Here is a 55952-nt window from a genome sequence, read left to right on the forward strand (position 1 = left end):
GGATGAAAATGGCCCAGTGAACGTTCCGGGAACGGGCAGAGGCTGGCCTCACGGCGCCGCATCTTGGCTGCCGTGGACCGGAGGAACCCGATGAAGGTGGGAAGAAAGGCCGTGTTGTCGTATGTGGTCAACTACTTGCCGGCGGCCCGTAGATCGACGGTGCGCAGCTCTCCGGTGGCCGGACCAGGTGGCGGTGGCGGTGGCGGTGGCCAGACCTTCCTCACCTCCACAGCGAATTTGGCTCGGTCACCGAATCGGCGCGGCATAGGAGCGCCAAGATAACAGCTCGCGAGGACGGGGTCTTGCCTCGCCGGGTGAGCCGATGACACCACCGCTCGCCTGCGAGAGCCGAAGGTTGAATGTCGAGTTCAGGCGGCGGAACCGGTGCACAGGAACTCGCGGGCCCCGCGCAGCCTGGTGGTCAGGCGCGACTGTGTCGCTTTCGCATTCAGCCGTACGGCGATCGCCCCCGGCAGCCCGCTGTCCGCGCGCAACGCTGTGGGCAGGGCGTTCTCGTCCAGGCCGTCGCGACGGGCGATCAGGACGCCCAGTTCGTGGCGGCTCATCGCGTCCGGCCCCGCGACGTGGTGCACCCCGGGCACCCCGGCGAGCTCGAGAACGGCCGCTGCCAGGTCGGTGACGTGAACCGGGCAGCGGAGGTCGTCGGTGAACAGGGCACCTGTCCGCTTGCCGGTGGCGAGGTCGCTGACGAGGCTCTCGGTGGGCGATTCGCCGGAAGCGACGATCAACGACGTACGGACAATGGCAGCGGCCGGGACCAGCCCGCGAACCGCGACCTCGGCAGCGGCCTTGGCCGCGCCGTAGGGTGTGATCGGATCCGGCCTCGCCGACTCGTCGTATTCCGGTGCGCTCCCGGAGAAGATCGCGTCACTGGAGACGTGCACCAGCAGCGCGTTCGTCTCCGCGGCTGCCGCGGCCACGTGCATGCCGCCGTCCGCGGTCGTCGCCCAGTCCGCCTGCTGGTAGGCCGCGTTGATGATCACTTCCGGGCGCACGGCCGCGACCAGCGTGGCGACTTCGTCCCGGCGGCGGATGTCGACGCGCCGCCCACCCGGGCCGATCGGGTGGCTGTGGAAGGTCGCCGTTACCTCGTGACCGGTCCGCCGCGCCCGGCGGACGACCTCGCGGCCGAGCAGCCCGCTGCCGCCGACGACCAGAAGTCTCACCGCAGCACCGGCCGGATCAGTCGCAGCAGTTGGTCGCGCACCTGATCGGCGGGGCCGGGCGCGGCGCCGGTCATGCCCCAGGTGATCAGCGCGCCGTTGTAGGCGGCGTGGACGGCACGCGGCAGGTCCGGGTCGACACGGTCGGCGTGGATCTCCCCGGCCGCGGCGGCGGACCGGAGGACGACGGCGATCGCGGCCTCGACGGCGGTCGCATAGTCCCGCGCGACCTGCCGGAACTCCGGGATCGAGAGGTCCATCAGCAGGAACGCCAGGTGGTTGGCGAACTCCGCCGAGTCGCGCACGCTCGCGGCCATCGCGGTGAACTCGTCGATCAGCGCCGCGACGCTCGGCGCGGCGGCCAGGCGGGCGGGGACGACCTCCGCCGAGTGCCGGGCCAGGGCCAGCAGCAGCTGATCCTTCGAGCCGAACCGCTTCAGCAGCGCCGCGGCGGTCAGCCCGACCGCGGCGCCGATCTGTGCGAGGGTCACCCCGGCCGGGCCGGACGCGGCGACGGCGTTCGCGGTGGCGGCGAGGATCGCGCTGTCGGAGACGGTCCGGGGGCGTGCCATGGCAGCACGATACCGGGTCGACCGAGTTAGTGAATCGTGGTTAACTAACTCCGTGGAGAAGACACTGACAGGGAAGATCGCGCTGGTGGCCGGGGCGACCCGCGGTGCCGGGCGGGGGATCGCCGTCGAGCTGGGCGCGGCCGGCGCGGAGGTCTGGGTGACCGGGCGCAGCACCCGGGCGGCGCGCTCCGACATGGACCGGCCGGAGACGATCGAGGAGACCGCCGAGCTGGTGACCGCGGCGGGCGGGAAGGGCGTCGCGGTGGCCTGTGACCACAGCGACCCGGCACAGGTGGCAGCGCTGATCGACCGCCTCGACCGCCTCGACGTCCTGGTCAACGACATCTGGGGCGGTGACCCGCTCAGCGAGTGGGGCACGCCGTTCTGGCAGCTCGACGTCGGCAAGTTCCGGGCGATGTGGGAGCGGGCCGTGCTCACCCACCTGATCACCAGCCAGCATGCGGTGCACCTGATGATCCGAGAACGGGCCGGCCTGATCGTCGAGGTGACCGACGGGGTGGGCCGGGACTATCGGGGGAATCTCGCCTACGACCTGACCAAGACCGCGGTCAACCGGCTCGCGCTGGCGCAGGCCGAGGAGCTGCGGGAGCACGGCATCACGGCGGTCGCGGTCACGCCGGGCTTCCTGCGCTCGGAGGCGATGCTGGACCTCTTCGGCGTCACCGAGGCCGACTGGCGCGACGGCGCCGCGAAGGACCCGCACTTCCTTGCCTCGGAGACGCCGCACTTCGTCGGCCGCGCGATCGCCGCGCTGGCCGCCGACCCGTCCGTCGCCGAGCGGACCGGTCAGGTGCTTACCTCCTGGGACCTGGCCGAGGAGTACGGCATCGACGACGTCGACGGCCGCCGGCCGCACTGGGGCCGGCACTTCGCGTCAGTGCAGGTATAGGGCCGCGACGCGGCCAAGGTCCCAGCTGGCTCCCACGATGGTTTCCGGCCGTGATCACCACCGTGAGCGCCAGCCGGGGCGGTGCGCCGCGCGGTGCTGCTTGAGCCGGTGCACGCTCGCGCTGGTTGCCGATGGCCCGCCGGGTGGCGGGCCATCGGGCGGCGTCGGTCAGGCGGCCGGGATCTCGCCGGTGGCGACGATGGTGGCGCGGGCGAGGGTCTGGTTGTGGATGGTGAAGCCCAGCACCGCGGGCGTCGCGTCCGGCCCGACGCCGGCCTTGTCGGTGCTCAGGGCGTGCACGGTGATGAAGTAGCGGTGCCGGCCGTGCCCGGCGGGCGGGGCGGCGCCGATGAAGCGGGCCTGGCCGGCGTCGTTGCGCAGCTGGTAGGCGCCGTCCGGCAGGGCGGAGCCGGTGTCGTCGCCGGCGCCCTCGGGCAGGGAGGTGACGTCGGCCGGGATGTCCGCGACGGCCCAGTGCCAGAAGCCGGACTGGGTCGGCGCGTCCGGGTCGTAGACGGTGACGACGTAGCTCTTGGTGCCCTCCGGCGCGCCGGACCAGGAGAGCTGCGGCGAGACGTCCTCACCGCCGGGGACGCCGAACGCCCCCGAATACTGCGCCTTTGCCCACGCGGCGCCGTCGGCGACGGTGCTGCTGGTGACCGTGAAGGTGCCCGTCTCGGGATGACGGGCGAACGGGTCGTTCATGCGCTTGTCCTTCCAGGAACAATCTGACGTGATCGACCATAGCACCAATAATCGATTATCCAACAAATGGTCTACGATGCGTGCATGAAGCAGATGCTCTCGGAACGGGTCTACACCACGATCCGGGACGAGATCCTGTCCGGTGGCTTTGCCCCCGGGGCCGCGCTCAAACCCCAGGAGCTCGCCGGGGCGTACGGGGTGAGTCTCGCCGTCGTCCGCGAAGCCCTCGTGCGGCTGGTCGGCGACGGGCTCGCCGATCGGCTCACCAACCGTGGATTCGCCGTCCCCACCCCGTCCGACCAGCGGTGGCAGGATCTCGCGGAGGCGCGCGCCACGTTCGAGCCGGCGGTGCTGCGCCTCTCCGTCCAGCGCGGCGACCTGGAGTGGGAGTCACGGGTGCGGGCGGCGCACCACCGGCTCGCGCGGACCCCGGCGTACGAGAAAGGCGCCTGGAGCATCGCCCACCGGGAGTTCCACCGGGCTCTGCTGGACGGCTGCGGCAACGCCGTCATGCTCGAGACGTTCGACCGGTTGTGGGTCGCGAGCGAGCTGGTCCGGGTCTGGGCGACTGACCTCGCGCCCCCGCGCGACCACGCCGGTGAGCACCGCGCGCTGGAGGAGGCGGCGCTGGCCGGGGAGGTCGACCGGGCGGCGGAGCTGCTGGCGGCGCACGTGTCCTTGACCGCCGCCGGCCTGCGCGGATGACGGGCGGCTAGAGTGCCGGGGGTGCGGGTGGTGGTGACGGGCGCGGCCGGTTTCATCGGCAGCCATCTCGTGCTCGCGCTGGCCGGGGCCGGGCACGACGTGCTGGCGGTCGACGCCCCGGGGCGCAACGCCTCCGAGGCGGCCGCGGCGGAGAACCGGGCCGTGCTGTCCCGCGCCGGCGTCACCGTGACCGAATGTGATCTGGTCACCGACGATCTCGTCCCGCTCGCGGAGGCGGACGTGGTGCTGCACCTCGCGGGGCGTCCGGGGGTGCGCGCCTCGTGGGGGCCGGGCGAGGCGCTGACGTACCGGGAGAACGTGACAGCGACCGGGAGGCTGCTCACGGCATGCGCCCGGCGGCGGCCGCGATTCGTGCTGGCGTCCAGCTCCTCGGTGTACGGCGAGGCGGCCCACCCGTCGGGCGAGGACGACCGGCTGGAGCCGCGAAGTCCGTACGCCGGCTCGAAGGCCGAGGCGGAACGACTGGTCCACCGAGCCGCCGCCGAGGGGATGCCGGCCGTGGTTCTGCGGTACTTCTCCGTGTACGGGCCGAGGCAGCGACCGGACATGGCGTTCCACCGCTTCATCGAGGCCGCGCTGGCCGGCTCGCCCGCCCCGCTCTACGGCGACGGCGGCCAGCGGCGCTCGTTCACGTTTGTCGGCGACGTGGTGGACGCGACGATCCGCGCCGCGCGGCTGCCGCTGCCAGCGGGCACGGTCCTGAACGTCGGCCACCCGCGGACCGTCAGCCTGCACGAGGCGCTCGACCGGATCGGATCACTGCTCGGCACCCCGTCGCCGACCGTGCCGAAGGACGCCGCGCCCGGTGACGTCGCGTGCACCTGGGCCGGCACCGGCCGGGCTCGCGAGCTGCTCGGCTGGACCGCGAGGACCGGCCTGGACGACGGGCTGGCACGGCAGATCGCCTGGCATCGGGAGCGTGTGCGTGTCTGAGGGGCATCGCGCGGCGTACGTCGCGTTCGACCGTTTCCCGTCCGCCAAGGGCTCGGCAGTGCACATCAGGCACATGGCCGCCGAGCTGTTCGAGCGTCACGGCGGTGGGCTGCTGTGCGTCCTCGGCGGTGGCGACCTGCCCGCGTACCAGCGCGAGGGCGACGTGGAGATCGTCCGGTTCACCGACGTGGTGCCGAACCTGCTCGACCGGGCGCAGGCGTTCACGGCGTGGGTCGCCGAGCAGCTCGCGCCCCATCGGGACACTCTCGAGCTGTGCCACGTGCGCGATCCGTGGAGCGCCCTGCCGGTGACCGGCCCGATGGTCTACGAGGCGAACGGGCTGCCGTCGGTCGAGCTGCCGTACGCGTGGCCGATGGTCGCGCCCAGCACGCTGGACAAGATCCGCGAGCTGGAACAGGACTGCCTGCGGCGGGCCGCGGCGGTGGTCGTCCCGTCGTCAGTGATCGGAAAGGCCGTGATCGATCGCGGCGCGGCGCCGGACCGCGTCCATCTGATCCCCAACGGGGCGGACCCGGTGCCGGCGAGCCTGCCGCGACCGGAGGCGGCGCCCGGCCGCTATCTGATCTACGTCGGCGCGCTGCAGCCGTGGCAAGGCGTCGACGTGCTGCTCCGGGCGTTCGCGCGCCTCGCCGACCTGACCGATCTGCACCTGGTCGTGTGCTCGTCGGTGTCGCCGAACCGGGCCCGGCCGCTGCGCCGGCTCGCCGAGCGGCTCGGCCTCGGCGACCGGGTGCGGTGGCAGTACACGCTGCCGCACGAGCAGGTCGCCGCGTGGCTGGCGCACGCCGAGCTCTCGGTGGCGCCGCTGACCGCCGGCCCGCGTAACCTGGAGCAGGGCTGCAACCCGATCAAGGTCTGGGAGTCGATGGCCGCTGGGACCCCGGTCGTCGCCTCCGACCTGCCGGTGATCCGGGAGGTGCTCGGCGACGACGGCCGCTTCGTGCCGCCGGACCGCCCCGCAGAGCTGGCCCGCGCCATCCGCGTGATGCTGGAATACCCGGACGTGACGCACGAGTTCGCGGGCCGCGCCCGGCGGCGCGTGCTCACCTGGTCCGACGTCCGCCATCGGTTGGCGGCCGTTTATGACCAGGTAGAGAGCCGCTGATACGGTCCGATCATGTTCTGGCGCGAGCAGAAGGCCGCCCTCGCGGGGTTCCACCCGCTGCACCAGGCGCTGGTGCACGAGCGGGGGTTCGCCGCGACGCAACCGGCGGCGGGCTGGGCCGCGCTGGTCGACAGCCTGTACCGGCATGCCGGCCTGGTCAAACGGCGCAAATGGGCGCTGCCGGCCCGCACCCTCGACGTCGTCGTGCCACTGATCATCGAGCTCTGCTCCGACCTCGGCCCGAAAGGCACCCTCACGGTCACCGCTGACCTGCGCGGCCGCGACGTCCCCGGCAAGACCGGGCCGGAACGTCAGCTGGCGGTCCGCCCGCCGATCAAGTCGGCGACCGAGGCCTGGGCCGTCGACCCGTGGCTGCGGCTGCGCGGCGAGCTGCGCGACGGCAGCATCCTGGAGATCCTCGTCGTCGACCGGGAACGCAAGCGCAGCATCCGCAAGCGCAACCCGCGCGGCAAGATCAAGTGGAAGCGTAAGAGCAAGCTGGTGCAGACCATCAAGGTGCGCCGCCGCCTGCCGGCCGGGGTCGTGAGCCAAGTGCCCGCGACGCCGCCCCCGCCGTGGATCGGGACGTTCGTGCGCGAGGGCGAGCGCTGCAGCGTCCTGGCCGCCGCCAAGCTGACCCGGATGCCGCAGAGCGGGCAGGAACAGGTCGACCGCATCCTGTCAGTGGCCACCGAACCGTTCCGCTGGACGGCCCAGAACCGGGGGATCGCATGACGCCCTGCACTGTCACGACCGGGTTCTTCACCCTCGGCAAATGCGGGGTGATGGCGGTCGCGGGCTGCCCCGCCTGCGGGCGCGCGCTCTGCGCGAACCACGTCACCGAGGGCGGCCTGTGCCCGGAGTGCGCCGCCGCCCGCAACCAGGTCGGCCATCCCGCCGCGGCGGCCGCGTACCGGCGGCGGGCGCACCGGCACCGGACCGCCCAGGAGTACTCCGACGCGGGGTGGTACGTGGGGTTCGACTCGTACGACCGGGCGGCCTTCGACCCGGGCGCCGGCGCGGACCAGGACTACCTCGACGACGGCGCCGACGCGCTGGTGGACAGTTGACCCGGCTGCTCTGGATCACCGAGAACTATCCGCCCAGCCCGGGCGGGATGGCCACCTCGTGCGACCGGATCGTCAGCGGTCTGCGGGCCGCCGGGGTCGCGGTCGACGTGGTGCACCTGAGCCGGCGGTCGGTGGCGCGGCAGGCCCACGGGGTCCGGACGGTCCCGCTGGGGGAGGATCCCGAGCACGCGCTGCGCACGTTGTGGCTGTCGCTGTCGGCCACGATCGCTGGTTACACGCACGTCGTGGCGTTCGGCGGGACTTATCCGCTGCTGTCCGCGCCCGTCTACGCGGCGTGGGCCGGGCTGCCCCTGGTCACCCTCCTGCGCGGGAACGACTTCGACACCGGGATGTTCTCGCTGCGGCGCCAGCCCGTGGTCCTCGAAGCGCTGCGCGCCTCCGCCCACGTGTGCGTCGTCGCCGGCTCGATGGCCGCGCAGGTCTCCGCGCTCGCACCCGGGGTGCCGGTCAGCTGGGTCGCCAACAGCATCGACACCGGCGACTGGCAGATCCTGCCGTCGGAACGGGACCGGGCGGCGGCCTGGCGTGCGGGGCTCGGGCGGCGGACCCTCGGGCTGATCGGGCAACTGAAGAACAAGAAGGGGGTACGCCTGCTGCTCGACGCCCTCGTCGCCGGCGGTCACGCCGAGCGCTTCCACGTCGTGCTCGCGGGCGAGGTGGAACCCGGCATCGAGGAGTGGCTCTCCGCGCACCCGTCGGTCGCGTACACGGCGCTGCCGTTCCAGGACCGATACCAACTGCTTTCCGTGTACGCGGGGTGTGACGTGGTCGCCCTGCCCTCGTTCTACGACGGACTCCCCAACGTGGCGCTGGAAGCGGCCGCGCTCGGCATCCCGCTGCTCACCTCCGACGCCGGCGGTCTCGCCGACCTGGTCGACGAGCAGATCGGTTTCCGGTTCCCGGCCGGCGACCCGCACGGCTGCCGGGCGGCGGTGCACCGGGCCGCGCTGGCCTCGGACGACGAGCTCGCGGCACTGGGGGCAGCCGGCGCCCGGCGGGTCCGGGAACGGTTCGACCCGGCCGGCGAGACCGAGGGCTACCTGAAGGTGCTGGCCGCGACGCGGTGATCGTCTGCTACGCGCAGGGCGGCGGGCTCGGCCACCTGACCCGGATCCGCGCCTACCTGCACACCGTTCACGGCGACGAGCCGGCGACCATCGTCAGCACGTCGCCGTTCGCTGCCGATCCGCGCGTTCTCGGGCCGCATCGGCTGGTGCGCGGGCCGGTCGCTGACGTCGTACGGGACCTGCGTCCGTCGACTCTGGTCGTCGATGCCTTTCCCGGCGGCATCGACGGGGAGTTGCGGGTTCCGGGCGGGATCCGGACCGTCCTTCTCGCCCGATTGCTGCGCGGTTACGAGGCAACGCCCGTGCGGTTCGACCAGATCTGGACGGTGGAGGACCTGGGCGCGGATCAGTTGGCCGCACTGTCCGAGATCTCGGCCGACGTCGCGCCGCTCGAACTGGTCGATCCGCCCGCCCCGCCGTCGCGGGCCGCGGAGGGAACCTGGCTGATCCCGCACGCCGGTCCCGCTTCGGAGATCGCCGAGCTCATCGCGTACGCCCGTGAATGCGCGACCCTGGAGAACCGTGACCCACGGCTGCTCGTCGTATCCCCGCACCCGCCGCCCGGCGATGTCGAGCACCTCGACGTGTATCCGGTGTGGCCGCTGTTCGCCGGCGCGGAACGGGTGATCTCCGCGGCCGGCTTCAACGTGGTGCGCCAGATGCGCCGGTGGCGGGCCAAGCACCGCATGCTGCCGTTCCCGCGCCGCTGGGACGACCAGTTCACCCGCGCGGCCCGCGCCCGCCAGGAGAACAACCCCTGAGGGCCGGCCGAACTCGTGGCTGGTTCTCAGGGGTGTGACGAGAGGGCTGACACACCCTTGAGGACCAGCCGGGCTTTCCGGGCTGGTCCTCAAGGGTGTGTCACGGCGGGGAGGCACCCCTGGTGGCCAGCCGGAGCCTGGGCCCGGCGGCGCGGCGCGGCTCGGGCGGGACCGGCGCGGGCTGGCGCGGCCCGGGACGTGGCCGGCGTGGGCTGGTGCGGTCGCTCAGCGGCAGTTGCGGCGGCCCGGCAGGCCGATGATCAGGGCGGCGCCGACCGTGACGTGCATGCCGAGCAGAACCAGCTTCGTGCTGAGGCCGATGCCGCTGCCGAGCGGCCCGGCCAGCGAGATCAGCAGGACGATGACGGTGACGATCCGGTAGATCCGGACGGGTTGGCGGGTCGTCCGCTCCAGGATCGTGAGCAGGCCCCATGCGGCCAGCCCGGCGAGCAGAGCAGTGACAGCCACCGCCACCGGGCCGATGTGCTGAACCCCGGACCCCTGGCGGACGGCCAGGTCGATACCGGCCCACGGGTCGTTGACGGCCCACAGGAGCAGCGCCCCGGCGGTCCCGGCGGCGATCGTGATGAGGCGTCCGGCGGTGCGGGCCGGGACGGTGGCGGTGTTCGTCTCGTTCGTCATGCCGATGAGCTTGGCCTCCGGACCCCGTCGGGCACATCGGACCGCGGGCATCGGCGGCACCCTCCTTGGGAGGCGTGTCCTCATACTTTGGATGGTGTCGGTGCCCGGCGAAGCGCGGTTAACCTCGCCGCGTGACCGCACCGACCCGGCGTGACCTCCCCGCCGCAGCCATCGGCTCCGTTCTCGGCGCCGCTGTCGTGCTGGGTGTCAGCACGCTCGTGTCCTGGTGGGGCGGGCGGCCACTCGGCGCGCTGTTCGCGCTGGACGTGGTCGCCGGTCTGCTCAGCTGGGCGCTGGCCCCGATGGTCCTGTGGCGGCCGATGTCCACGGCGATTGTGCTCAACGTCCTGGCCGCGCTCTCCCCGGCGGCCACCCCACCGGCCACGATCGGGGCGTTGCAGGTCGCCCGCCGAAAGCCGTTCCCGGTGGCGGTGGCGGTCGCGGCCGGTGGCATCGCGGCCCATGCCGTGCAGGCGTGGTGGCGGACGAGCGGCGGCCTGCCGTACGGATGGTGGCTGGTTCTGGTCACGGTCGGCTACGGCGGGCTGCTCGGCTGGGGCGCGTGGGCACAGGCCCGGGAAGCGCTGGTCCGGTCACTGCGCGAGCGCGCCGAGCGGGCCGAGGCCGAGCAGGGCCGCCGGGTCGCCGAGGCCCGCATGATGGAGCGCCGCAAGATCGCCCGGGAGATGCACGACGTGCTGGCACACCGGTTGTCGCTGCTGGCGACGTTCGCCGGCGCGATGGAGTTCCGGCCCGACTCCCCTCCCGAGCGGATGTCCCGGGCGGCCGGCGTGGTCCGCGACGGGGTGCACCAGGCCCTGGAGGAGTTGCGCGAGGTCATCTCCCTGCTGCGGGACGACGACCCGTCGGAGATCCACCCGCAACCGGTGCTGGCGGACCTGCCCCGCCTGGTCGAGGAGTCCCGGTCGGCGGGCACCGAGGTGGACCTCGACCAGGCGGTGGACGAGCCGGGGGAGGCGCCGCCGGCGGTCGCGCGCACGGCGTACCGGGTGATCCAGGAAGGCCTGACCAACGCGCGCAAACACGCGGCCGGGGAGCGCGTCCGGGTCACTCTGCGGGGCGGGCCGGGGGTGGGGCTGGAGATCGACGTCCGTAACGCGCTCACTCCGGATCGGCCGGCGCCGCCCGGCTGGTCCGGCGGGGCTGGGCTGGTCGGCCTCACCGAGCGGGTCCAGCTGGCCGGGGGCCGGCTCGACCATCAGGAGGTCGCCGGCGAGTTCCATCTCCACGCGTCGATACCATGGCCGGCATGACGCCACCTGCTGACGTGCCGCACCCCGACTCGCCGGCTCGGGCGTCCGTCACGGGCGCCGGTGAGCCGATGCGGGCGCCCGGCCCGGATTCCGCCGGGCCGATGCGGGTGCGTGTGTTGATCGTGGACGATGACGCGCTGGTCCGTGCGGGGCTGACGATGATGCTCGACGGCGCGCCGGGGATCGCGGTGGTCGGCGAGGCAGCGGACGGTGACGAGGTGCCGGCGGCCGCTGACGCGCACGGGCCCGACGTCGTACTGATGGATCTGCGCATGCCGCGTGTCGACGGGATCACCGCGACCCGGCGTCTCCGGGCACGCCCGCGTCCGCCCGAGGTGATCGTTCTGACCACGTTCGACGCCGACGAGAACATCCTGCACGCGCTGCGTGCCGGGGCCAGCGGCTTCCTGCTCAAGGACACCCCGCCGGCCCGGATCGCCGAGGCGGTCCGGCAGGTCGCGGCCGGCGAGCCGATCCTGTCCCCGCGGATCACCCGTCGGCTGATGGACCGCGCGGCAGTGCAGGCGGGAGCGTTCGCGCAGGCCAAGGCCACTCTGGCGGCGCTGAGCCCGCGCGAGCGGGACGTCGTCGTGGCGATCGCTCAGGGGCGGTCCAACACCGAGATCGCGCGGGGGCTCGACATGACTCCGGCGACCGTGAAGACCCACGTGTCCCACATCCTGACGAAGCTGAGCCTCGACAACCGGACGCAGATCGCGCTGCTCGCCCACGACGCCGGCCTGGCCTGACCGTCATCACGCGGCCTGCTGGGCCGGGGTCAGGCGGTGCGCTGGACCCAGGCGCGGCGGGCGGGGGCGAGGCGGCGTTCGCGGGTGGGGAGGTTCTCGCGGACGGCGTCGGCCCGCCGCTCGGCGTCGGCGGCCTCCTGACGAAGACTGTCGTGCGCCGCGAAAGCCACCTGCGCGTCGTGCCAGGCGGAGCGTTCCGCCGCGGCGGCCCGCCGGTAGACGCTGTGCCGGTGCTCGTCGACCGCCGTCAGCAGCGCGAACTCCTGCTCCACCGGGTGCAGCCGCGGATCCCAGCCACGCTGCCGCGCCTCGGCCGGCAGGTCGCCGTTCGCCACCGCCCGCTCCAGCGCCCGGTGCAGGAATCGTTCACGATCGACATACTCCGCCGGGGTCCGTGGTGTGCCGGGGGCGGCGAAAACGGCCGCCGTCCGGGCCCGGGTCAGCCGCTCCCCGGCGTCCTGCCAGGCCTGCCACGCGCTCTCGGCGTGCTCCTCGGTCTGGCGCCACAGCTCCTGCCAGCGCTGCGACGACTCGTGCGCCCGCTCCGCCGCGACCCGCATCTCCTCGGCGAACCGGACGGTCTCGACGGCCTCCCGCTCGGCGCGCTCCCGCTCCTGCAGGTAGGTGCGGGCCTGGCCGAGGATCTCCAGCACGGCGAGCCGTGGATGCCGCATCGCCTCCGGACTGCCGAGCAGCAACAGCGCGGGCAGCGACACCACGATCAGAATCAGCCAGATCGCCACCGGCCGCGCCGAGTCGGCCAGCAGCACCTGCGACACCAGGTCCATGATCGAGACTCCTCAGATGATGTGGGCCGCGTCGGCGGCCGGAGTTCGGGTCGGCCGCGACGACAGCCGGGGAGTGGTCAGCGGCGATCAGCCGGGTTCATCGGCCGCGACGGCAGCCGGGATCATCGGAACCGGACGACCGGAACGGCGCGGACGCCGCCCGGAGCGCGGTTACGCGAAGAGCGCGGGGGGCGCGCGAGAGACGCCGGCCGACCGGGCGATCTGCTCGGTCAGGACCCGGTCACGCCCGATCACCGGGCGGGCAGCCGCCACGGCGGCGTCCACGAGCGAGTCGTCGAGGGACATCCGTGCGCCGCCGAACACGGCCAGCAGCACAGCGCGCAACAGGCACACGACCCGGTGCAGCATGCTGCGCGCCGAGTCGATGACCATGGTCACCAACCTACCCAGTGACGACCGTCCGAACCACACGGCACGCACGGGAGTTGTGTCACGTCCGGGGGACATCCGCCGGCGGATACGGGCGGCCCGCCGGGTCGGCGGGCCGCCCGTCATCGCGGGGATCAAGCGTCAGGGACCTCAGCCGAGCGTGATCTCGCCCTGGTTGAGCACCCGGGGCAGGAAGTACGCGGTCTGGATCTCCGCGTCGGTGTTGCCGCCGCGCAACTGCTCGGACCAGATCATGAAGTACGCCCAGTTCGGCTGCGACGACAGCAACGAGGCGGTGGGCACCTTGCCCATCTCGGCGATCGCCGTGGGCTTCCCGGCCGCGATCGACTGGATCTGCTGGTAGTCGGCGGCCGACGGATAGCTCTTGTACCAGGCGTCGAGCGTGACCACATCGACGTAGTTGCCGCCGGGGTAGTAGCTCGACCAGCCGCCCGCCGGGTTGTCCTGCACGTTCCAGACCCAGATCAGGTTGGTCAGTCCCTGACTGTCGAAGTAGTCCCGCATCTGCTGGTAGATCTTCGCCGACCCGTTCGCGCCCGGCCGGTGACCCCACCAGTTCCACGACTCGTTCATCTCGTGGAACGGCCGCCACAGCACCGGCACGCCCGCGTCGCGCAGTTGTCGCAGGTAGGGGACGACCTCGGCCATCCGGCTGCGCCACGTCTGGTTGAGCGCGGTCCCGCCGGTCACGATCTGCTGGAACTGCGCGTCGGTGACCGACGTCTTCACGCCGCCGTCGAACGCGCAGGTGCTGCCGGCCGTCGGCGAGCAGGCGTGCCAGGTCAGCGCGACGAGCGAGCCGTTCTTCCACTCGGTCTTGGCCTGGTCGATCACGCGCTGCCGGTTGGCGACGTCGGCCGGGTTGAACATCAGGTCGCCACCCCACAGGCCCGGCCACTGGCCGGTGACGTCGTGCACCTGCTGCGTGTACTGGCCGGGCGCCGACGCCGGCTCCTTGTTGTGCTGCCCACTCACGATGTTCCGCCCGGTGATCGACTTCAGGTAGTTGATCACCGTGGCCTTCGGGGTGGCGGGAAACGCCGCGACGGGTCCCGGCGCTATCAGAACGGCGGCGAGCGCGGCCAGGGGGATGAATCGGGGGATCTTCACGGGGAGCGGTCCTTTCACGGGAGGGAACGCAGGACGGTGCCCAGGTCGGTGAGCACCCACGGAGCTTTGACCAGGGCCGGATCCAACTCGGCGGGGCAGCGGACGCGGATGGTCGCGGCCTCGCCGGGAAGCAGGGTGAGGAAACCGCGGTCGGCGACCGCGTCCGGGTGCAGTCGATCGGGCTGCAGCAGCACGTCCCGGGCCAGGCCGGCGGCCTGCACCCGGACGTCGAGACCGCCGGGCACCGGCTCCGCGGTCACCGTCAGGCCGGCGTCGGGATAGGGAAAGTCCTTGTCCGGTACGGCGCAGAACAGCGTCCGCACGTCGTCGAGCTCGGCCACCAGCAGCTCGTCGTCCCCGAGCGCCGACACATCGGCCGGGACCTCGACGATCGACACCTGTCGCGCTGCCGCGGTCACCCGCACCGCCCATGACGCGCGTAGTTCCCCTTCCGCGGTACGGCGTTGCACCGCGAGCCGCCCCGGCCACTCCACCGGGCTGTCGTTGAGGACGGCCACGACCAGGCCGCCGTCGCGCCGCTGCACGGTCAGGGAACGCGGCGCGTAGAGGTCGCGCAACTCGAAGTAGAGCGGCTTGTGCCGCCCGGCCCCGTCGATCGCCGCCCACGAGGTCACCGGCCACAGGTCGTTGAGCTGCCACAGGATGGTTCCGCCGGTGTGCGGCCAGCAGGACCGCCAGTGCGCGACGCCGGTGCGCACGGCCCGCACCTGATTGAGCTGCGTGAGGTAGTGCCACGCGTCGACGTCCGCGGGGACCGGGAAGTGCGGCGCGAGACCCCGCGCCAGTTTGCCGTTCCCGTCCTCGGCCTTCTGATGCTGCATGACCCCGGGGGAGTCCGGCAGCATCGGATCGTCCGAGATGGCGTCCCGCAGCGTCCGCCAGGCCGGCGGCGCCTGCCACCCGAACTCGGCCACGAATCGGGGCGTCGAATCGAGATAGCCCAGGTAGCCCTCGCGGTTCCACACCTCCCACGAATGGAACGTCTGGTGCGCGGGATCGTTCGGCTCGTGCTCCCACGAGCCGGACCACGGGCTGCCCGCCTGATAGGGCCGGCTCGGGTCGAGCTCCGCCAGGATCGACGGCAGCGTGTGCAGGTAGTAGCCCTGTCCCCAGCTCAGCTCGCCGCCTGGCTGGGAGTCCCAGCCGCTCGCCCGGTAGAGCCACAGGTTCTCGTTGTTGCCGTTCCAGGTGACCAGGCTCGGGTGAACGGCGAGCCGGGTCACGTTCTCCCGTGCCTCGGCGACGATCTCCGACGCGAGCGGCTCCTCCTCGGGATAGCAGGCGCACGCGAACGGGAAGTCCTGCCACACCATCAGCCCGAGCTGGTCGCACTCCTCGTAGAAGTCGCGGTCCTCATAGATGCCGCCGCCCCAGACGCGGATCAGATTCACGCCGGCCGCGACCGCTTCCCGCAGCCGCAGCGCATATCGTGCCCGGGTCATCCGGGACGGGAAGATGTCGTCCGGAATCCAGTTCACGCCCTTCGCCAGGATCGGCTCGCCGTTGATCTGCATGACGAATCGGGTGCCGGCCGCGTCGGCGCCCCGATCGATGGTCGCGGTGCGGAATCCGGTGCGCCGCTCCCAGCGGTCCAGGAGCACGTCCCCGCTGGTCAACTCCACGACGAGGCCGTAGAGCGGCTGGTCTCCGTAACCGATCGGGTGCCACGGCCGTACCCCGGGAACGGGTTTGTCGATGCGCAGCCGCGACGCGCCGGGCAGCATGTCCCCGGCCGCGATCTCGCGCCCGTCGAGCAGGACGCGCACGCCGAGCGGAACGTCGTGAACGCGCTCCGCCTCGATCGTCACGTCGAGCCGGCCACTGCCGTCGGCCCAGGTGGCGAGGGGCCGCACGGCCGCCAGACGCGCGGTGTTCCAGCCTTCCAGCCGGACCGGGCGCCAGATGCCGGCCGTGACCAGCGTCGGCCCCCAGTCCCACCCGAAACTGCACGCCATCTTGCGCACGAGATTGAACGGTTCAGGGTAGGCGTTGGGACGATCCCCGAGCTTTTCCCGTACGGCGTCGGCCTCGGTGTATGCCGACGTGAAACGCACCTCGAGCGGCTTCGGTGTATCGCCGGCCAGTGACGTCACGTCGAATCGGTACGAGCGGTGCATGTTGCGCGTCGTGCCCAGTTCGACGCCGCCGAGGGAAACGGTGGCCACCGTGTCGAGCCCCTCGAAAACCAGGTCCACCCGATCCGGGACGTCCCCTTCCCAGGCGATGTCCCGGGCGTAGGTCCAATCGGCGTGCCCGACCCACGCGACCGCTTTCTCGTTGTCGTCGTGGAAGGGGTCCGGAATCAGCCCGGCGTTCAGCAGATCGGTGTGGACACAACCGGGAACGGTCGCCGGGATCGACTTCTCGACCAGCGTCCACGTCCCACCCAGATCCCGCACGGATGTCATCGATCTCCCCGTCATTTCGTGGCGCCGGCGGTGATGCCGGTGTAGATGAAGCGCTGCAGCAGCAGGAAGATCACGACGGTCGGCAGGATGACGATCATCGTGCAGGCCGCGATGACCTCCCACTGCGCGCCGTAGGGCCCCTTGAAGCGGAAGAGCGCCGTCGAGATGACGTTCAGTCCGGGGGAGCGCAGATAGAGGAACGGGATGTAGAACTCGTTGTAGATGGCGATGCCCTTGATGATCACCACGGTCGCGATCGCCGGTTTCATCAGCGGCAGGATGATCCTGCGGTAGACGCCGAACCGGGTGGCGCCGTCGAGCACCGCGGCCTCGTCGAGGCTGGGCGGAATCGACTGCATGAACTGCACGAAGATGTAGATGGAGACGATGTCCGTGCCGAGGAACAGCACGATTGCCGCCCACAGTGTGTTGACCAGGTCCATCGACTTGACGATCTGATACGTCGCGATCTGGGTCGTCACGCCCGGAACCAGCGCCGCGACCAGGAACAGGCCGAGGACCAGGCGCTTGAGGCGGAACTGGAAACGGTTCACGGCGTAGGCCGCGAGGGTCCCCACGAACACCGTGCCGGTCAGCGAGATCACCAGGATGATCGTGGTGTTGAGAAAGCCGCGCAGCATCGCGCCGTTCGTCCACGCGGTCCGGAAGTTCGCCAGGTGGAACCAGTCGTGCGGGGGAGTCAGGGCGCCCGTGGTCGCGTACTCGGAATGCGTTTTGAAAGCGGCGAAAAGCACGACCACCAGCGGAGCCAGAACGACCAGCGCGGCGCCGATCAGCGAGATCCACTTACCGATCCGGATCACGACAACGTCACCTCCTCATCGGGGACGATCCGGCGCTGCACCCAGGTGATCAGGAGCACCAGCAGGAGCAGCACCACGGCCATCGCGGATGCCAGCCCGATCTGGCGGAACTGGAACGCGGTCTCGTAGGCGCGGATCACGAACGTGCGGGTGCCGTTCGCGCCGCCGGTCATGATGAACGGGATCTCGAACACCGAGAGGCTGCCGGAGATCGCCAGGATGAAACTGAGCCCGATGATCCGGCGGATTCCGGGCGCGATGATGAACCGGAACTGGTGCCACCGATTCGCACCGTCGATCTCGGCGGCCTCGTAGAGGTCCGGCGGAATGGACTGGATCGCGCCGAGGAACAGCACGAAACTGAGCCCGGTGAACCGCCAGACCGAGGTGCCGGCCAGCGAGTAGTTCGCGATGTCCGGGTCTCCGAGCCACAGGTGATCGCCGCTGACGCCGAGGAATCCGAGAACCGTGTCGAGCGTGCCGCCCGGCTGGAACAGGTAGAGGAAGACGAATCCGACCGCGACGCCGTTGAGCAGGTACGGGAAGAACAGAATGCCCTTGAACAGGTTCCGCAGCCGGCGCTGGAACGTGAGCACCACCGCGAAGTAGAGCGCGACCGCGATCTGCAGGAACGACGCCGCGAAGTAGTAGAGGCTGACCAGGAACACCCGCCGGTATTCCTCGTCGGTGAGGACCCGCACGTAATTGCCGAGGCCGGCGCCGGTCATCGTGGGGCTGAGCCCGTCCCATTTGTGGAAGCTGTACCAGACCATGTTCGCGACCGGCACGTAGGTGAACGTGATCAGCAGCGCGAGCGCCGGCGCGAGATAGAGCCAGTGGGTTCGTGCCTTCGTCACTTCATGACCGCCGCTTGCGCCTTGCCCCAGCGCCCGTTCAGGTCGGCGAAGTAGGACTCCTTGTCGCCCTTGGCCGCGCCGCGGGCGATGTCGACCAGCTTCTGCCGGTAGATGTTGCCGGCCAGATCGATCTCGGACTCCTTGATGATCTGGTCCTCCCTACCGGCGTTCGTGGTCGCGGCCGGGATCTCCATGAGGTCGACGCCGGTGTCCTGGAACGCCTGCAGCGCGGGCGGCAGCGGCTGCCCGGTGGCCGGCGGGATCGCCTGCTGGTCCTGGGCGAAACCGGACTCGTTGACGAAGAAGTCCAGCCAGGCCTTCGCGGTCGCCTTGTTCTTGGAGTTCTTGCTGACCCCGGCCTTGTAGTCGCCTTCGATCCGGGAGTGGAACCTCCCGCCGGTCTGGACCGGGAACGGCCAGAACGCGATGTCGTCGGGGTTTGCGCCGGCGGCCTTCGCGGCGTCCCTCAGCTGCGGGACCGCCCAGGAGCCGAGGACCATCGTGGCCACCTTGCCGGTGGCGATCATCGGCTTGGAGCCCTCCCAGTTGGTGGTCAGCGGGTCCTTCTCGCTGAGTCCCTGGTGGACGATGTCGAACAGCAGGCCGTCGGTGGTGTATTGGATCTTGCCGGGCTGCCACGGCGACGGGTCGGCCGGGAACTTCTCGTTGATCTGCGGGTCGTTCACGATCGCGCGCTGCGAGTTGAAGAAGCTCAGCGGCCAGCCGTCCTTGTAGTTCGTGTAGTACGGGACGGCCCCGGTCTTCGACTTGATGGCCCGCAACCCGGTCAGGAACTCCTCGGGCGTCTTCGGCGGCGCGGTGACCCCGGCCTGCGCCCAGACGCGCTTGTTGACGACCATGCCCTGGGCGACGCCACCGATCGACAAGCCGTAGACCTGGCCGCCGTACGCCTTCTCGTCGATGAACCGGTACTTCGGCCGCAACTCCTCGACGCTGCCGAGCGGCTCGAAGAACTGGGCGAGCTGGTCGACCGGCACGGTGTTCGGGACGAGCAGCACGTCGCCGTAGTCGCCGGAGCTCAACTGGGTGGTGACATCACCCTCGTAGTCGGTGACCGGCTCGAAGCTGACCTTGGTGCCGGGGTGCTCGGCGGTGAACTTCCTGGCGTACTCGGGAAGGGTCGTGGTCGCCAGATCGGTGCGGTTCGTGAGGACCGTGATCTCGCCCGTGATGTCACCGGCGAAGTCGGCGGGCCCGGTCGAGTCGTCACCGGCGCCGCCGGTGCAGCCGGCGAGGAGCGTGGTGGCGACAGCGATCGCGAGGAGGTTCCTGATTATGGGCATACGGGTGTCCGTCCTGCTCAGCATCGGTTTTCGCGCCTGGGGGGAGCGGCGCGGGAGGGCCTCAGCATGCCGCCGCCATGACATCGACGTCAAGCTTAGATTAATAATTTATCTAGTCATGACATAGGTGGACGCGCTCGTGACCACCGCCCGCGGCTCAGCCGCCGACGGTGCTCTCGCGCACGACGATGTGAGCCGGCGGAGCCTCGTAGACCTCCGCGGGACGTCCCGACATCGCATCGGAGAGCGCCATCGCGGCCAGCTCGCCGATCCGGCCGACGTCGTGACTCATCGCGGACAACGCGGGCGTCGCGAGCTGGCACAGCGGTGAGTCGTCCCAGGCCACCACGGACACGTCGGCGGGCACCGACAGGCCACGATCGGCGATCGCCTGCAGCCCGCCGATCGCCATCACATCGTTGTCGAAGACCAGCGCGGTCGGCCGCTCCGGCGCCGCGAGAAGCGAGGACGTGGCGGTGAGGCCCGCGTCGTACGAGTAATCGCCCTCCACCTGGACCAGCAGCAGACCGTGAGCCTCGCTCTCGGCCCGGAACCCGGATCGCCGCAACTGCGTGTGCGCAAACGACGTCGGCCCACTGACCTGCGCGATCAGCCGATGACCCAGACCGGACAGGAACGACACGGCCTCACGGGCGAACCCGGCGTCGTCGGTCCAGACCGTGGGCAGCCCGTCCGCCGTGGAGGGGTCGCCGATCACCACGGCCGGCAGCTCCAGCCGCTTGACCAGCGCGACCCGCTCGTCCGACGGTGTCAGGTCCACCAGGATCACCCCGTCGACGCGGCGCTCGGCGGACCAGCGCTGGTAGACCGCGGTCTCGGCGGCACGGTCCGGCACGACCCGCACCAGCACGGAGGTCCCGGCCGGGGTGAGCACGCGCTCGAGACCCTCGAGGAACTCGTGGTAATACGCCTCCTCGCCGAGCACCTGCGACGCCCGGGCCAGCACCAGCCCGACCCGTCCTGCCGTACCCGCCACCGGTGTCCCCCTTCGATGCTGCCCGCCGCCAGGTACGGTAGCGCCTGTTGGTCAGCGGGAGATCGGAGTCCTGAGGCGGATGGCGCGTCGTGAAGCCCCCGCGGCCGGGCCGGGCAGCCGCGCCCTGATCGTCGACGTGATCCGGTCGGCGAACACGATCAGCCGCGTCGAGCTCGCGGACCTGACCGGGCTCACCCAGCCGTCGATCTCGATCATCGTGCGCGAGCTGATCACGGACGGGATCATCCACGAGACAGGATCCACCGATTCGGTACGGGGCAAGCCCCGCAAACTGATCTCGCTGAACCCGAACAACCGGTTCGGCGTCGGTATCCACCTCGGCCCGGAGACGGTCACGTGCGTCGCGATCGACCTGACCGGTGGTGTCGTCGGCCGGGAGGTCGTCCCGTTCACGGGCGCCGGCGCCGCCGCACTGGCCGGCCGGTTCGACGACTTCACCCAGGCCCTGGACCTGCCCCGCGAGCGCATCGAGGGGCTGGCCGTGGTCGGCCCGGCCGGGAACACCGGGCTCGGCGGCGCCCTGCGTGCCGAGCTGACGTCGTCGATAGGGCTGCCGGTCATCGTCGAGAACGATGCCGCGGCGGCCGCGCTCGGCGAGTTCTGGAGCCGTCGCGTCTCGCGTGAACAGTCGTTCGGCTGCATCTACGTCGGCGCCGGGATCGGGGCCGGCTTCGTCTTCGGCGGCGCGCTGTTCCGGGGCGCCAGCTTCGACGCCGGCGAGCTCGGCCACATGTCGATCGCCTTCGACGGCCGGGAATGCCCGTGCGGCAACCGGGGCTGCGTCGAGCGGTACGCGTCGACCACCGCCGTCGTCGCCGAGGCCCGCGCGACCCCGCTCGGGCGGCGGCTCGGCCTGGAGGGCGCGACCACGGCCGGCGCGTACGACCTGATCTCGCGCGCGGCGGTGAACGGCGACCGGGACGCCCACGCGATCGTCGACCAGGCCGCGGCGTACCTCAGCGTCGCCGTGACGTCGATGGTGAACCTTCTCGACCTGGGCCGCCTGGTGCTGACCGGCCCCGGGGTGGCCCTGGCCGGCGCGATCCACGCCCGGCGGCTGCGCGGCCACCTGGACCGCACCGCCCATGCGCGCCGCCGGCACGGCATCGTCGTCGAGCTCTCCGCGCAACCCCGCGACACCGCTGCCATCGGAGCGGCGGCCCTTGTGGTGCAGGCCTCGATTGCGCCCGGCCACACCCCCGGTCAGGCGTACTGACCTGGGGTTTCGAGCCGGTCCAGGGTTCCGGGGATCGGCGTACGGGGCGGATCGGGCGGCGTCGGCGTGCCAGTATGGGGGCCGCTTCGGCGAAAGCCGGACCGACCTCGGGGGAGGAACCAGCTCGATGAGCCAGGAAACGGCACCCGCCGACACCGGCAGACAGGCCGCGGTTCCCCCGGCCCAGCGGCCGGCCGGCGACCGGGCCGGGCCGGGATCGCGCTGGCGGCCGTGGATGACCCTCGTGGTGATCCTGCTGTTCCTCGGTCAGATGGCGGCCGGCATGGTGACCGCGGCCCGGCAACAGTCACCGACCGTGGACGAGCCGGTCTACATCGGGACCGCTGTCACCTACCTCCACGATCACCGGTTCACCTACAATTACGAGCATCCACCGCTGGCGAAACTCGTCATCGCGTCCGGTCTCGCCTTCATCGACGTGCGGCTCGACAAGCCGTACCCGGTTCATCCGTCGGATCTCGGCAAGGCGGCCCTGTACGAGGGCGGCAACGACGCCCAGCACGTGCTCCTCGTCGCGCGGCTGCCGATGATCGTCCTGACGCTGCTGTTCGGCCTGGTGGTGTTCGCCTTCGCCAGGGACCTGACCGGCCCGATCGGCGGGCTGCTGGCGCTCGCGCTGTACGCGTTCTCGCCCGACGCCATCGCGTACGGTTCGCTGGCGAACGTCGACATGCCGTCCGCCGGCTTCCTGCTGACCGCGCTCTGGCTGCTCTGGCGGGCGCGCTCACGGCCGTACCGCTATCTGCCGCTGGCGGGTCTCGCGCTCGGCGCGTCCACTGCCTCGAAGATGAGCACGCTCCCGGCGGTGCCGATCGCCGGGCTGCTGGTCGTGCTGACGGTGTGGCACCTGACCCGCGACCGCGTCACCGGCAAGCGTCCCGTGCTGCGGCGTCTCGGGCTCGGCGTCGCGGTGGCCGCCGGGGTCGCCGCGATCTCGGTCGCCGTGGTCTGGGCCTGCTATCTGATCGTCGACCCGCACCTGCACTGGGTCTCGCCGAGGAGCGTGGGCCCGCTGACCGGGGTCAAGGCGAACCTCACGAACCTGCTGCCGTACCCGCTGCCGTACCGGGACGGGATGCGCTACCAGTTCAACCTCGAGCACGCGACGTACTCCGGGTTCCTGTTCGGCGAGTCGTACCAGGGCGCGAAGTGGTATTACCTTCCGGCCGCGCTGCTGATCAAGGAGCCGATCGGGATGATCGTCCTCTGGATCATGGGCACGGTCGCCGTTCTGATCACCCCGCGGCTGCGGGCCGTCGGGCCGTACGTGCTGGTCCCGACCCTGCTGCTGACCGGGGTGGCGATGGCCGGGTCACGGAACTGGGGTGTCCGGTACGCGATCTTCGTGCCGGTGATCCTGGCCGTCGTCGCGGCCGCGGTCCTGGCGTACCGGCGGCGCTGGCTGCACGTGGCCGCGGGCGTGCTCGCGGCGTATGTGGCGGTCAGCTCGCTCAGCGCGTTCCCGTACTACCTGGCCTACTCCAACGAGGCGTTCGGCGGGGTGCAGGGGACCCACGAGATGCTGACCGACTCGAACGTCGACTGGGGCCAGGACCTGGGCCGACTCGGCGAACGCGTGAAACAGGAGTACCCGGGGCAGCCGGTGTTCCTGATCTACAAGGGGCGCGGTGAGCCGGCGTACTACGGGATCACCGCGATCAGTCCGTTCACCGTGCCGCTCGACCAGGTGCACGGCGTGATCGCGATCTCCGAGCGGTGCCTGGCCCCGAAAAGCTCGTGCCTGCCCGCCACCGGCGACCGCAAGGCCGCCCGCGCGCAACTCGACCGCATCCTGGCCACCAGCCGCAAGGACGAGCTGGTCGGCGGCTCCATCCAGATCTACCTCCGCTGACCGGCCTCCCCGCCCCGGCGCCGTGACCCGACCGTTACGCCGAGTGCCGTTTGCGGCGGGAGGAGCAGGGAATCCCGGCCCGCCGCAAGAGTGAACGATCTTCTGGTTGGGGGGAGGCCCAGTGACCGCGCTGGCCGAGAATGATCTGCGGGACCGCCGGACGAAGATACGCGAGCGGGAGTTGCTGCTGGCGCTGGAACGGTGGGCGCCGGCCTACCGTGACGTGGCCGGCGACGTTCTGACGTACGTCTTCGAGATCGCCGAGGCCACCGAGCCCGAGCGCGACTGGCTGCGGCAGCGGGTCGCGGCGAACGGACTGCCCGCCACGCCCGGGCCGACCCACGAGCAGCTGCGCGCCGCCGGCCGGCACGCCAACGCCGCCGCCAGCGCCGCGTTCCTCGCCGGTGACTACGGTCGCGCCCGTGACCTGGTCGACGACGCCCGGGCCTACGGCGCGCTGTTCGAGAGCGAGTGGGTCAAGCTGCACCAGTTCATCAGCGCCAAGGCAGGGTATGTCCCCGTCATGACCGAGAACGAGGAACTTCCCGAGCTCACCGAGCGCCCCGACATCGAACGTCCGGTCGACCTGCAGGACGCACCCCGCCACGAGAAGCCCGGCCCGGTTCCCGTCCCGCAGGAAAAGCCGGACGACAAACCCGGGAGCTGACTGCAACCGCCGGCCGGCGCTGACGCTCGGTCCGGGAGCTGACCGCGACCCGTCGGCACCGCCCGGCGCCAGCCCTGCTTCCGTGCCGGGCGGGCAGCGCGGCTCACGCTTGCCGGCTGGTGCTCACGGTCGTTCCTCGTGCCTCATAACGACCGTGAGCACCAGCCGGCAAGCTCGCGCCGCCGCAACGTGCTTCTCTGTCGCACATCGCGCGGTCCTTCTCGCTCCGGTGGGTGGGCGGCGGGCGATGTAGGGGAACCTGCGGCCGGTGATCAGGGGTGGAGGGCCCGGGGTGAGCACCGCGAAGGCCCGGTTGGTGAGAACCTGCGGGCCCTCGGCGCCGTCGTCGGCGGCCCAGCGGTGCATCACCGCCACGATCTCGTCGACCGTCCCGGCCTGAGTGGGGAAGACCTTGCCGTTCAGGAGCATGATCGGCGTGATCGCATGCCGGGTCCGGCGATGGTCCAGAATCTGATCGTGACCTCCGACGCCCGGCCGCCGGGAAACCTTGTCATCCGCCGCTATGAGGCCGGCGACGCCGGTGACACCTGGCGGGTCTTCCGGGCAGCCGTCCACGGCACGGCCAGCCGCGACTACACCGCCGAACAGATCGAGGCGTGGGCACCGCCGAGCGTCGACGAGGCCCGGTGGCAGGAACGTCGCTCGGCCTCGAGAACCTACGTCGCCTGCTGGGACGGCGCCGTCGTAGGCTTCGGTGACTTCACCGGCGACGGCGTGCTGGACATGCTTTTCGTCCACCCCGACGTCGGCGGCCGCGGCGTGGCTCGCGCGCTGGTCACCCGAATCCTGCGGGAGGCGGCCGCCGACGGTCACCAGGGGTTGCGGGTGCACGCCAGCCGCACGGCGAAACCCGCCTTCGAACGGTTCGGGTTCGCCGTCGACGCCACCCGGCTGGCCGAGATCCGCGGGCAGCAGCTGCAGAACTTCGACATGAGCATCGTCTTCGAGCCGGACAGCAGCGCCGGAACTGCCCCGCGAGACGGGTGATCGGCCGCATCGGCTGATCGGAGGCGATCGAGCGATGATCGGCTATTTCCATGTGCGACGGACCGTCCGGGGCGCCTAGGAAAGAGCCATGACCAACGAGGTGACCGTTCCGCTGCTGCCCTGCGCGTCGATCGACGACATCGAGACCTTCTACCGGGCTCTCGGCTTCAGCACCACGTACAAGCAGCGCAAACCCAACCCCTGCATGGGACTCCAGCGTGAAGACCTGAACCTGCAGTTCTTCGAGATGGCCGGCTTCGACGCAGAGCAGTCCTACGGCTCCTGTCTCGTGCTCACCCCGGACATCGCGGGACTGCACCGTGCTTTCGCTGCCGGCATGCGGGCCGCGTACGGCAAAGTCCTGGTGTCCGGAATCCCGCGGATGACCCGGCCCAGGGCTCGGAAGAACGCCGATGGGGTGGGCGGGTTCAGCGTCATCGACCCGGGTGGCAACTGGATCCGCGTCTTCCAGCACGCCCCCACGGCGCCTGCGCCGGCACCCGAACCCGCCGGCCGGCTCGCCAAGGCGCTGGCGAACGCCGTCGTGCTGGCCGACTCCAAGGGTGACGCGGGCCAGGCAGCCCGCATTCTCGACAGCGCGCTGGCTCGCCCGCGGGCCGACGACGACCCGGTGACCCACGTCGAGGTTCTGGTGTACCGCGCGGAACTGGCGATGACGCTTCATGACCGGGACACCGCAACGGAGATGCTGGCCCGCGCCGAGCACATCGCGCTGAACGCGGACGAGACCCTACGGGCGGCGCCGACCTTCGAGATCGCTGCCGACCTCGCGGCCGCGTTGCGATGACTCCGGGGCGCAGTCGATGCTTCCTCATCGGCTGGAAGCGTCGCGCTCTATGAGCCCTCAGCTAATAGGTCCCGGCAGCCCGCCGTCGCACCTGGCCGTACCTCCGTAATCGTCTCCACACCGGTCGACCGTGGTGTGGAGATGTGGTGGAGAAGAGACGCGGAGTTCCCCGTTCCCGCCCTCGCCGTCGTGGATCTGCACTCGGTGGTGAGTTGTTCCCTGTGCGCCGTCACTTGTGCCCGGTGCTGGGCGTGCGTTGTCATCCGGGGAATCGAACCCCTGCACCTGCCCGCGGCGCGCCAAGAAAGGAGCCGATTTGCCCGCCGGCTCTCGGGTGCGTGCACGCCTCCACGTCGGCTACCTGCTCCGCGTCCTCAGTCCAGGAGATCGGCCTCCCAGTTCGTCCGCTGGATCAGGGTGTCGACCTCGCGCAGTTGCCGGGCCAGATCGTCGGCCTGGCGTCGCAGGTCGGCCACCGGCAGCGCCGGGATCATCTTCAGCTCGGACCGCAGCTGCCGGAACCCGCGTTGCCCTTCCCCGGCCGCGGCGTCGGCAGCCGAGGTGATCATGCTGTGCCGCAGCCGCAGGACGTCGCGGCGGGCGATCGCGTCGGTCAGCGTCCCGCCGCCCTCGACGACGGTCGCGGCGTTGGTCCGGTTGATCCGCCGGATCAGCGACTCCAGCTCGCCGAGGACCTGGCCGGCCTCGGTCAGCAACGCCGCCGCGTCCTCGGCCGGGGCCTCGCCCTCCTGATAGCGGGCGCTGCCGGTCACCCGGGACCGCAGTTGTTCCGCGCGGCGCGACGCGTCCGCGCGCAACGCGAGAGCCTCGGCAAGTTTCATGGTCACCAGTATGTCCGACCAGGAGCTCGCGCCGGGGCCGGCCGTCGGAGGTCACCGCGGGTGTCGTGGTTGACAGCGCACCGTCCCTTTCTCTAGCCTTCAACCGCAATCGATTGACGGCAATGGCGCTATCGGATCGATCGAAGTTCACTGTGTCGTCTTCACGTTTACGATGAGCCCGCCGCGGGCTGGACCACTCGCCACGAGACGAACGATGACGGGGCATGCTTCCCGGGTCGGCGAGGTCCCCCATCATCAGCGGGCGACGACGGCACGGGGGATCGTATTCATGCTGATTCAAGGTTGATGCCGACGCGAGCTGCTGCCCGGGCGGCACGCTGCTCGCTGCGTTGACCCACCCGCCGAGCACCCGTGCGGCCGTCGTCGAGGACGGTCCGCACCGTGTCGCGGCCATTCCACGACGTTTCTGAAACCGTTCGGCGTCGTGCTTCCCTCAGAACGTTCCCATTTCCGGAAAAGGCGCCGGAACGATTCTGGCTGCCTGCTGCTCCGCATTCCGGCCGAGGCCCGACGCTCGGTCGTCCATGTCAATATTGGAGAGACGCAATGACAACGACGTCAGCGCTGACCGCCGATCAACTACGCCCTGCCCTGGCCCGGCACGTCCGCCGGACCTTCGGCCCGGACCGCGTCCGGGACCTGCACGACCGGTTCGCCACCGAGAACATCGTCGTGCTCCGGCAGTTCTGCCCACCGGAGCTCACCGAGGCGATCGCCGCCGAGGCCCGGAGCATCGCCGAGCGCAACGGCACCCCGCACGACCTGGTCTTCGCGATCACCGACAGCACGCCCCGGCGGATGACGACGGTGGGACAACCCGTGATCCGCGACGAGGGCCCGCTGATCCACGCCTTCTACTTCAATCCTGACATGCTCGACATCGCCTCCGACATCGTCGGTGAGCGCGTGCACGTCTGCCCCTACGCGGGTGAGCACTACGTGATCAGTGTGCTGGACCGCACCGGCGACACCCACGGCTGGCACTGGGACGACTACACGTACGGGATCATCCTCGTGCTGGAGGCGCCGCCGTACACCGACGGCGGGTTCGTCCAGGCCGCACCCGGCACGAGCTGGGACAAGCAGAACCCGGACGTCTACGGCGCGCTGCTGCGCAGCCAGGTCCGGTCCTACGCGCTGGAGCCGGGCGACGCGTACCTGATCAAGACGAACACCACGATGCACCGCGTGCACCCGATCCGGGGCGACGGCCGCCGGATGATCGTCAACATGACGCTGGCCAGCACGGCGGACCTGTCCCGGCCGCTCACGCACGAGACGAACGACGTGCTGTTCGGCGGGACCACCGATCCGCGCCGGGCGAAGTGAACGGGGCCCGCGTGAACGTCCGCGAGTCGATGCGCCCACTGCCCCGGATGACCCAGCCGTTTCTGACCTGGGTCACCGGGGTGCCACCGGCCGACGCCGCGCCCCGGGTCCTCTGGCACCCCCACCTGGCCGCCGTGACCGGGGTGGCGCAGACCGCCGCCGGCATCGCGCTGGGCGCCGTGGCCCTGCACCTGCCCTGGTACGCCCTGGTCCCGCTGCTGCTGGTGGCCTGGCCGACGATCGGCGGCGGCCTGCGCCGGCTGGACGTGGTGGTCGTGCACCAGACCCTGCACCGGATGTTCGCCCGCTCGGACCGGGCGAACCGGGTGGTCAGCGAGATCGTCACCACCCTGCTGTGGCGGCCGCCCTACGACGGGAACCGCAAGGAACACCTGGTGCACCACGCCCACCCCTGCTCGTTCCGGGACGGTGACACGCAGTACCTGCTGAGCACCGGGGCGGCTCCGGGCATGACCGAACAGCAGTTCCGCCGCTACCTGTGGCGGGCCGTCTTCTCGCCGCGGCACCACTGGTCGTTCACCGCCGGGCGGGTCCGGGCCAACGTCACCGGCGAGCAGCCCGTCCACCGCCGGGTGATGAGCCTGGCCTACCTGGCGCTCACCGTCGCCGGGCTGGCGCTGACCGGCTGGTGGCTGTACTGGCTGCTGCTCTGGTTGGTGCCGGCCACGTTCTTCTTCCAGGCCCAGACGTTCCTCTACACGCTCAGCGAGCACCGCTGGTGGCTCTTCGACAACGCCGAGCGGCTCACCAAGAGTCAGCGCGACCAGTTGACGTTCGGCCGGTTCTGCGGTGAGCCGGCCCCCGCGGTCGCCGGGCGGCCGTGGGCGGTCCGGCAGCTCGCCTGGGCGCGGTGGTGGCTGCGCATGGTGCTGGTCTACGCGCCGTACCGGATGTGGGTACTGGTCGGCGACACCGTGCAGCACGACCTGCACCACGTGCGGCCGAAGTGCGACTGGGCCAACTCGTCCTGGGTGCGCAACGCCGATCTGCGCTCGTCCGAGGCCGGCCGCTACTACGAGGTGTGGGGCGGACTGCTCAGCCACGTCTACGCCGGCAACAGCGTCCGGGGCTGGCAGGCGCGGCCGTCGGTCGCCCTGACCGGCACGGCCGCCCGCTGACCGGCCGGCGAGGAGGCGAGATGGCACGGCGCACCACGAGCACCGCCGGCCCGGCCGGCCTGGCCGCCCTGCGGTCGGCGATCGGGCGGCTCGTCGAGTCCGACCGGATCGACGCCTGGGTGACCGGCCTGCCGGACGAGGCCCTCATCCAGTTCATGGCACCCCTGGAGATGCTCTCCTTCCAGTACTACCTCGACCCGCCGCCGCACCACCGGCACCTGGTCAAGGCGGCCCGGGTGACCTGTGAGTCCATGCACGCCGTGCTGGACCGGTGCCCGCCCGACCTGGCGGACGCACTGTGCCGGATCGACACGGAACTCGGCCGCCACCCGGCCTGAGGACCGTCGCCGGTCGTCCACGCGGGCGGACCGCCGCACCACGGCGCGCACCGCCGGCAGACATGATGGAGACCCCAGCATGAAGACATTCGTCATCTTCGAACTGATGAACCAGATGGTGCTCGTCGCCAGGGCCGCCAAAGCCCGGGGCCTGCGCCTGGTCGTGCTCAACCAGGATCCGCTGCGCGACTCCGGTGACTTCGCCGTCCCGGACGGCCTGGTCGACGAGCTGATCACGGTCCGCTCCTGGACCGACGCCGACGCGGTCACCGCGCTGGTGGACGACGTGCTGCGCCACCACGAGGTGGCCGGCACCTACGCCGGCTTCGAACCGACCCTGCCCTTCGAGGCGGCCCTGCGCGAGAAGGCCGGCCTGCCGCACAACACCGTGGCGGACACGGTGTTCGCGCTGGACAAGGGCCTGGTCCGGGCAAAGCTGTACGCCGAGTCGCTGTCCGCCCTGCGATCCACGTCGCTGCGCGAGGCGCTGACGTGGGCGCACTGGCGGTTCGACCGGCCCGCCATCCTGAAGCCGGCCAACGGCACCGGCAGCGCGCTCTGCTTCGCGGTGTCCGACCTGGACCAGTTACGGGAGGCCGCGGCCGCCGTCGCGGCGCACACCGTGATCAATCCGCTCATGCGCGAGTACATCGCGGCGCACGGCGGCTTCGTGCTGGAGGAACGCGCCGACGGCGAGCTGCTCTCGGTCGAGTCGCTGGCCGACCGCGGCACCGTCCATCACATCGGCCTGACCGGGCGCTACGTGCTGGCCGCGAACCCGGTGGTCGAGCAGGGACTCTTCTTCCCGTACGAGCATCCCCGCCGCGCCGACATCATCGTGGCCGCCCAGCGGTTCCACCGCAGCCTGAACATCGTGCACGGGCCCACCCACCTCGAGGTGATGGTGCCTGCCCGCGGACCCGTCGAGCTGATCGACTTCAACCTGCGTTTCGCGGGCCTGGGCGCGAACGTGCTGATCAACACGGCGTACGGCAAGCGTTTCGAGGAATTGCTCGTCGACGTGGGTTGCGGGGTGCGGCCGGACGTGGCGGCTCTCGGACAGCCGCACCGGTTCGCCGCCGACATGCTGGTGATGCCGCCGCCCGGGGTTCTGGAGCTCACCGGCTTCACGTTCCCGCCGCAGGCCGAGACGCGCCGGCTGATGAAACGGATCGGGCAGCGGCTGACCGGCCGCAGCGACCAGCTCGACGCGGTGGCGATGTTCACCGTCTCCGGCGACACCGCCCCGGACACCCACGCCACGGCGGAGTGGGCCCGCAACCGCGCGCTGGTCAACGGCGAACCGGTCGCCGACCATCCGGCGCTGCGGGTGGTCTTCGGGGCCCGGGCCGGGGCCGCGGCATGACGGCCCGGCCGGGCGGGAGCGACCGGGTCCTGGTGATCGACGCGACCGGGCGCGGGCACGCCATCTGCCGCCTTTTCACCCGCACCAACCCCGGCGTGACGGTGTACTACGGGCCCGGATGCGACCTGGTCGCGGAGGACCGGATCGTCGCGGCGCCGCAGATCTCGCTCACCGATCCGGGCACCGCGCTGCGCTTCCTCGAGGACCATCCGGTGGAGGTGGTCCTCGTGTCCACCATCGACGGGCTGTCCCGCGGTTACGCCGACGTGCTGCGCGCGGCCGGGCATCCGGTCATCGGGCCGAGCGCCGACGCCGCGCGGCTGGAGGCCAGCAAGGAACGGGGCAAGCGGTTCTGCCGCGACCACGGGGTGCCGATCCCCGCGTACCGTGCGTGCACCGATCAGGAACAGGCGCAACGGTACGCGCGGTCGCTCTCGTACGACTGCGTGATCAAGGCCGACGAACTGACCCCGGACGGCGACGGCTCGATCGTCTGCGGCAACCGGGCCGAGGCCGAGGCCGCCATCGCCGGGCTGTCCCGGCGCCACGGCTTCCCGCTCCTCGTCGAGCGGCGGCTGCACGGACCGGAGCTCTCGCTCTTCGCGCTGCTCGACGGGCACACCGCGATGCCGTTGCCGACCGCGCTCGACTTCAAGCGCACCCTCGACGGCGACCGCGGCAAGAACTGCGACGGCATGGGGTCGGTGTCCCCGCACCCCCTCGCCGGCCGTGAGCTGGAGGATCTGTTGCGGCGGCGCCTGCTCGACCCGGTGACGGCCGGGCTCCGCGCCGAGGGCCTGCGGTACACCGGCTTCCTGTATCTCGGCGTGATGCTGACCGCGACCGGACCCGTGGTGATCGAGATCAACGCCCGGTTCGGTGACTCCGAGGCCCAGGTGGTGCTGCCCGGGGTGCGCTCGGACTTCCTGGCGCTCTGCGGGTCGGTGCTGCGCGGCGAGCTGGACCGCTGCCGGGTCGAGACCGACGGGCTGGCCCGGTGCTCGGTGGCGCTGGTTCAGGGGGCCGTGGACGACAGCGGCCCGGGCTGGCCGTTCGGCGCGTACCACCCGGGCCAGCGGGTGCACGGCATCGACGCGGCCGCGGCCGGCGGCGCCGAGGTGTACCTCGCCGGCGTGCGCCGCGGCGACGAGGGCCATCCGGTCACCTCGGGCGGCCGGGTGCTGCACGTGGTGGGCGCCGGGCAGACCGCGGACGAGGCACGCGACCGGGCGTACCGCGGGGTGCGTCCGATCTCCTTCGCCGGTCACCGCTTCCGCACCGACATCGGAGTCCGGACATGCAGCTGATCGAGACGACCGAATCCGCGGTCCGCAGTTACTCCCGGTCGTTCCCGGCGATCTTCGCGCACGCCAAGGACGACCTGCTGACCACCCACGACGGCCGGGACTACATCGACTTCCTGGCCGGTGCGGGCACCCTCAACTACGGACACAACCCCGCCGCCCTCAAGGACCGGCTGATCAGTTACCTGCAGGCCGACGGCCTGACCCACGGGCTGGACCTCTTCACCGAGGCCAAGGGCGATTTCCTGGACGTCTTCTCGCGGTACGTGCTGGCGCCGCGCGGCCTGCCGTACCGGGTGCAGTTCTGCAGCCCGTCCGGCACGAACGCGGTGGAGGCGGCCGTCAAACTGGCCCGGATCGCCACCGGGCGCCACACCGTGGTCGCCTTCAGCGGCGGCTTTCACGGGGTGAGCCTGGGTTCGCTGGCCGCCACCTCGGCTGCCTTCTACCGCCAGGGCGTCGAGGCCGGGCTCTCCGGGGTCACGCACGTGCCGTTCCCGGACTCGCCGTACGGCGCCTTCGACAGCCTGGACCTGCTGCGCCGGATGGTCACCGACACCAGCTCGGGGGTGGGCGCCCCGGCCGCGATCCTGCTGGAGTCGGTGCAGGGCGAGGGCGGGGTCTACGTCGCGCCGGTGGAGTTCCTGCGCGGCCTGCGGGCCCTCTGCGACGAGCACGGCATCCTGCTCGTCCTCGACGAGATCCAGGCGGGCTGCGGGCGTACCGGCGCGTTCTTCTCCTTCGAACGTGCCGGGATCGTCCCCGACCTGGTCACGCTCTCCAAGGCGATCAGCGGTTACGGCCTGCCGATGGCGTTGTTGCTGATCAAGCCGGGGTACGACGTGTGGCAGCCCGGTCAGCACAACGGCACGTTCCGCGGTCACCAGCTCGCCTTCGTGACGGCGGCCGCGGCGATCCGCGAGTACTGGTCGGACGGGGTGGACGGGGTGTTCGCCGGCACGGTGCGGCGCAAGGCGGCCATGGTGCGCGGGATCCTCGGCGACGCCGGGCTGCACCGTCTCGGCGTACAGGTCCGGGGCCTGGGTCTGATCTGGGGCATCGACACCTCCACCGCGCCCGGCCTGTCGGCGGGCAAGATCTCGCAGCGGTGTTTCGATCGCGGCCTGGTGGTGGAGACGTGCGGCCGCGACGGCACGGTCCTCAAGGTGCTGCCGCCGCTCACCGTCAGCGACGACAATCTGACGCGTGGCCTCGGGATCCTCACCGACGCCCTCACCGAGAAGCCGGACGACGCGCGATGACGAAGGACGGATGACCGTTGGAGACAGTGGATGTGGCAGTGGCCGGGACCCCACCGCCGTACGCCGGAGGCTGGTTGGATCGGGCGAGCACGCAGCGCACCGACCCGGCGTGGCTGGCCCGCCTGCGGGACCGCCCGGACACCCGGGTGGTGCCGATCTGGCAGGACGACTGCGTCGTGCACGGCGACCCGCCGCGGGCCGTCGTCGCGACCGGCACGACCGCGCGGCGACTGCTCGACGACACCGCCGAAGCCGTCTTCCTCGGCCTCGACGGCGACGCCGGCGTCTTCGCCGTCGACCTGTCCGACCTGGACCGCTCCGCGGCGGTGGCCCTGGCCGGTGGTGACGGGATCGCCTCGGTGCGCACCGTCTACACCGAGCACACCCCGGCCGCGGCGGCCACCCTCGGGTACGCCCGCGGCCTGCTGCACTGGACCCGCAACCAGCGGTACTGCGGCCGGTGCGGGGCGGCGGCCGAGCCCCGCGACGGCGGCCACGTCCGTGCCTGCCAAGGTTGCGGCCGGCTGCTGTTCCCGCGGATCGAGCCGGCCGTGCTGATGCTGGTCGAGTCGGCCACCGAACCGCGGCGCTGCCTGCTCGCCCGGCACCGCGCCTCGGTCCTGGGGCAGTACTCCACCCTCGCCGGCTTCGTCGAGACCGGCGAAAGCCTCGAGGACGCGGTCCGCCGCGAGGTGGCCGAGGAGGTCGGCCTCACCGTCGGCGCGGTCACCTACGCCGGCTCGCAACCCTGGCCGTTCCCCGCCGGGCTGATGGTCGCGTTCCGCGCGACCGCCACCGGCGACACCCCCACCGTCGACGCCGACGAGATCCTCGACGCGCGGTGGTTCACCCGGGCCGAACTGGCCGGCAAGGCCGCCGCCGGCGACCTCGGCCGCGTCGACTCGATCGACCGCATCCTCCTGCGCTCCTGGCTGGACCACGCCTGACCGGACGATCCCGGCCGGCCCTCACGGAAAGACTTCTCCATGCAGACGCTCCTCATCGTCGGGGGCCGGCCCGACACCGTCCGCAAGGCCGCCGAACTCGGTGTCCGGGTGGTGCTGGTGCAGCACAAGGAACTGTTCGACCCGGCCGTCAGCGAGCACGCCGAGGCCGTCATCCTCGTCGACTACACCGACTGGGCGGTCACCGAGCCGCTGGTCGACGCCGCCCACCGGGTGTGGTCGTTCAGCCGGGCGGTCTCCCTCGCCGACCAGGGCGTGGAGATCGTCGGGCGGATCAACGACCGGTTCCGGCTGCCCGGCACCCCGTACCGGGTGTCCCACCTGTTCCGCGACAAGCTGGCGATGCGCCGCCACCTCGCCGCCACCGGCCTCGGCACGGTCGCCGCCGAACCGGTGCGCGACCCGGCGGACGTGCGTGCCTTCGCGGCCCGGCACGGCTACCCCGTCGTGCTCAAGCCCGCCGACGGCACCGGCAGCCGCGGCGTGGTGATCGTCGAGGACGCCGGGCAGGTCGAGCAGGCCTGGAACGTGCCCGCAGGGCTGCGCGGGCACCGCGACGGCATCGGCCGCTACTACCCGGTCGATCGGCTGCTGGCCGAGGAGTACGTCGAGGGCACCGAGTACGCCGTGGAGACGTTCAGCTTCGGCGGACGGCACGTCGTCATCGCCGTCACCGAGAAGCTCTGCGCCGGCGTGGTGGAGATCGGCCATGCGGTCCCGGCCCGGTTGCCGGCCCACGAGGAGGAGCAACTCGTCGCGTACGTGACGGACTTTCTCGACGCGATGGGCCTGCGCGACGGGATCAGCTCCACCGAGGTCAAGATGTCGCCCGCGGGCCCCCGGGTCATCGAGTCGCAGGACCGCGTGTCCGGCGACCGGGTGATGGACCTGGTGGAGCTCGCGTACGGCGTCGACCTGGAACGGTACGCCGTCGGCTGGCCGTTCGGCCTCGTCGAGGCGCTGCCCGGCCGGCCGGTCGCGCGGCGCGGCGCGGCCACCCGGTTCCTGCTGGCGGCGCCCGGCACGGTGACCGCCGTCGACGGGTGCGAGGCGGTGCGCGACCAGCACGGTTTCGTCGACCTGGAGGTCGGCGTCGGGGTCGGCGACGAGGTGGCCGCGCTCGCCGACAGCTTCGACCGGATCGGACAGCTGCTGACCACCGGGGTGGACACCGGCGAGGCGGTGCGGACCTGCGACGAGTTGCTGTCCCGGGTGACGGTGCGGACCACGGCCGGGCCGGTCACCGCCGGGATCCCCGGGTGAGCGCCGCCGGCCGGTGGGGCATCCCCGCCGTACGGGGACATGGCAGGTTCGTCGCGGCGACCGGCATCGACAGCATCGGCACCGGCCTGGTCACCACCTTCATCATCATCTACTTCGTGCGGACCACGTCGCTGTCGCTGGTGACCATCGGCGGCTCCCTCTCGCTGGCCCGGCTGCTGGCCCTGCCGGTGCCGCTGCTGGTCGGCCCGCTGATCGACCGGTTCGGCGCCCGGCGCACCGCGGCGGCCGGCAACCTGCTCGTCGCCGCCGGGTTCACCGGCTATCTGGCGGCCGGGCATCCGTGGCAGATCGTGGCGATGAGCTTCCTGGTCCAGGCCGGCCAGGCGACGTACTGGACGTCGTCGAGCCCGCTGGTGGTGCTGGCCGCCGCGCCGCGGGACCGTACCCGCTGGTTCGGGTTCGTCCACGCGTTGCGCAACGCCGGACTGGGTCTCGGCGCCGCCGCCGGCTCGCTGTCTCTGGGCTTCAGCGGCACCGCGGGCCTGCAGGCGATCATGGCCGGCAACGCGGTGAGTTGTGTGGTCGCCGCCGTGCTGCTGACGCGGTGGCACCCGGAGCCGGGGGCGGCCGGCCCGGCGGCCACCGCGACGGCCGTCCCCGCCGGGTACGGAACCGTCCTGCGGGACGGGCGCTACCTGCTGCTGATCGGCGTCAACGTCACCTTCGTCTTCAGCGCGCTGGTCGTCAACGTGCTGCTCGCCCTCTACATCGACCAGGGGCTGCACCGCGGCGCCTGGATCGCCGGGGTGCTGCTGGTGCTCAACACCGTGCAGATCGTGCTGACCCAGACGGCGATCACCCGGCGGACCGAGCGCTACCGGCCGACCCGCGTGCTGATCGCCGCGTCGCTGGTGCACGTGGTCTCCTTCGTGCTCTTCGCCGCGCTGGACGTCGCGCCGGGCTGGTCCGTGGTGGCCGGGCTGTTCCTCGCGATGGCCGTGCTCACCGTTGGCGAGAGCCTGTCGGCGCCGCCCACCGACCAACTCAGCGTGGACCTGGCGCCGGAGCACCTGCGCGGCCGGTACCTCGCCGTGTACCAACTCTCCTGGACGTTCGGGCAGGTCACCGCGCCGTTGCTGTTCTCCCTGCTGTTCAGTCGCGGACCCGCCGTGCCCCTGCTGGCCCTCATCGCGATCAGTCTCGCCTCGGTGCCGTTGCTGCTGCTGCTGGAACGAACCGACCGCCGCGTACGGGCCATGAACCGTTCCCTTGTCAACGAAACGAGCTGATCTCATGCGTACCGTCATCGTCATCGGCACCCGGGGCTTCGGCGCGTTCCGGCGCGACCTGCTGCACGACCCGGACGGGGTGCGGTTCGTCGGGATCTTCTCCACCCACGACGAGCCGTTCATCCCGGCCGCGCACCGGGACCTGTTCAGCCGCGTCGCCGTCCTGCCCTGCGGAAAGGCCGATCCCACGGCCGCCGAGTCGTCACTGGTCGACGTGGACGGCGCACGGCGGGTGATCGGCGAGGTGCTGGCCGCGGAGCCGCGCCGGGACGTCACGCTGCACAGCTTCGACGAGCGCAACCTGCTGCTCACCGCCCGGCTGCGCGAGGAGTTCGGGCTTCCCGGGCCGCGGCACGCCGACATCCTGCCGTTCCGCGACAAACTGATCATGAAGGAGCTCGTCCGTACGGCCGGGATCCGCGTCCCCGCGTTCGGCGAGTACGACGCGGTGGCCGCCGCCGAGGACCCGGCCCGCTACTTCGACCGGATCGTCGCGGAGGTCGGCCTGCCGTTCGTCCTCAAGCCGGTCGACGGCAACTCCTCCGACGGCGTGTACCGGATCGACTCGGCCGAGGACCATCGGCGGCTGCCGGCCGAGCTGGGCTGGGCGTACGAGTACGAGGAGTTCATCGACAGCACCATGTACAGCGTCAACATCATCTCCCGGGGCGGACTCCCGGTGTTCGCCGGCGTCACCGAGTACCTGGTGAACTCGGCTCAGGTCCAGCAGGGCCGGGTCAACGTCGACGTCAACCTGATCGACTCCGACGCGCGGGTGCCGCGCATGATCGCCTTCGGGGAGGCGGCCCTGGACGCGCTCGGCCGTCCCGACGGGGCGTCACACCTGGAGCTGTTCCGGACCGCCGCGGACGAGCTCGTCTTCCTCGAGGTGGCCGCCCGCTTCAAGGGCATGGCCGGAGTGGCCGCCATGCAGCGCAACTACGGCGTCGCCCTGGTCAACCTGGCCCTGGAGATCGAAGGCGGGCCGGCCTCACGGCCGTACGACGGGGAGCGGGTGTACTGCTACGACGGGGTGATCCCGAAACGGGCCGGGACCGTCGAGCGCCTCGTCGAGCCGGACATCGAGAGCGAGTACGAGATGACCTGGAAGGTGCGTCCCGGTCAGGTGATCGGGCACGGCGAGTCGCTCTCCGACAACGGCGGCGTGTTCCTGGTGTGGAACAAGGACTACGACGCCGCGTACCGCGACTTCCGCCGATTCGCCGACTATCGACCCGTCGTCTACCGCACCAACTAGGCGGCGGTGATGTTCTCGACGGTCACCGTCGTACCCTCGCCGCCCGGACGGGAGACCGGGTGGCAGGCGCGGGCCGAGATCGACCTCGGCGCGATCCGGCACAACACCGCGACCGTACTGGCCGCCGCCGGCACCGAGGTGATGGCAGTGGTCAAAGGCGACGGGTACGGCCACGGCGCGCTGTCGGTGGCCCGCGCCGCCCTGGCCGGTGGCGCCACCTGGCTGGGCACCGCGTCGCTGGCCGAGGCGATGCGCCTGCGCGCGGCCGGGATCACCGCACCGGTCCTGGCGTGGCTGGTGCCACCGTACGTGCCACGCGACTCCGCCGTCGTCGCCGGGATCCACCTCTCCGCCTCCTCGACGGAGGAACTGGACGCGCTGCGGGGCGCCGCTCTGCGTACCGGCGTGCCGGCTCTCGTGCACCTGAAGGCCGACACCGGTCTCGGGCGCGGCGGAGCCCGGCCGGAACAGTGGCCGGCGCTGGTCGGCGCGGCGGCCCGGTCGGCGGCCGACGGCCTGGTCCGGGTGGTCGGCGTGTGGAGTCACCTCGTGCACGTCGACGACCCGGGCCATCCGGAACACCGGCGTCAGATCGGCCGCTTCACCCGGGCGCTCGACACGGCCGCTGCGGCAGGTCTGCGGGACGTCTGCCGCCACCTGGCCAACTCGGCCGCCGCGCTGGACCTGCCGGCCGCCCGCTTCGACATGGTCCGGGCCGGCAGCGCGCTCTACGGCCTCACCCCGCGGGCCGGTCCCGGCACCGTCCTGCGGCCCAGCATGGCACTGCGCGCCCGCGTCGCGGCGACGAAACGGCTCGGCGCCGGGTGCGGCGTCGGATACGGCCACACGTACGTCACCGACCGGCCGGCCACGGTGGCGCTGATCCCGCTCGGCTACGCCCACGGCGTCCCCCGCGCGGCCGGGAACCGCTGTCACGTCTGGCTGGGCGGCGCCCGGCGCCCGATCATCGGCCGGGTCTCGATGGACCAACTGGTCGTGGAGTGCGGCGACGACCCGGTGGCGGTCGGCGACGTGGCGACCCTGCTCGGCCCCGGCGTCCACGGCGAGCCCACGGCACACGACTGGGCCGCGGCGCTGGGCACGGTCAGCTACGAGGTGGTGACCAACCTGGGCGGGGACCGGATCGACCGTACCTACCTGGACCCGCCCCCGACCGCCGGCGGCGCCCGGCACACCGATCCGGCGCTGCGCACGCCATGATCTGATGCAGCGTGTCGGAGGCATCTCGGCGACAGGACATCGACACACCCATGGAAATCACGCAGGACGGGCCCTTCCTCGTCATCGAGCGCGACGGGTTCGTTGCCCGCTTTCCCGCTCGCCGGAACGATGACCTGGAACAACTACAGGATCAGGACATCTACGTCACCGTGACCGGCGGGCCGACCTACTACGCGAGCCTGATGACCCTCGACGCCATCAACGCCGTGCTGAGCCGATGGGAGCAGACCGGCGAAGCCGCCGGAGGCCGCTACTTCTACACGACGGACCTCGTCATCACGCCCCGGCCCGGTATCACCGCGATGCTCGAAGCGATCGACGGACTCGTCCGCGATGGAGAGATCGCCAACGCCTGCCAGATCATCCCCGATCCGTCCGGAATCGGGGACGAATCAGATTGAACGGACCGCGTACGCGGCCCGACCCGAACCGCGCGCGTTGTCCGCGGCAGCCGAGGTCGTCGCATCGGCGCAAGGCTGGTACTCACCGGGGTTGTCGCGGACGGCATTACCACGATGAGCGCCAGCCGCCTGCGACGTCTTCCATCGGCAGTTGAGCGCTCGACAGGTGAGGTACCCGGTCGGTGGCGGTTGGCGCGAGCTCGGAGATGCGGCCTGAGAGTGCAGTCCCACTGTCGCTCGGCGGGCACTGATCGTGATGGTCACCATGCAAGTTGAGCGGCAGCCGGACCGCAGCGGTAGTTCAGCTAATGGCGCAAGCAGCCGCTTGTCGTGGGTTCGGCCCGCCACGACACCATGCCTATGACGTACGGGGCAACGGGGTTGATCTAAGCGGCCCTGACCAGGTCGGCGGCCTTGGCGATGGTGGCCCGGTCGTAGTCGAAGTACGGGCGCAGCGCAAGCGGCGCCGCGGTCCGCCCCCACTGGTAGATGAGGCGCTGCGTCTCCATCGACCCGTCGTGCCAGCGGCGCAGCACGTCGTGCAGGTTGAGCGGTGACGGGGAGGCCTCGCCGTCGCCGAGGATGAACGCGAGCTCGGGCACCGCGTCGGTGGGGGAGAGCAGGCCGTCACGGACCCGGCGCAGCACGTCGAAGCAGGCGTTGAACTGCGCCTGGGCACTGGGCAGATCCGGACAGAACGAGCCGGGGACTGGGCCCTGGTGGAGCCGGTCGAGCAGGGCCGGGTCGGCGGTCTCGAGGAACTGGTAGTACGTGCCGGCGATGCGGATGACGCCGAGGTTCCACGCCAGGTACCACATCTTCGACCAGGCACGCCACAGGTCGAAGTCACGGAAGGCGATGTACGACCCGGCGATCAGCTTGTCGTTGTTGTCGAGGATGTTCTGGTTGAGCCGGTCGAGGTAGGCGAAGTGCCCGGCCGAGTAGTCGCCGGTCTCGCGCGCCGTCAGCAACAGCGGCACGAACGCCTCGATGACCGCCATGGTGTTCGCCATCCCGCGGCTGAACAGGGCGTCGATCGCGCCCGCGGCGTGGCTCATCAGGACCCAGCGATCGCCGACCGTCCGCGACGAGGAGAACTGCGTGCGGCCGGTGGAGATCCAGCGGAACGCCGAGGTGGCGTTCGCGAACTGGCGCTTGAGCGGCGGGAACCGGTCCAGGAACTCGTCCCACTCCTGCTCGGCGGAGACGCCGTCGCGCTTCGGGAACTTGTCGACGTCGAGACTCAGCCCGACGCTGACCAGGTCGGACTCGCTGCCCTCGCGGTTGTCGAACGGGATCACCCACATCCAGCCGCCGTCGAAGAGGTGGTGCAGCGTGCCCTCGTGCCACAGGTTCGGCTGGCCGGAGGAGTTCTCGACCGTGTCGTACGGGACGACGCCGCGCATGTGCGTGAAGATCGTCCGCGAGTTCGTCTCGAAGCGGCACGGCTCCTCCCGCAGGCCGAACTTCTCGGCCAGCACCGAGGTGCGCCCGGTCGCGTCGATCACGTAGTCGCTGCGGAAGGTCTCGCCGTCGTCGAGGACCACCACGGCCTCGGACGGCTGGATGTCCACTGATCGGATGCGGACACCCTCGCGGGCGATCGCGCCATATCGTACGCAGGCATTGAAGAGGTATTGATCGATGTCCGCCCGCATCAGGTGGGACTCGGGACCGAACGGTCCCTCCGACACGCTGCACTGCGTCACCTCGAACGGGTCATGCTCCTGACCCTCGTGGTGATAGACGAACCCGAAGTTGGTCTTGATGCCGCACCGCTTGCTCACGTGCTCCTGGATGCCGCCGCTGGTCGACACGTGCGCCAGCTCCGGCACGTCGTAGCGCGCGGCGAGCAGTCGCAACAGGAACGACGTCTCGCCGATCGTCGACTCGCCGAGCGCGAACCGGGGATGTCTCGCCGCGTCCACGATCGCGACCGAGAGGCCCAGGCGCGCCAGGATCGCGGCCACGGTGCTGCCACCGATGCCGCTGCCCAGCACCGTCACGTCGACTCGGGTGTCCGTCATGTGCTCAACCTTCCGAAGATCGCTCGTCACTGGGCGCGCCTGCGGTCGGCGACCTCGTGGTAGTACTCGACGCCGGCCTTGGCCTGCGCGGCGGCCATCGTCCGCCGGGTCAGCCCGCCGGACTGCAACTCCTGCTCGTACGCCCGGATCCGCGGCCACGTCGCCGCGGTGAAGTAGGGGATCACGCGACGGGCGAACAACTCGTACGACCGGCGGGTCGCCTCGGGGTCCGCGATGTCCGACTGCTCGATCAGGAACGTCCCGAACCCGCCGCTGAGCTCCCACATCTTCTCGATGTGCCGGATCGCCTGCTCCGGGGTCCCGATCACCGCGGTGCCGGTGGTCATCAGGACATCGATCACGGCATCCGGGTCGTCGAGATCCACCGGCACGTTCATCGGCAGGATCTGACGAACGAACTTGATGTACGTCGTGAGCCCGCGCCGCACCTCGGCGCGCGCCTGCTCCTCGGTCGCGGCGACGTGCATCAGGCTCATCACCGACCAGCGACTGCGGTCGAACTGCAGGCCCACCTGTTCCGCCTCGGCCTGCGCGATCTCCGCCGTGGTGCGCAACGGGTTCTCCGAGCCGGTCCCGATCGCCGCCGACGCCCCGAACGACACGATCCCCGCGCCGAACCGGCCCGCCAGGCGCGGCCCGGCCGGGGACTTGAACGCGGCGACCCGGATGTCGAGCGGCCACTGGTACGGCCGCAGGTGCATGACGCCCTGATCCAGGTGGAACCAGTCGGTCTTGCGGGTCACCGGCCCCTCGTACCGCAGCAGCGCCGTGATGACCTCGAGGGACTCCTCCAACATCCGGCGCGCCTGCATCGGATCGTGGCCGATCATGCTCGCGTCCAGCGGCAGCGCCCCCGACCCCACCCCGAAGATCAGCCGGCCGCGGGTCAGGTGATCGAGCTGGATGATCCGGTCCAGCAGCAGGAACGGATGGTGGTACGACAACGTCGCGACCCCGGTCCCGAGGCGGATCCGTTTCGTGCGCTGCGCCGCCGCGGCGATCATCAGCTCCGGCGACGCGATGATCTGCCAGCCACCGGAGTGGTGCTCGCCGAACCAGAACTCGTCGAACCCCAGCCGGTCGCAGTGCTCGGCAAGGGCAAGATCCCCCTCCAGCTGGAGGGTCGGATCCTCGGTCGGGTCATGAAACGGAAACACGAGTGCGCCGAACTTCATGCGCGGCCCCCTACCTGCACGAATTACGCCCACTGTAGACGTAGATCGCACCCTGTGCAGCCATCGATCGAAGGCATCGATGGTGTGCAATGAAGTCGAAGTGGGTATGCGCCGCTGCAGTTCACTGCGAAGGGGCGTGGCGCCATGCGGGGAAGACGATCGATCACGCTGACCGCCGGTCTCGTCCTGGCACTCGGGGTGGGCACGTTCACCGCGGCCTGCGAGTCCGGTGACGCCGGCGGCGGCGCCACCGCGAACTTCGGTGCCGACGCCGCCGGCACGCTGACGGCGTGGGCCTTCGACAACGCCGACGACGTCGGCAAGGCGCGGCTCGGATACGCGGCCAAGGCGCTGCCCGGCGTGACCCTGACGATGGACCAGACCGGGTTCGACGCGCAGAAGTTCACCGCCCGGCTGGCCTCCGGCGAGGTGCCCGACGTGGTGCAGATGGACCGCGAGTATGTGGGCACCTACGCCGCGCAGGGCCTGATCCTGCCGCTGGACAGCTGCTTCACGGCCAACCAGGTCGACCCGGCGCAGCGGTGGTACGCCAACGTCCTGGACGACGTGCGATACAAGGACCAGCTCTGGGCGGTGCCGCAGTTCTACCAGCCGCCGGCGATCCTGCTGAACACCACGGTGATGCGGGCCGCCGGGGTCACACCCGCCGACATCGACACCTCGAAGCCGGACGTGCTGCTGGCCGCGATCGCCAAGATGTACAAGGCGAGCGGGGGAGTCCCCACGACGCTCGGCTTCAACCCGCAGGCCGTCGGGCAGACCTACCTGTGGTTCGTCGCGCAGGGCGGCAAGCTCGTCGGTGACAAGGGCGTGCCCACCCTGGACGACCCCAGCAACGTACGACCGCTGGAGCTGCTCAAGCGCATCGTCGACGCGCAGGGCGGATTCGCCCGGTACAAGAGCTTCACCGACGCGTTCGACGTGTTCGGCGACCAGAACCAGTTCGTGCGCGGGCAGGTCGGCGCCGAGGTCGATGCGCAGTGGTACGCCAACGTGCTGGCGCCCTACAAGGACAAGGCCGAGCTGAGCGCCGTGCCGTTCCGCGGCAGCGACGGCAAGCCGGTGGCGGTGGCCTACGGCGGCTCGTTCGTGATCCCGGCCAAGGCCAAGAACCCCGCCGCGGCCTGCAAGTGGGCGCTGAGGCTGACCGAGGACGGCGCGTGGAACGCCGCCGCCGAGGCGCGGGCCGCCACCCGGGCCAAGGACAAGTCGGTCAACACCGGGCTGTTCACCGGCTCGCCCGGCCCCGACCGGGCGATCCGCGAGAAGTTCGTCAAGTCCAGCGGCAACGCCGGGTTCGATCAGGTCGTGAACACCTTCTACGACGTGGTCGCCACCGGCCGCAGCGCCGGGCTCTCGCCGGCCGGCCAGCAGCTCAAGCAGGAGCTGACCACCGCGATCACCACCACGCTGCTGGGCCAGAAGACGCCGCAGAAGGCGCTGCAGGACGCGCAGACGGCGGCCATGGCGGCGTACACGTCGATCGCCGGTGGCTGAGCGATGCCGGCGGCGCTGAGAGCGCGCAAGTACAACCGCCGGGAGGCGGTGGCCGGCTACCTGTTCATCACTCCCTGGATCATCGGCTTCCTGGTCTTCACGCTCGGCGCGATGATCTACAGCCTGGCCATCTCGTTCAGTCACTTCAACCTGGCGACCGGCCGGATGCGGCCCGGTGGCCTGGACAACTACCGGGCGCTGCTGGACGACCCGCGGGTCGCCGGCTCGCTGCGCAACACCCTGTTCTTCGCGGTCCTGGCCGTGCCGCTGGAGATCTGCCTCGCGCTGCTGCTGGCGATCCTGCTGAACCGGGTGCGGCGCGGCGCCGGTTTCTTCCGCACCGTCTACTACCTGCCGAAGATGACCCCGGCCGTGGCGACGGCCGCGGTCTTCCTGCTGCTGCTCAACGGCAACACCGGCGCGATCAACAGGGGGTTGCGGGCGGCCGGGATCGAGGGGCCGCAGTGGCTGGTCGACCCGGCCTGGGTACGCCCGTCGATCGTGCTGATGGCCCTCTGGGGAGTCAGCGGCACCATGGTGATCTTCCTGGCCGCGCTCAAGAACGTGCCCCGCGACCTCTACGAGGTGGCCGCCCTCGACGGCGCCGGCCCGATCCGCCAGTTCTTCGCGATCACCCTGCCGATGATCTCGGGGGCGGTGTTCTTCAACGTCATCATCCTGACGATCTACGCCTTCCAGGTCTTCGACCAGGCGTACCTGCTCTTCTGGCGGGACCAGAACAACGTCGCACCGGAATCCTCGCTGTTCTATGCGGTCTACCTGTTCCAGCAGGCGTTCCGCCAGTTCAACTTCGGCTTCGCCGCGGCGATGGCCTGGCTGCTGTTCCTGATCCTGATGGTCCTGACCTACCTGCAGGTCAGGATCGGCAACCGGTACGTGTACTACGAGGCGGAGCGCTGATGGCCACGACGACTCCCACCCCGCGCACGGCCCGGGCCCGCCGCTGGACGACCGGCCAGGTCGTGCTGTTCCTGCTCCTGATCGGGTTCACCGCACTGTTCCTCTACCCCCTGGTGTGGCTCGTCTCGGCCAGCCTCAAACCGTCCGGGCAGGTCTTCGACAACGCGCTGATCCCGCACACCTGGCGCTTCGGCAACTACGTGGAGGTCTGGGACCAGCTGCCGCTGCTGCACTGGATCTTCAACAGCGTGTCCATCGCGTTCCTGGCCGCCGCGCTGGTGGCCGTCTCCAGCTCGGTCGTCGCGTTCGGCTTCGCCTACTTCCGCTTCCCCGGCCGCAACCTGCTCTTCGGCCTGGTGCTGGCCACGATGATGCTGCCGGCCTCGGTCACGATGATCCCGACGTACCTGATCTGGAAGCAGACCGGGCTGCTCGGGACGTGGGTGCCGCTGTTCGGCGCCAACCTCTTCGGCTCCGGCTTCTACATCTTCCTGCAGCGGCAGTTCTTCCTGGGCCTGCCGCGCGAGCTGTTCGAGGCGGCCCGCATCGACGGCGCCAGTTACTGGCAGCTGTTCCGGCGCATCGCCATGCCGCTGTCGATCCCGTCCTTCATCATCGTCTTCCTCTTCGAGTTCCAGGCCTCCTGGAACAACTTCCAGGCCGCGCTGATCTACCTTAACGGCGGCTCGGTCGAGAGCTTCACCGCGCCGCTGGGCATCGCCTACGCCATGACCAAGTACAGTCCGACCGCCGGTGGTCACGCCGACTACCAGTACGTCATGGTCGCCGCGCTGATCGTCACCCTCCCGATGCTGCTGCTGTTCAGCGGCGGTCAGCGCTACTTCATCGAGGGCGTCGCCACGGCCGGCCGCAAGGGCTGATGCGACGTCCGTCCCATGCCGACAGCCGGACGCTCCGACCAGGCCGAACCGGGCATCCGCCGCCAGGTCACGGACCGGCCGCCGCCTGCCCGTGCCGCCTGCGCAAGAGCGGGCCGCCACCGTGGTGACCAGCCGCGAGCCGGCGCCGGCCCTGCCTCCGTGTCGGCCCACGGCGCGGCTCACGCTTTCCCCGCTGGTGCTCACCGTGGTCATGAGCACGAACAACCACGGTGAGCACCAGCCAGCACCCCGCGCCGGCGCGACGCGCTCAGCCGCCGACAAGGTGCCGCGCGACAGCGATCGACTGCCGGCCGGCGCGTAAGATCAACCCGTGCTGACCGGCGATGGCTTTCCCCTGGCTGTTCAGGTCAGTGGGCGTGCCGACGGGCCGACCCTCCTGCTGCTCTCCGGGCAGGCGAACTCGCACGCCTGGTGGACCGGGCTGCGGGAGCCGTTCGAGGACAGGTTCCGCGTCGTCAGTTTCGACTATCGGGGTACGGGCGCGAGCCGCGGCCCGGTCGGCGACTGGTCCACGCCGTGGTTCGCCGAGGACGCCGCCGCGGTGATCCGCGCGCACGGGAAACGTGCTGTCGTCTACGGCACGTCGATGGGTGGCCGGGTCGCGCAGCACCTCGCCGCGCGGCATCCGTCGCTCGTCGACCGGCTGATCCTGGCGTGCACCTCGCCCGGTGGTGAGCACGCCCACGAGCGCACGCCCGAGGTGCGCAAACGGCTCGCCTCCGCGGACGCCGCGCGGACGTTGCGTGAGCTGTTCTACACCGGCGCGTGGGACGGGCACAGCCACCTGTTCGGCGATCCGACGATGACCGCCGAGGAGAGCCGCGCCCATCTGCGGGCCAGCAACCGGCACGACGCGTGGGACGTGCTGCCGCGGATCACGGCGCCGACCCTGGTCCTGCACGGCACCGACGACCGGATGGTCCCGTCCGCGAACGCGCCGCTGCTGGCCCGGCGCATCCCGGGCGCGGTGCTGCACCTGCACGAGGGCGGGCGGCACGGGTTCTTCGACGAGTTCGCCGGCGACGTCCAGCCGGTGATCGACGATTTTCTGGATCAAGGAGAGCAATGAGCACCATCGACCTCGGCGGGAAGACCGTCAACCGGCTCGGGTACGGCGCGATGCGCATCACCGGGCCGGGCATCTGGGGGCCGCCGGCCGACCACGACGAGGCCATCCGGGTGTTGCGGCGCAGCGTCGAGCTCGGCGTCACGTTCATCGACACCGCGGACTCGTACGGACCGGACGTCTCCGAGAACCTGATCCGTGAGGCGTTGCACGACGGCACGGGGTACGGCGACGTCGTGATCGCCACCAAGGGCGGCTTCACCCGGCACGGGCCGAACATCTGGGCCGCGCTCGGGCGCCGCGAGTACCTGCGCCAGTGCGTCCTGATGTCGTTGCGCCGCCTCGGCGTCGAGCAGATCGACCTGTGGCAGCTGCACCGCATCGACCCGCGGACCCCGCGCGAGGAGCAGTTCGCCACGCTCCGCGAGTTCCTCGACGAGGGCCTGGTCAAGCAGGTCGGCCTCTCCGAGGTCAGCGTCGAGGACGTTCAGGAGGCGCAGGCCGCCGGCGTTCCGGTCGCCTCGGTCCAGAACCGCTACAACCTCGGTGACCGCCGTGCGGAGAAGCTGCTCGACTTCTGCACCGAGCAGGGGATCGCGTTCATCCCGTGGGCGCCGGTCGACGCCGGCAACCTGGCGCGGCCGGGCGGCCCGCTGGAGAAGGTCGCCGCGAACCACCCCGGCGTCACGACCGGCCAGCTCGCCATCGCCTGGCTGCTGCGCCGGTCCCCGATCGTCGTTCCCATCCCGGGTACGTCGTCGGTCGCCCACCTGGAGGAGAACCAGGCCGCCGAGCGCGTCGAGCTGACCGACGACGAGTTCGAGTCCCTGTCGAAGGCCGCCTGAGTCTCTCAGCGGTAGGTGAGCAGGCGGGAGTCGCTCTCGACGTGGGTGTGCTCGTTGAACGTCGAGAGCGACAGCCCGCCGCGGCCGGCGATCACCTTGGTGACGCCGGTGTTGACCGAGACCCGGTTGAACGACGCCCACAGCGGCGCGGGGAATTCCGGACCGGCCGTTATCAGTGCGGCGGCCATGGCGATCGGGCCGCCGGAACTGACCGCGAGGATGTCCCGGTGCTGGGCCAGCAACGTGGTGACCTCGGACAACGCCGCTGCCACCCGGGTGCGGAAGGCGCTGAACGACTCGATGTACTCCGCGTCGTGCCGGCCCGACGACCAGCGCACGGTGGCGGCGTCGAAGACTTCCTGGAACGCTCGGTCCGGCCGGTCGGAGAGCGCCAGCTCGGCCAGCATCGCGGAGCGGTCCCGATAGGCCGGGCGGTGGATCTCCACGACGTGCTGGAAGTCGAACTCGTTCCAGCCGGGGTCGCAGACCGTCGGGACCGCGGATCCGAGACCGTCCAGAATTCCGGACAGGGTCTCCTCGTGACGGCGCATGGTGCCACGCAGGACCAGGGCCGGCTTGATGCCGCGAGCCGCCAGGGACCGGCCCAGGACGAGAGCCTGCTCGTGGCCCAGCGGGGAGAGAGCGTCGTAGTCCTCGGCGCCGAACGACGCCTGACCGTGGCGGACCAGCAGCAACCGGGCCATGATCAGACCACCTTCCGGACGAGGGAGAGCGGCAGGACGCGCATGGCGTAACCGATCGGAACCCACGGCCACGCCGGAACGTACGCTTTCACTTTGCGTTTCTCGATGGCGGACACCATCGCCCGTACGCCAATGTCGGTCTTGACCATGAACTTGGTCTTCTGCTTGACGTGCGCGTTCATCTCCGACTCGATGTAGCCGGGATAGACGACCGAGACGTCGACGCCCGGAATGCGCTCGGAACGGACACCCTCGGCGATCGCCGCCACGCCCGCTTTCGTCGCGGCGTAGGTGGTCATCGACTTGCGCATGCCGCGGAGCGCGGACATCGACGAGATCAGGACCAGATGACCGCGGCCCTGGGCCCGGAAGATCTGCAGGGCGGCTTCGGTCTGGGCCAGCGCGCCGACGAAGTTGACCATCGCGGTGGCGCGGTTCGCGTCGAAACGGCCGGTGCCCAGCGGCGCGCCCTTACCCAGGCCGGCGTTGACGATGACCCGGTCGATGCGGCCGAACTCGTCAGCGAACTGCTGGAACACGGCGAAGACGGCGTCGTCGTCGGTGACGTCCAACTGCTTGACGATCACGCGTACGCCGGTGAGGGTGGCGGCCAGAGCGGACAGGCGGTCGATCCGGCGGGCGCACAGCGCGAGGTCGTAGCCCAGCGCGGCGAACTGCCGGGCCATCTCCTCACCCAGGCCGGCGCTCGCACCGGTGATCAGCACGACGGGTCGATCATCCATCCCGACACGGTAGGCCATCCGGCGCAGAATCTTGCACTCGGAGTGCGACATTGTCGCGCGTAAGGTCGGACCCATGCCAACGATCCCGGAGCTGGCCGGTCTGGACGTCGTCGACGACCCGGACGTGCTGGCGAGCCTCAGCCACGACGACGCGGAGTGGGCGCCCTTCGGGAAAGCGCTGGCAGCGGTGCGTCCGCGCACGACCGCCGAGGTGCAGCGGGTGGTCGGGGCGTGTGCCGCGAACCGGATTCCGATCATCGCCCGCGGCGCCGGGACGGGGCTCTCCGGCGGCGCCAACGCGGTCGACGGTGCGATGATCGTCGACCTGTCGAAGATGACCAGGATCGTCGAGATCGACGCGGAGAACCTGACCGCCACGGTCCAGCCCGGCGTCGTCAACGACGACCTGAAGCGGGCCGTCGCCGAGCACGGCCTCTGGTACCCACCGGACCCGGCCAGCGCCCCCTGGTCGACGATCGGCGGCAACGTTGCGACCAACGCCGGTGGGCTGTGCTGCCTCAAGTACGGCGTGACCAGGGACTATGTGCTCGGCTTGGAAGCGGTCGTCGGCGGCCCGGCGGGGGAGTACGGGACGGCGGTCCGCCTCGGCCGGCGCACCACCAAGGGCGTCAGCGGATACGACCTGGCCGGCCTCTTCACCGGCTCGGAAGGCACGTTCGGGATCATCACCGAGATCACCCTGCGACTGCGCCCGGCCCGCACGGAAGCCCCGAAAACCGTGGTGGGCGCGTTCGGCAGCGTCGTCGCGGCAGGTGAGGCGGTCGCCGCGATCACCCGCGCCGGGCTGGTGCCGGCCGCGCTGGAGCTGCTCGACCGCACGTGCCTGCGCGCCGTCGAGGAGTGGAAGCACCTCGGCATCGAGGCGGACGCGGCGGCGCTGCTGCTCGCCCAGTCGGACACGCCCGGCGACGACGAGGCGAGCGCGATCGCCGGGGTGTTCCGCGCGGCCGGGGCGTTGTGGGCCGAGCAGTCGACCGACGCGAGCGAGGCCGAGGCGCTGTTCGCGGCGCGACGCCTCGCCTACCCGGCGCTCGAACGGCTCGGCCCGGTGCTGACGGAGGACATCTGCGTGCCCCGCTCACACGTACCGCGAATGCTGTCTCTGATCGAAGAGATCGCCGCTCGTCACGGCGCGACCATTGCCACGATCGCGCACGCCGGCGACGGCAACCTGCACCCGCTGATCCTCGCACCGGTCGGTGACGACCAGGCACGGCGTGCGGCGCAGGCGGCCTTCGAGGACATGCTGACCGCGGCCATCGGCATGGGCGGGACGGTGACCGGCGAGCACGGCGTCGGTCTGCTGAAACGCGCCGGAATGCGCCAGGAATTGTCGCCCGGGGTGCTGGCCATGCAGGTCGCGATCAAGCAGACTCTGGACCCACTCGACCTTTTCAACCCCGGAAAGGTGATCGGCTGAACGGAGCACGCGTGGTCTGGAAGAGTCTGTGGCGCGTGGCCGGATCGATCCCCGGGTTCACCCCGGTCGCGAAACGCACGGTCACCATCGACCGCTGGCTGAGCCGGGTCACCCGCGGCCGCGTCGTGGCGCTCGGCATGGCGCCCGGTCTCCTGCTCACGACCGTCGGCCGCAAGAGCGGCCAGGAGCGCAAATCCCCTTTGCAGTACGTACGGGAGAGCGACGCCTACGTGGTGGTCGGCTCCAACTGGGGTGGGCCGCACGCGCCCGGCTGGGTCCACAATCTGCGCGCCGAACCGCGGGCGACCGTGACGATCGGCGGGCGCGACATCACGGTCGAGGCGCACGAGGCGACAGGTGAGGAGCGCGAACGGCTCTGGCAGTTGTTCGTCGACCAGTGGCCGGGATACGCCCGCTACCGCGAGCAGGCCTCCCACCGCACACTCCGGATCTTCCGCCTCATTCCGGTCTAGAGCCCGGCGATGGTTGCCGGGGCTCGTTCGGCGCGGCTCAGGGCGCGGAGCAAGGCGGGCCGGCCGTGGCGGCGGGCGGCCAGGTGGCAGAGGACGGCGGTGACCGCGTCGAAACAGGACGGCGGGAACTCGGGGGTGGTCACACCGAGGCTGGTGGCCAGGTCGTCGGTGTGCACGACCAGTTCCAGCAGGCGGGTGGTCAGGTAGTCGTCGAGCGTCAGCGCCCACGGGCCGAACGGCAACTGGATCACCCGCTCGGGCGGCTCGGCCGGCAGCCGTCGCCGCAGCTCGGCCAGCGCGATGACGGCCGACTCGGACAAGGCCGGGGCTCCGGCGGTCGCCTCCTGTTCGGAGACCCGGCGGATGTAGGTGTGCACCTCGCTGTCGAGATCCGCGTCGATCCAGGTGGACCTGGCGAAGTGCTCCGGGAGAGCGACCCGGTCGTTCTCCACCGGCGCGTCCAGGACGGGCGGCACCTGGGTGATCTGGAAGACGAGATGGGCGGTGAGCGCGCCGACCCGCATTCGCGGCAGCGCGCTCGGGGCAGCCCAGCACTCCGCGACGGCCGGATGTGCCAGCAGGGCCGTGACGATCGCGGCCGAGTCCAGGTAGACCTCTCTGACGCTCACCACTTCAGTCTGGGGACCGCCGGGCGCGCGGCGCAATGCCGCGCCGCACGCCCGATCGGTGGAACGGTCAGCTCGCCAGGAACGACCTGATCTGGGCGAGCGTGATCGTGTCGGTCAGGTACCCGAGGTGGGTCTGGCACGCCACGTAGTTGTTCGTCGCGCCGCTGAGGACGGTGCTGGTGTAGGGGATGATGATGCCGTCGCACGGCGAGTACCACGTGCCGTACCTGGTGCTGCCCGGCGTCTCGTCACCCGAGCTCAGCGTGGTGATGAACGACGAACCCGGATACATCTGCTGACAGGTCACATAGACCAGACAGGCTCCGGCGTACGTCGTGCCGTGGTTGGCGCCGGCGATCGACGCCAGATGCCTGACGTACTGGGCGCCGCCCAGCTGCTTCAGGTACCAGAGACTGACCAGGCCGCCCATCGAGTGGTTGACGATGTCGACCTGAGCGGCGCCGGTGCGCGCCCGGACCTGGCTGACGTAGGTGGCCAGGCCCTGCGCGTTGGTGATGTTGTTCCCGTACGAGTTGTACTCGTAGGCGAACAGGTCGCTGCTGGAGTATCCACCGGCGCGGAACACCGACATGGCGGTGGTCCAGTTCGACGCGCTGCCGGTGTACCCGTGCACGAAGATCACCGGGGTCCCGGGCGCGGCGGCCGCGGGCAGGGCCGGGCTGAGCGCCAGAGCGGCCAGCAGAGCGGTGAGCAGGACGACGAGACGACGCATGAAACCTCCTGGATTTCGGTGGTTTCTGCATCCTCAGTGCACACATGTCCTTCCAGCATCGGCGAAATCGCCAGCCGTCGAACCCGGCCCGCGACGCTCGACGCGACACGCAGCGGCGTGCCGGACGGGCCGCTCACCGGCCGGCGGCGATCCCGTCCGGGCCGGCGAACCGTTTCGGCGCCGGTGAGAAAGACGCACGGCCCGGTGGTCAGCCGGCGACGGTGACGGTGAAGGTGGCGACGTCGGCCCCGTCGGTCTGCTCCGCCGCGGCCTCGGTCAGGGCGTCGACAGTGCCCGCTGGTAACGGCGCCGGTTCGTCCCCGGACGCGTCAGCCCGGCCGCGTCGTAACTCAACTCTCCGCTCATCGCCGTCATCCTGGCACCGCCGAGCCGGCGGGGTGACGGGAACGGAGCGTCCGGGCGCTCGCGGCGGTGGTCAGCGCGCGGCACCGGGTCAGAAGCGGTCGAACTTGGCTTCCAGGTCGACGGGGGTGGCGCCGGCGGAGGCCAGGACGGGTGTCGAGTTCTCGTTGTAGGCGCCCCAGTTGCGGGGCGCCGGGTTGGCGGGCCAGGTCGATCGGGCCGGCCGGTGGGAGCCGCCCACCTGGAAGAAGTCCATCAGCGACGTGAGCTGCGCGGTCTGCGCCGACATCTGCTCCGCGGTGGCCGCCAGCTGTTCGCTGGACGACGCGGTCTGCTCGGTGACCTTGCCGATCTGCGACATCGCGATGTTGATCTGGCGCACGCCGGTGGACTGCTCGCCACTGGCGGCGGCGATCTCCTGGACCAGGTCCGACGTACGGATGATGTTGGGGATCATGGTGGACAGCAGGTCACCGGCCCGTTCCGCGGTCTGCACGCTGCCCGCCGCCAGCTCGCTGATCTCCTGCGCGGCGATCTGGCTGCGCTCGGCGAGTTTGCCGACCTCGGTGGCGACGACGGCGAAGCCCTTGCCGTGCTCGCCGGCCCGGGCCGCTTCGATCGTCGCGTTCAGGGCGAGCATGTTCGTCTGGAACGCGATGTCGTCGATGATCGCGATCTTGCTGGTGATCTCCTTCATCGCCGCGACCGTCCGCTGGACGGCGTCGCCGCCCTCCTGCGCCTCGGCCGCGGTGTTCGTCGCGATGCCCTCGGTGGCCGCCGCGTTCTCGCTGTTCTGCCCGATCCCGGCGGTCATCTGCTCGATGCTCGCGGTGGTCTCCTCGACGCTGGCGGCCTGCTCGGTGGCGGCCTGGGACAGGCTCTGGGACGCGCCGCTGATCTGCATGGACGCGCTGTTGAGCTGGGACGCGGACTCGACCACGGTGGAGACGGTCTCGTTGAGCCGGCCGAGCGCGCTGTTGAGGGCCTCGCCCATCCGCCCGACCTCGTCCCGGCCGTAGATGGTCACCCGCTGGTCGAGGCGTCCCTGGGCGAGCCCGGTGAGCACGGCGACCGTCTCGCTGAGCGGGCGGGACACGGCCCGGACGATGACCTGCACCACGACGAACGTCAGCAGCACCGCGACCACGAGCAGGATGATCATGATGAGGCGGGCGGTGGAGTACGCGTCCGCGGAGTCGTCGATCGACTTCTTGGCGGCCGAGTCGTCCTTGGTGATCAGGTTGTCGACCGCGGTGTTGATCGCGTCCGCGAGCGGGTTCACCTGGTTGGTTACCACCTTGTTGAACTCGGCCAGTCGGCCCGCGGTGGCCAGTGGCCGGAGCTGGTCGTTCATCAGGGTCTTGTACGACGCCCAGTTCGTCGCGAACGCCGCCTCGTCGGGGTCGCCGCCGGCCGCCGGGGCGAACGAGGCCCAGACCTGGTCCAGGGTCGCGACCGAGGTGTCCAGCCGCTGCAGGGCGGAGGTGGTGTCCGCGGTCCCGGCCATCGCCAGCGCGCGCATCGCGAGCCGGACGTCCCGGTAGTCGGCGGCGATCTCACCCAGCGCCCGCACGTCGTGCAGGTTGCTGTTGTAGAGGTGCGAGAGCCTGTCCTGGGTGCGGCTCAGCTGGACCAGGCCGAACACCCCGACGACGATCAGCAGGGCGCAGACCACGCCCGCGAGACCGCGCAACTTCCCGGCGATCGGCATGTCGCGGAAGGAGAACCGGCTGGCCGTGCCCGACGAGTCTGCCACCGCGCCAGCGTATGCATCTGCCCGCCGCCCGTACGCGGGAAAGCAGTTTCCCCTGGAAAACGGGCCGGGATCGGAGCCGGTCCGATTGAATGTTGCAGGTGAACACGGTCACCGACGCGGGGCGCTATCTGACGTTCACGCTCAACGGCGAGGCGTACGCGCTCGACATCTTCCACGTGACGGAGATCCTGGAGTACCGCGCGCTGACCGTGGTGCCGATGATGCCCGACTTCATCCGGGGCGTGATCAACCTGCGCGGGCGGGCCGTGCCCGTGATCGACCTCGCCATCCGGTTCGGCCGCGGGCGCACCGAGATCCAGCGCCGGACCAGCATCATCATCGTGCACGTCGACGACCCGGGGCTGGCCGAGATGGCGGGGCTGGACTCCGACGACAAGAGCATCGCGGACGGGCAGGACATCGGGATCCTCGTCGACTCGGCGTCGAAGGTGGTGACGCTGCAGCCGGACGACATCGAGCCGCCGCCCGCGTTCGGCGCCGGGATCCGCGCCGACTACATCAGCGGGATGGCGCGGCGGGACACCGACTTCCTGATCCTGCTGGACATCGCCCACGTGCTGTCGATCAGCGACATGGTCCGG

The 55952-nt window shown here is 70.9% G+C and carries 56 protein-coding genes (1 of these 56 running past the window's edge); 35 read left to right on the forward strand and 21 right to left on the reverse strand.

Annotation, left to right across the window (positions count from 1 at the left end; genetic code table 11):
• Nucleotides 1-368: 368 nt before the first annotated feature.
• Together Acy02nite_RS38080 and Acy02nite_RS38085 are read right to left on the reverse strand one after the other, a co-directional pair.
• Entirely contained in the window at nucleotides 369-1187 is an 819-nt protein-coding gene (locus tag Acy02nite_RS38080; protein ID WP_203752712.1) for an SDR family oxidoreductase, read from the reverse strand.
• The gene (locus Acy02nite_RS38085) at nucleotides 1184-1756 is read right to left on the reverse strand and encodes a TetR/AcrR family transcriptional regulator (protein WP_203752714.1); all 573 of its coding nucleotides are present in this window, start codon (nucleotides 1754-1756) and stop codon (nucleotides 1184-1186) included. Before Acy02nite_RS38085 ends, Acy02nite_RS38080 begins: the two co-directional genes overlap by 4 nt.
• Before the next feature lie 52 nt (nucleotides 1757-1808).
• On the opposite strand from Acy02nite_RS38085, the gene Acy02nite_RS38090 reads away from it, so the two are divergent.
• Complete coding sequence (locus Acy02nite_RS38090) at nucleotides 1809-2666, forward strand: SDR family oxidoreductase (protein ID WP_425548185.1); 858 nt, start codon at nucleotides 1809-1811, stop codon at nucleotides 2664-2666.
• A 168-nt stretch (nucleotides 2667-2834) separates the two neighbouring features.
• Here the strand turns inward: Acy02nite_RS38090 and Acy02nite_RS38095 are convergent, their stop codons facing one another.
• The gene (locus Acy02nite_RS38095; protein WP_203752718.1) at nucleotides 2835-3371 is read right to left on the reverse strand and encodes a YbhB/YbcL family Raf kinase inhibitor-like protein; all 537 of its coding nucleotides are present in this window, start codon (nucleotides 3369-3371) and stop codon (nucleotides 2835-2837) included.
• A gap of 84 nt (nucleotides 3372-3455) precedes the next feature.
• Between Acy02nite_RS38095 and Acy02nite_RS38100 the strand changes: the two genes are divergently transcribed.
• From Acy02nite_RS38100 to Acy02nite_RS38130, 7 genes are read left to right on the forward strand one after another with little or no spacing between them, the layout of a single operon-like run.
• Nucleotides 3456-4076, forward strand: coding sequence for a GntR family transcriptional regulator (locus tag Acy02nite_RS38100; protein WP_203752720.1), 621 nt, complete (start codon nucleotides 3456-3458; stop codon nucleotides 4074-4076).
• Nucleotides 4077-4097: 21 nt separating this feature from the next.
• Nucleotides 4098-5030, forward strand: a complete 933-nt coding sequence (locus tag Acy02nite_RS38105) for an NAD-dependent epimerase/dehydratase family protein (protein WP_203752723.1) — start codon at nucleotides 4098-4100, stop codon at nucleotides 5028-5030.
• On the forward strand, nucleotides 5023-6156 hold the full coding sequence (locus tag Acy02nite_RS38110) for a glycosyltransferase (protein WP_239175571.1): 1134 nt from the start codon (nucleotides 5023-5025) through the stop codon (nucleotides 6154-6156). Before Acy02nite_RS38105 ends, Acy02nite_RS38110 begins: the two co-directional genes overlap by 8 nt.
• Nucleotides 6157-6168: 12 nt before the next feature.
• On the forward strand, nucleotides 6169-6891 hold the full coding sequence (locus Acy02nite_RS38115) for a hypothetical protein (protein ID WP_203752726.1): 723 nt from the start codon (nucleotides 6169-6171) through the stop codon (nucleotides 6889-6891).
• The gene (locus Acy02nite_RS38120; RefSeq protein WP_203752729.1) at nucleotides 6888-7226 is read left to right on the forward strand and encodes a hypothetical protein; all 339 of its coding nucleotides are present in this window, start codon (nucleotides 6888-6890) and stop codon (nucleotides 7224-7226) included. The genes Acy02nite_RS38115 and Acy02nite_RS38120 overlap by 4 nt, the downstream gene beginning before the upstream one ends.
• Complete coding sequence (locus tag Acy02nite_RS38125; protein WP_239175573.1) at nucleotides 7223-8314, forward strand: glycosyltransferase family 4 protein; 1092 nt, start codon at nucleotides 7223-7225, stop codon at nucleotides 8312-8314. Before Acy02nite_RS38120 ends, Acy02nite_RS38125 begins: the two co-directional genes overlap by 4 nt.
• The gene (locus Acy02nite_RS38130; protein WP_203752732.1) at nucleotides 8311-9075 is read left to right on the forward strand and encodes a hypothetical protein; all 765 of its coding nucleotides are present in this window, start codon (nucleotides 8311-8313) and stop codon (nucleotides 9073-9075) included. The genes Acy02nite_RS38125 and Acy02nite_RS38130 overlap by 4 nt, the downstream gene beginning before the upstream one ends.
• A gap of 225 nt (nucleotides 9076-9300) precedes the next feature.
• Here the strand turns inward: Acy02nite_RS38130 and Acy02nite_RS38135 are convergent, their stop codons facing one another.
• Nucleotides 9301-9717: a DUF6069 family protein gene (locus tag Acy02nite_RS38135; protein ID WP_203752735.1), complete on the reverse strand. Its 417-nt coding sequence runs from the start codon at nucleotides 9715-9717 to the stop codon at nucleotides 9301-9303.
• 131 nt (nucleotides 9718-9848) lie between these two features.
• On the opposite strand from Acy02nite_RS38135, the gene Acy02nite_RS47350 reads away from it, so the two are divergent.
• Both Acy02nite_RS47350 and Acy02nite_RS38145 read left to right on the forward strand, forming a co-directional pair.
• A complete protein-coding gene (locus Acy02nite_RS47350; protein WP_203752738.1) occupies nucleotides 9849-10991 on the forward strand; it encodes a sensor histidine kinase in 1143 nt (380 codons plus the stop codon).
• Nucleotides 10988-11740 (forward strand): response regulator, encoded by a 753-nt coding sequence (locus Acy02nite_RS38145; protein WP_425548186.1) that lies wholly within the window; start codon nucleotides 10988-10990, stop codon nucleotides 11738-11740. Before Acy02nite_RS47350 ends, Acy02nite_RS38145 begins: the two co-directional genes overlap by 4 nt.
• 29 nt (nucleotides 11741-11769) lie before the next feature.
• Here Acy02nite_RS38145 and Acy02nite_RS38150 read toward each other — a convergent pair whose 3' ends face one another.
• From Acy02nite_RS38150 to Acy02nite_RS38185, 8 genes are all read right to left on the reverse strand, one after another.
• Complete coding sequence (locus Acy02nite_RS38150) at nucleotides 11770-12528, reverse strand: hypothetical protein (protein WP_203752741.1); 759 nt, start codon at nucleotides 12526-12528, stop codon at nucleotides 11770-11772.
• A 171-nt stretch (nucleotides 12529-12699) separates the two neighbouring features.
• Nucleotides 12700-12921, reverse strand: coding sequence for a hypothetical protein (locus Acy02nite_RS38155; protein ID WP_203752743.1), 222 nt, complete (start codon nucleotides 12919-12921; stop codon nucleotides 12700-12702).
• Nucleotides 12922-13068: 147 nt separating this feature from the next.
• Entirely contained in the window at nucleotides 13069-14049 is a 981-nt protein-coding gene (locus Acy02nite_RS38160; RefSeq protein WP_239175575.1) for a glycosyl hydrolase, read from the reverse strand.
• 14 nt (nucleotides 14050-14063) lie between these two features.
• A complete protein-coding gene (locus Acy02nite_RS38165; protein WP_203752745.1) occupies nucleotides 14064-16478 on the reverse strand; it encodes a glycoside hydrolase family 2 protein in 2415 nt (804 codons plus the stop codon).
• A gap of 11 nt (nucleotides 16479-16489) precedes the next feature.
• On the reverse strand, nucleotides 16490-17302 hold the full coding sequence (locus Acy02nite_RS38170; RefSeq protein ID WP_203752747.1) for a carbohydrate ABC transporter permease: 813 nt from the start codon (nucleotides 17300-17302) through the stop codon (nucleotides 16490-16492).
• Nucleotides 17299-18159, reverse strand: coding sequence for a carbohydrate ABC transporter permease (locus Acy02nite_RS38175; RefSeq protein ID WP_239175577.1), 861 nt, complete (start codon nucleotides 18157-18159; stop codon nucleotides 17299-17301). The genes Acy02nite_RS38170 and Acy02nite_RS38175 overlap by 4 nt, the downstream gene beginning before the upstream one ends.
• Entirely contained in the window at nucleotides 18156-19463 is a 1308-nt protein-coding gene (locus Acy02nite_RS38180; protein ID WP_203752749.1) for an ABC transporter substrate-binding protein, read from the reverse strand. Before Acy02nite_RS38180 ends, Acy02nite_RS38175 begins: the two co-directional genes overlap by 4 nt.
• 157 nt (nucleotides 19464-19620) lie before the next feature.
• Nucleotides 19621-20460 carry a LacI family DNA-binding transcriptional regulator gene (locus tag Acy02nite_RS38185; RefSeq protein WP_203752751.1) on the reverse strand — a complete coding sequence of 280 codons (840 nt, stop codon included), beginning with the start codon at nucleotides 20458-20460 and terminating at the stop codon, nucleotides 19621-19623.
• Between the two features lie 79 nt (nucleotides 20461-20539).
• Between Acy02nite_RS38185 and Acy02nite_RS38190 the strand changes: the two genes are divergently transcribed.
• From Acy02nite_RS38190 to Acy02nite_RS38200, 3 genes are all read left to right on the forward strand, one after another.
• Nucleotides 20540-21697, forward strand: coding sequence for an ROK family transcriptional regulator (locus tag Acy02nite_RS38190; RefSeq protein WP_203752753.1), 1158 nt, complete (start codon nucleotides 20540-20542; stop codon nucleotides 21695-21697).
• A 127-nt stretch (nucleotides 21698-21824) separates the two neighbouring features.
• Nucleotides 21825-23570, forward strand: a complete 1746-nt coding sequence (locus Acy02nite_RS38195) for an ArnT family glycosyltransferase (protein WP_239175579.1) — start codon at nucleotides 21825-21827, stop codon at nucleotides 23568-23570.
• 121 nt (nucleotides 23571-23691) lie between these two features.
• Nucleotides 23692-24237, forward strand: a complete 546-nt coding sequence (locus Acy02nite_RS38200; protein ID WP_203752756.1) for a hypothetical protein — start codon at nucleotides 23692-23694, stop codon at nucleotides 24235-24237.
• Between the two features lie 123 nt (nucleotides 24238-24360).
• On the opposite strand, the gene Acy02nite_RS38205 is transcribed toward Acy02nite_RS38200, so the two are convergent.
• Entirely contained in the window at nucleotides 24361-24666 is a 306-nt protein-coding gene (locus tag Acy02nite_RS38205; protein WP_203752758.1) for a hypothetical protein, read from the reverse strand.
• A 48-nt stretch (nucleotides 24667-24714) separates the two neighbouring features.
• On the opposite strand from Acy02nite_RS38205, the gene Acy02nite_RS38210 reads away from it, so the two are divergent.
• Both Acy02nite_RS38210 and Acy02nite_RS38215 read left to right on the forward strand, forming a co-directional pair.
• Nucleotides 24715-25245: a GNAT family N-acetyltransferase gene (locus Acy02nite_RS38210; protein WP_203752763.1), complete on the forward strand. Its 531-nt coding sequence runs from the start codon at nucleotides 24715-24717 to the stop codon at nucleotides 25243-25245.
• An 88-nt stretch (nucleotides 25246-25333) separates the two neighbouring features.
• Nucleotides 25334-26053 carry a DUF8817 family protein gene (locus tag Acy02nite_RS38215; RefSeq protein ID WP_203752766.1) on the forward strand — a complete coding sequence of 240 codons (720 nt, stop codon included), beginning with the start codon at nucleotides 25334-25336 and terminating at the stop codon, nucleotides 26051-26053.
• Nucleotides 26054-26427: 374 nt separating this feature from the next.
• Here the strand turns inward: Acy02nite_RS38215 and Acy02nite_RS38220 are convergent, their stop codons facing one another.
• On the reverse strand, nucleotides 26428-26895 hold the full coding sequence (locus Acy02nite_RS38220; RefSeq protein ID WP_203752768.1) for a DIP1984 family protein: 468 nt from the start codon (nucleotides 26893-26895) through the stop codon (nucleotides 26428-26430).
• Nucleotides 26896-27462: 567 nt separating this feature from the next.
• Between Acy02nite_RS38220 and Acy02nite_RS38225 the strand changes: the two genes are divergently transcribed.
• The 12 genes from Acy02nite_RS38225 (at nucleotide 27463) to Acy02nite_RS38280 (ending at nucleotide 40033) form a co-directional block, all read left to right on the forward strand.
• Nucleotides 27463-28245 carry a HalD/BesD family halogenase gene (locus Acy02nite_RS38225; protein WP_203752770.1) on the forward strand — a complete coding sequence of 261 codons (783 nt, stop codon included), beginning with the start codon at nucleotides 27463-27465 and terminating at the stop codon, nucleotides 28243-28245.
• Between the two features lie 11 nt (nucleotides 28246-28256).
• The gene (locus Acy02nite_RS38230) at nucleotides 28257-29384 is read left to right on the forward strand and encodes a fatty acid desaturase (protein ID WP_203752772.1); all 1128 of its coding nucleotides are present in this window, start codon (nucleotides 28257-28259) and stop codon (nucleotides 29382-29384) included.
• Between the two features lie 20 nt (nucleotides 29385-29404).
• Nucleotides 29405-29722 carry a hypothetical protein gene (locus Acy02nite_RS38235; protein ID WP_203752774.1) on the forward strand — a complete coding sequence of 106 codons (318 nt, stop codon included), beginning with the start codon at nucleotides 29405-29407 and terminating at the stop codon, nucleotides 29720-29722.
• A gap of 79 nt (nucleotides 29723-29801) precedes the next feature.
• On the forward strand, nucleotides 29802-31088 hold the full coding sequence (locus Acy02nite_RS38240; protein WP_203752776.1) for an ATP-grasp domain-containing protein: 1287 nt from the start codon (nucleotides 29802-29804) through the stop codon (nucleotides 31086-31088).
• Nucleotides 31085-32395 (forward strand): phosphoribosylamine--glycine ligase, encoded by a 1311-nt coding sequence (gene purD, locus Acy02nite_RS38245; protein ID WP_203752778.1) that lies wholly within the window; start codon nucleotides 31085-31087, stop codon nucleotides 32393-32395. The genes Acy02nite_RS38240 and purD overlap by 4 nt, the downstream gene beginning before the upstream one ends.
• Complete coding sequence (locus Acy02nite_RS38250; protein WP_203752780.1) at nucleotides 32386-33654, forward strand: aspartate aminotransferase family protein; 1269 nt, start codon at nucleotides 32386-32388, stop codon at nucleotides 33652-33654. The genes purD and Acy02nite_RS38250 overlap by 10 nt, the downstream gene beginning before the upstream one ends.
• Before the next feature lie 17 nt (nucleotides 33655-33671).
• Entirely contained in the window at nucleotides 33672-34601 is a 930-nt protein-coding gene (gene nudC, locus Acy02nite_RS38255) for an NAD(+) diphosphatase (RefSeq protein ID WP_203752781.1), read from the forward strand.
• A 39-nt stretch (nucleotides 34602-34640) separates the two neighbouring features.
• Entirely contained in the window at nucleotides 34641-35882 is a 1242-nt protein-coding gene (locus Acy02nite_RS38260) for an ATP-grasp domain-containing protein (RefSeq protein WP_203752783.1), read from the forward strand.
• Nucleotides 35879-37132 (forward strand): MFS transporter, encoded by a 1254-nt coding sequence (locus Acy02nite_RS38265; protein ID WP_203752784.1) that lies wholly within the window; start codon nucleotides 35879-35881, stop codon nucleotides 37130-37132. The genes Acy02nite_RS38260 and Acy02nite_RS38265 overlap by 4 nt, the downstream gene beginning before the upstream one ends.
• A 4-nt stretch (nucleotides 37133-37136) precedes the next feature.
• A complete protein-coding gene (locus Acy02nite_RS38270) occupies nucleotides 37137-38390 on the forward strand; it encodes an ATP-grasp domain-containing protein (RefSeq protein WP_203752785.1) in 1254 nt (417 codons plus the stop codon).
• 9 nt (nucleotides 38391-38399) lie between these two features.
• A complete protein-coding gene (gene alr / locus Acy02nite_RS38275; protein WP_203752786.1) occupies nucleotides 38400-39611 on the forward strand; it encodes an alanine racemase in 1212 nt (403 codons plus the stop codon).
• A gap of 11 nt (nucleotides 39612-39622) precedes the next feature.
• Nucleotides 39623-40033 carry a hypothetical protein gene (locus tag Acy02nite_RS38280; RefSeq protein WP_203752787.1) on the forward strand — a complete coding sequence of 137 codons (411 nt, stop codon included), beginning with the start codon at nucleotides 39623-39625 and terminating at the stop codon, nucleotides 40031-40033.
• A gap of 386 nt (nucleotides 40034-40419) precedes the next feature.
• Here the strand turns inward: Acy02nite_RS38280 and Acy02nite_RS38285 are convergent, their stop codons facing one another.
• Together Acy02nite_RS38285 and Acy02nite_RS38290 are read right to left on the reverse strand one after the other, a co-directional pair.
• On the reverse strand, nucleotides 40420-42060 hold the full coding sequence (locus Acy02nite_RS38285) for an NAD(P)/FAD-dependent oxidoreductase (protein ID WP_203752789.1): 1641 nt from the start codon (nucleotides 42058-42060) through the stop codon (nucleotides 40420-40422).
• A 26-nt stretch (nucleotides 42061-42086) separates the two neighbouring features.
• The gene (locus tag Acy02nite_RS38290; RefSeq protein ID WP_203752791.1) at nucleotides 42087-43256 is read right to left on the reverse strand and encodes an LLM class flavin-dependent oxidoreductase; all 1170 of its coding nucleotides are present in this window, start codon (nucleotides 43254-43256) and stop codon (nucleotides 42087-42089) included.
• 144 nt (nucleotides 43257-43400) lie between these two features.
• Here Acy02nite_RS38290 and Acy02nite_RS38295 point away from each other — a divergent pair, with 144 nt between their 5' ends.
• The 5 genes from Acy02nite_RS38295 (at nucleotide 43401) to Acy02nite_RS38315 (ending at nucleotide 48508) form a co-directional block, all read left to right on the forward strand.
• The gene (locus Acy02nite_RS38295; RefSeq protein WP_203752800.1) at nucleotides 43401-44774 is read left to right on the forward strand and encodes an ABC transporter substrate-binding protein; all 1374 of its coding nucleotides are present in this window, start codon (nucleotides 43401-43403) and stop codon (nucleotides 44772-44774) included.
• A gap of 3 nt (nucleotides 44775-44777) precedes the next feature.
• Nucleotides 44778-45695 (forward strand): carbohydrate ABC transporter permease, encoded by a 918-nt coding sequence (locus tag Acy02nite_RS38300; protein ID WP_203752802.1) that lies wholly within the window; start codon nucleotides 44778-44780, stop codon nucleotides 45693-45695.
• A complete protein-coding gene (locus Acy02nite_RS38305; RefSeq protein ID WP_203752805.1) occupies nucleotides 45695-46576 on the forward strand; it encodes a carbohydrate ABC transporter permease in 882 nt (293 codons plus the stop codon). Before Acy02nite_RS38300 ends, Acy02nite_RS38305 begins: the two co-directional genes overlap by 1 nt.
• 331 nt (nucleotides 46577-46907) lie before the next feature.
• Nucleotides 46908-47666: an alpha/beta fold hydrolase gene (locus tag Acy02nite_RS38310; protein WP_203752808.1), complete on the forward strand. Its 759-nt coding sequence runs from the start codon at nucleotides 46908-46910 to the stop codon at nucleotides 47664-47666.
• Nucleotides 47663-48508 (forward strand): aldo/keto reductase, encoded by an 846-nt coding sequence (locus Acy02nite_RS38315; protein ID WP_203752811.1) that lies wholly within the window; start codon nucleotides 47663-47665, stop codon nucleotides 48506-48508. Before Acy02nite_RS38310 ends, Acy02nite_RS38315 begins: the two co-directional genes overlap by 4 nt.
• 5 nt (nucleotides 48509-48513) lie before the next feature.
• Here the strand turns inward: Acy02nite_RS38315 and Acy02nite_RS38320 are convergent, their stop codons facing one another.
• Nucleotides 48514-49212 (reverse strand): histidine phosphatase family protein, encoded by a 699-nt coding sequence (locus tag Acy02nite_RS38320; RefSeq protein ID WP_203752814.1) that lies wholly within the window; start codon nucleotides 49210-49212, stop codon nucleotides 48514-48516.
• A 2-nt stretch (nucleotides 49213-49214) separates the two neighbouring features.
• The gene (locus tag Acy02nite_RS38325; RefSeq protein WP_203752817.1) at nucleotides 49215-49955 is read right to left on the reverse strand and encodes an SDR family oxidoreductase; all 741 of its coding nucleotides are present in this window, start codon (nucleotides 49953-49955) and stop codon (nucleotides 49215-49217) included.
• Nucleotides 49956-50028: 73 nt separating this feature from the next.
• Here Acy02nite_RS38325 and Acy02nite_RS38330 point away from each other — a divergent pair, with 73 nt between their 5' ends.
• Nucleotides 50029-51396, forward strand: a complete 1368-nt coding sequence (locus tag Acy02nite_RS38330) for an FAD-binding oxidoreductase (RefSeq protein ID WP_203752820.1) — start codon at nucleotides 50029-50031, stop codon at nucleotides 51394-51396.
• 11 nt (nucleotides 51397-51407) lie between these two features.
• A complete protein-coding gene (locus Acy02nite_RS38335; RefSeq protein ID WP_203752823.1) occupies nucleotides 51408-51869 on the forward strand; it encodes a nitroreductase/quinone reductase family protein in 462 nt (153 codons plus the stop codon).
• Here the strand turns inward: Acy02nite_RS38335 and Acy02nite_RS38340 are convergent.
• From Acy02nite_RS38340 to Acy02nite_RS38350, 3 genes are all read right to left on the reverse strand, one after another.
• A complete protein-coding gene (locus Acy02nite_RS38340) occupies nucleotides 51866-52498 on the reverse strand; it encodes a maleylpyruvate isomerase N-terminal domain-containing protein (protein ID WP_203752825.1) in 633 nt (210 codons plus the stop codon). The two genes, Acy02nite_RS38335 and Acy02nite_RS38340, sit on opposite strands and share 4 nt — an antisense overlap.
• A 67-nt stretch (nucleotides 52499-52565) precedes the next feature.
• Nucleotides 52566-53231, reverse strand: coding sequence for an esterase/lipase family protein (locus Acy02nite_RS38345; protein WP_203752828.1), 666 nt, complete (start codon nucleotides 53229-53231; stop codon nucleotides 52566-52568).
• 454 nt (nucleotides 53232-53685) lie between these two features.
• Complete coding sequence (locus Acy02nite_RS38350) at nucleotides 53686-55350, reverse strand: methyl-accepting chemotaxis protein (protein WP_203752830.1); 1665 nt, start codon at nucleotides 55348-55350, stop codon at nucleotides 53686-53688.
• Between the two features lie 98 nt (nucleotides 55351-55448).
• Here Acy02nite_RS38350 and Acy02nite_RS38355 point away from each other — a divergent pair, with 98 nt between their 5' ends.
• Nucleotides 55449-55952 carry the 5' portion of a chemotaxis protein CheW gene (locus Acy02nite_RS38355; protein WP_239175581.1) on the forward strand. The gene runs 36 nt beyond the window's last position, so only the first 504 of its 540 coding nucleotides appear in the window; its start codon is at nucleotides 55449-55451; its stop codon lies off the right edge, out of view.

This window comes from Actinoplanes cyaneus, from assembly GCF_016862095.1.
Lineage (GTDB): Bacteria > Actinomycetota > Actinomycetes > Mycobacteriales > Micromonosporaceae > Actinoplanes > Actinoplanes cyaneus.

Excerpts from the sequence above, each read along its gene's own strand:
- Acy02nite_RS38095 (WP_203752718.1), bottom strand. The coding sequence starts at position 3,371 with ATGAACGACCCGTTCGCCCGTCATCCCGAGACGGGCACCTTCACGGTC.
- Acy02nite_RS38205 (WP_203752758.1), bottom strand. The coding sequence starts at position 24,666 with ATGCTCCTGAACGGCAAGGTCTTCCCCACTCAGGCCGGGACGGTCGAC.
- Acy02nite_RS38305 (WP_203752805.1), top strand. The coding sequence starts at position 45,695 with ATGGCCACGACGACTCCCACCCCGCGCACGGCCCGGGCCCGCCGCTGG.
- Acy02nite_RS38235 (WP_203752774.1), top strand. The coding sequence starts at position 29,405 with ATGGCACGGCGCACCACGAGCACCGCCGGCCCGGCCGGCCTGGCCGCC.
- Acy02nite_RS38295 (WP_203752800.1), top strand. The coding sequence starts at position 43,401 with ATGCGGGGAAGACGATCGATCACGCTGACCGCCGGTCTCGTCCTGGCA.
- Acy02nite_RS38195 (WP_239175579.1), top strand. The coding sequence starts at position 21,825 with ATGAGCCAGGAAACGGCACCCGCCGACACCGGCAGACAGGCCGCGGTT.
- Acy02nite_RS38330 (WP_203752820.1), top strand. The coding sequence starts at position 50,029 with ATGCCAACGATCCCGGAGCTGGCCGGTCTGGACGTCGTCGACGACCCG.
- Acy02nite_RS38120 (WP_203752729.1), top strand. The coding sequence starts at position 6,888 with ATGACGCCCTGCACTGTCACGACCGGGTTCTTCACCCTCGGCAAATGC.
- alr (WP_203752786.1), top strand. The coding sequence starts at position 38,400 with ATGTTCTCGACGGTCACCGTCGTACCCTCGCCGCCCGGACGGGAGACC.
- Acy02nite_RS38315 (WP_203752811.1), top strand. The coding sequence starts at position 47,663 with ATGAGCACCATCGACCTCGGCGGGAAGACCGTCAACCGGCTCGGGTAC.
- Acy02nite_RS38290 (WP_203752791.1), bottom strand. The coding sequence starts at position 43,256 with ATGAAGTTCGGCGCACTCGTGTTTCCGTTTCATGACCCGACCGAGGAT.
- Acy02nite_RS38165 (WP_203752745.1), bottom strand. The coding sequence starts at position 16,478 with ATGACATCCGTGCGGGATCTGGGTGGGACGTGGACGCTGGTCGAGAAG.
- Acy02nite_RS38225 (WP_203752770.1), top strand. The coding sequence starts at position 27,463 with ATGACAACGACGTCAGCGCTGACCGCCGATCAACTACGCCCTGCCCTG.
- Acy02nite_RS38285 (WP_203752789.1), bottom strand. The coding sequence starts at position 42,060 with ATGACGGACACCCGAGTCGACGTGACGGTGCTGGGCAGCGGCATCGGT.
- Acy02nite_RS38220 (WP_203752768.1), bottom strand. The coding sequence starts at position 26,895 with ATGAAACTTGCCGAGGCTCTCGCGTTGCGCGCGGACGCGTCGCGCCGC.
- purD (WP_203752778.1), top strand. The coding sequence starts at position 31,085 with ATGACGGCCCGGCCGGGCGGGAGCGACCGGGTCCTGGTGATCGACGCG.
- Acy02nite_RS38240 (WP_203752776.1), top strand. The coding sequence starts at position 29,802 with ATGAAGACATTCGTCATCTTCGAACTGATGAACCAGATGGTGCTCGTC.
- Acy02nite_RS38300 (WP_203752802.1), top strand. The coding sequence starts at position 44,778 with ATGCCGGCGGCGCTGAGAGCGCGCAAGTACAACCGCCGGGAGGCGGTG.
- Acy02nite_RS38250 (WP_203752780.1), top strand. The coding sequence starts at position 32,386 with ATGCAGCTGATCGAGACGACCGAATCCGCGGTCCGCAGTTACTCCCGG.
- Acy02nite_RS38215 (WP_203752766.1), top strand. The coding sequence starts at position 25,334 with ATGACCAACGAGGTGACCGTTCCGCTGCTGCCCTGCGCGTCGATCGAC.
- Acy02nite_RS38270 (WP_203752785.1), top strand. The coding sequence starts at position 37,137 with ATGCGTACCGTCATCGTCATCGGCACCCGGGGCTTCGGCGCGTTCCGG.
- Acy02nite_RS38260 (WP_203752783.1), top strand. The coding sequence starts at position 34,641 with ATGCAGACGCTCCTCATCGTCGGGGGCCGGCCCGACACCGTCCGCAAG.
- Acy02nite_RS38115 (WP_203752726.1), top strand. The coding sequence starts at position 6,169 with ATGTTCTGGCGCGAGCAGAAGGCCGCCCTCGCGGGGTTCCACCCGCTG.
- Acy02nite_RS38145 (WP_425548186.1), top strand. The coding sequence starts at position 10,988 with ATGACGCCACCTGCTGACGTGCCGCACCCCGACTCGCCGGCTCGGGCG.
- Acy02nite_RS38085 (WP_203752714.1), bottom strand. The coding sequence starts at position 1,756 with ATGGCACGCCCCCGGACCGTCTCCGACAGCGCGATCCTCGCCGCCACC.
- Acy02nite_RS38135 (WP_203752735.1), bottom strand. The coding sequence starts at position 9,717 with ATGACGAACGAGACGAACACCGCCACCGTCCCGGCCCGCACCGCCGGA.
- Acy02nite_RS38345 (WP_203752828.1), bottom strand. The coding sequence starts at position 53,231 with ATGCGTCGTCTCGTCGTCCTGCTCACCGCTCTGCTGGCCGCTCTGGCG.
- Acy02nite_RS38325 (WP_203752817.1), bottom strand. The coding sequence starts at position 49,955 with ATGGATGATCGACCCGTCGTGCTGATCACCGGTGCGAGCGCCGGCCTG.
- Acy02nite_RS38190 (WP_203752753.1), top strand. The coding sequence starts at position 20,540 with ATGGCGCGTCGTGAAGCCCCCGCGGCCGGGCCGGGCAGCCGCGCCCTG.
- Acy02nite_RS38155 (WP_203752743.1), bottom strand. The coding sequence starts at position 12,921 with ATGGTCATCGACTCGGCGCGCAGCATGCTGCACCGGGTCGTGTGCCTG.
- Acy02nite_RS38100 (WP_203752720.1), top strand. The coding sequence starts at position 3,456 with ATGAAGCAGATGCTCTCGGAACGGGTCTACACCACGATCCGGGACGAG.
- Acy02nite_RS38150 (WP_203752741.1), bottom strand. The coding sequence starts at position 12,528 with ATGGACCTGGTGTCGCAGGTGCTGCTGGCCGACTCGGCGCGGCCGGTG.
- Acy02nite_RS38320 (WP_203752814.1), bottom strand. The coding sequence starts at position 49,212 with ATGGCCCGGTTGCTGCTGGTCCGCCACGGTCAGGCGTCGTTCGGCGCC.
- Acy02nite_RS38180 (WP_203752749.1), bottom strand. The coding sequence starts at position 19,463 with ATGCCCATAATCAGGAACCTCCTCGCGATCGCTGTCGCCACCACGCTC.